Origin of the sequence: Subdoligranulum sp. APC924/74 (assembly GCF_003324125.1) — a bacterium.
GTDB lineage: Bacteria > Bacillota > Clostridia > Oscillospirales > Ruminococcaceae > Gemmiger > Gemmiger qucibialis.
In genome coordinates, this window is record NZ_PSQF01000016.1 from 1 (window position 1) to 44,274 (window position 44,274).

37 protein-coding genes are annotated in these 44,274 nt (G+C 56.8%); 14 read left to right on the plus strand and 23 right to left on the minus strand.

What is annotated here, in order from left to right:
• Positions 1 to 145: 145 nt before the first annotated feature.
• The 8 genes from C4885_RS06235 to C4885_RS06270 all read right to left on the minus strand — a co-directional run bounded on the left by C4885_RS06235 (position 146) and on the right by C4885_RS06270 (position 10,902).
• A complete protein-coding gene (locus C4885_RS06235) occupies positions 146 to 835 on the minus strand; it encodes a peptidoglycan-binding protein (RefSeq protein WP_113999508.1) in 690 nt (229 codons plus the stop codon).
• A gap of 181 nt (positions 836 to 1,016) precedes the next feature.
• A complete protein-coding gene (locus C4885_RS06240) occupies positions 1,017 to 3,599 on the minus strand; it encodes a peptidoglycan-binding protein (RefSeq protein WP_113999509.1) in 2,583 nt (860 codons plus the stop codon).
• Positions 3,600 to 3,680: 81 nt separating this feature from the next.
• Positions 3,681 to 5,075 carry a sodium:alanine symporter family protein gene (locus C4885_RS06245; protein WP_113999510.1) on the minus strand — a complete coding sequence of 465 codons (1,395 nt, stop codon included), beginning with the start codon at positions 5,073 to 5,075 and terminating at the stop codon, positions 3,681 to 3,683.
• A 429-nt stretch (positions 5,076 to 5,504) separates the two neighbouring features.
• A complete protein-coding gene (locus tag C4885_RS06250) occupies positions 5,505 to 6,797 on the minus strand; it encodes an O-acetylhomoserine aminocarboxypropyltransferase/cysteine synthase family protein (RefSeq protein WP_113999511.1) in 1,293 nt (430 codons plus the stop codon).
• 449 nt (positions 6,798 to 7,246) lie between these two features.
• Positions 7,247 to 8,557, minus strand: a complete 1,311-nt coding sequence (locus tag C4885_RS06255; protein WP_113999512.1) for a TRAP transporter large permease — start codon at positions 8,555 to 8,557, stop codon at positions 7,247 to 7,249.
• A 13-nt stretch (positions 8,558 to 8,570) separates the two neighbouring features.
• Positions 8,571 to 9,077: a TRAP transporter small permease gene (locus C4885_RS06260; protein WP_113999513.1), complete on the minus strand. Its 507-nt coding sequence runs from the start codon at positions 9,075 to 9,077 to the stop codon at positions 8,571 to 8,573.
• On the minus strand, positions 9,074 to 10,102 hold the full coding sequence (locus C4885_RS06265; RefSeq protein WP_113999514.1) for a TRAP transporter substrate-binding protein: 1,029 nt from the start codon (positions 10,100 to 10,102) through the stop codon (positions 9,074 to 9,076). The genes C4885_RS06260 and C4885_RS06265 overlap by 4 nt, the downstream gene beginning before the upstream one ends.
• Positions 10,103 to 10,470: 368 nt before the next feature.
• Positions 10,471 to 10,902 carry an Rrf2 family transcriptional regulator gene (locus C4885_RS06270; RefSeq protein WP_113999515.1) on the minus strand — a complete coding sequence of 144 codons (432 nt, stop codon included), beginning with the start codon at positions 10,900 to 10,902 and terminating at the stop codon, positions 10,471 to 10,473.
• Between the two features lie 269 nt (positions 10,903 to 11,171).
• Between C4885_RS06270 and cysK the strand changes: the two genes are divergently transcribed.
• From cysK to mnmA, 3 genes are all read left to right on the plus strand, one after another.
• Positions 11,172 to 12,104, plus strand: coding sequence for a cysteine synthase A (gene cysK / locus C4885_RS06275; protein WP_113999516.1), 933 nt, complete (start codon positions 11,172 to 11,174; stop codon positions 12,102 to 12,104).
• A gap of 105 nt (positions 12,105 to 12,209) precedes the next feature.
• Positions 12,210 to 12,767: a hydrolase gene (locus C4885_RS06280; RefSeq protein WP_113999517.1), complete on the plus strand. Its 558-nt coding sequence runs from the start codon at positions 12,210 to 12,212 to the stop codon at positions 12,765 to 12,767.
• Entirely contained in the window at positions 12,768 to 13,850 is a 1,083-nt protein-coding gene (gene mnmA, locus C4885_RS06285) for a tRNA 2-thiouridine(34) synthase MnmA (RefSeq protein WP_113999518.1), read from the plus strand.
• A 223-nt stretch (positions 13,851 to 14,073) separates the two neighbouring features.
• Here mnmA and C4885_RS16425 read toward each other — a convergent pair whose 3' ends face one another.
• Positions 14,074 to 14,241 carry a hypothetical protein gene (locus tag C4885_RS16425; RefSeq protein ID WP_158538823.1) on the minus strand — a complete coding sequence of 56 codons (168 nt, stop codon included), beginning with the start codon at positions 14,239 to 14,241 and terminating at the stop codon, positions 14,074 to 14,076.
• Positions 14,242 to 14,438: 197 nt separating this feature from the next.
• Between C4885_RS16425 and C4885_RS06290 the strand changes: the two genes are divergently transcribed.
• The gene (locus C4885_RS06290) at positions 14,439 to 14,789 is read left to right on the plus strand and encodes a PadR family transcriptional regulator (protein ID WP_113999519.1); all 351 of its coding nucleotides are present in this window, start codon (positions 14,439 to 14,441) and stop codon (positions 14,787 to 14,789) included.
• Positions 14,786 to 15,217, plus strand: a complete 432-nt coding sequence (locus C4885_RS06295; RefSeq protein WP_113999520.1) for a DUF6120 family protein — start codon at positions 14,786 to 14,788, stop codon at positions 15,215 to 15,217. The genes C4885_RS06290 and C4885_RS06295 overlap by 4 nt, the downstream gene beginning before the upstream one ends.
• A gap of 79 nt (positions 15,218 to 15,296) precedes the next feature.
• Here the strand turns inward: C4885_RS06295 and C4885_RS06300 are convergent, their stop codons facing one another.
• Positions 15,297 to 15,905: an ECF transporter S component gene (locus C4885_RS06300; protein WP_113999521.1), complete on the minus strand. Its 609-nt coding sequence runs from the start codon at positions 15,903 to 15,905 to the stop codon at positions 15,297 to 15,299.
• Positions 15,906 to 16,209: 304 nt separating this feature from the next.
• On the opposite strand from C4885_RS06300, the gene argF reads away from it, so the two are divergent.
• The gene (gene argF / locus C4885_RS06305) at positions 16,210 to 17,202 is read left to right on the plus strand and encodes an ornithine carbamoyltransferase (RefSeq protein ID WP_113999522.1); all 993 of its coding nucleotides are present in this window, start codon (positions 16,210 to 16,212) and stop codon (positions 17,200 to 17,202) included.
• A gap of 322 nt (positions 17,203 to 17,524) precedes the next feature.
• On the opposite strand, the gene C4885_RS06310 is transcribed toward argF, so the two are convergent.
• The gene (locus C4885_RS06310) at positions 17,525 to 18,409 is read right to left on the minus strand and encodes an aldose 1-epimerase family protein (protein ID WP_113999523.1); all 885 of its coding nucleotides are present in this window, start codon (positions 18,407 to 18,409) and stop codon (positions 17,525 to 17,527) included.
• 453 nt (positions 18,410 to 18,862) lie between these two features.
• On the opposite strand from C4885_RS06310, the gene C4885_RS06315 reads away from it, so the two are divergent.
• Both C4885_RS06315 and C4885_RS16990 read left to right on the plus strand, forming a co-directional pair.
• A complete protein-coding gene (locus C4885_RS06315; RefSeq protein WP_113999524.1) occupies positions 18,863 to 20,131 on the plus strand; it encodes a DNA polymerase IV in 1,269 nt (422 codons plus the stop codon).
• 35 nt (positions 20,132 to 20,166) lie between these two features.
• Positions 20,167 to 20,376 carry a phosphatase PAP2 family protein gene (locus tag C4885_RS16990; RefSeq protein WP_113999525.1) on the plus strand — a complete coding sequence of 70 codons (210 nt, stop codon included), beginning with the start codon at positions 20,167 to 20,169 and terminating at the stop codon, positions 20,374 to 20,376.
• 65 nt (positions 20,377 to 20,441) lie between these two features.
• On the opposite strand, the gene C4885_RS06325 is transcribed toward C4885_RS16990, so the two are convergent.
• Positions 20,442 to 21,284, minus strand: a complete 843-nt coding sequence (locus tag C4885_RS06325) for an HAD hydrolase-like protein (RefSeq protein WP_113999526.1) — start codon at positions 21,282 to 21,284, stop codon at positions 20,442 to 20,444.
• Positions 21,285 to 21,435: 151 nt separating this feature from the next.
• Entirely contained in the window at positions 21,436 to 22,185 is a 750-nt protein-coding gene (locus C4885_RS06330) for an NAD-dependent protein deacylase (protein WP_113999527.1), read from the minus strand.
• A gap of 281 nt (positions 22,186 to 22,466) precedes the next feature.
• Here C4885_RS06330 and C4885_RS06335 point away from each other — a divergent pair, with 281 nt between their 5' ends.
• Positions 22,467 to 23,348: an NAD(P)H-hydrate dehydratase gene (locus C4885_RS06335; RefSeq protein ID WP_113999528.1), complete on the plus strand. Its 882-nt coding sequence runs from the start codon at positions 22,467 to 22,469 to the stop codon at positions 23,346 to 23,348.
• A 406-nt stretch (positions 23,349 to 23,754) separates the two neighbouring features.
• On the opposite strand, the gene C4885_RS06340 is transcribed toward C4885_RS06335, so the two are convergent.
• Positions 23,755 to 24,399 (minus strand): hypothetical protein, encoded by a 645-nt coding sequence (locus C4885_RS06340; RefSeq protein WP_147237784.1) that lies wholly within the window; start codon positions 24,397 to 24,399, stop codon positions 23,755 to 23,757.
• Positions 24,400 to 24,728: 329 nt separating this feature from the next.
• A complete protein-coding gene (locus tag C4885_RS06345) occupies positions 24,729 to 26,969 on the minus strand; it encodes a transglutaminase domain-containing protein (protein WP_113999530.1) in 2,241 nt (746 codons plus the stop codon).
• A 337-nt stretch (positions 26,970 to 27,306) separates the two neighbouring features.
• Between C4885_RS06345 and C4885_RS06350 the strand changes: the two genes are divergently transcribed.
• The 5 genes from C4885_RS06350 (at position 27,307) to C4885_RS06370 (ending at position 35,906) form a co-directional block, all read left to right on the plus strand.
• Positions 27,307 to 29,574: a glycoside hydrolase family 3 protein gene (locus C4885_RS06350; protein WP_113999531.1), complete on the plus strand. Its 2,268-nt coding sequence runs from the start codon at positions 27,307 to 27,309 to the stop codon at positions 29,572 to 29,574.
• 392 nt (positions 29,575 to 29,966) lie between these two features.
• Positions 29,967 to 31,226 (plus strand): CAP domain-containing protein, encoded by a 1,260-nt coding sequence (locus C4885_RS06355; RefSeq protein WP_113999532.1) that lies wholly within the window; start codon positions 29,967 to 29,969, stop codon positions 31,224 to 31,226.
• Positions 31,227 to 31,354: 128 nt separating this feature from the next.
• Complete coding sequence (locus C4885_RS06360) at positions 31,355 to 31,849, plus strand: MarR family winged helix-turn-helix transcriptional regulator (RefSeq protein ID WP_113999533.1); 495 nt, start codon at positions 31,355 to 31,357, stop codon at positions 31,847 to 31,849.
• Positions 31,846 to 34,095 carry an ABC transporter ATP-binding protein gene (locus tag C4885_RS06365; RefSeq protein ID WP_113999534.1) on the plus strand — a complete coding sequence of 750 codons (2,250 nt, stop codon included), beginning with the start codon at positions 31,846 to 31,848 and terminating at the stop codon, positions 34,093 to 34,095. The genes C4885_RS06360 and C4885_RS06365 overlap by 4 nt, the downstream gene beginning before the upstream one ends.
• Positions 34,095 to 35,906, plus strand: a complete 1,812-nt coding sequence (locus C4885_RS06370) for an ABC transporter ATP-binding protein (protein WP_113999535.1) — start codon at positions 34,095 to 34,097, stop codon at positions 35,904 to 35,906. The genes C4885_RS06365 and C4885_RS06370 overlap by 1 nt, the downstream gene beginning before the upstream one ends.
• A gap of 281 nt (positions 35,907 to 36,187) precedes the next feature.
• Here C4885_RS06370 and C4885_RS06375 read toward each other — a convergent pair whose 3' ends face one another.
• From C4885_RS06375 to C4885_RS16725, 8 genes are all read right to left on the minus strand, one after another.
• Complete coding sequence (locus C4885_RS06375; RefSeq protein ID WP_113999536.1) at positions 36,188 to 37,543, minus strand: GntP family permease; 1,356 nt, start codon at positions 37,541 to 37,543, stop codon at positions 36,188 to 36,190.
• Positions 37,544 to 37,600: 57 nt separating this feature from the next.
• Positions 37,601 to 39,388 carry a dihydroxy-acid dehydratase gene (gene ilvD / locus C4885_RS06380; protein WP_113999537.1) on the minus strand — a complete coding sequence of 596 codons (1,788 nt, stop codon included), beginning with the start codon at positions 39,386 to 39,388 and terminating at the stop codon, positions 37,601 to 37,603.
• 291 nt (positions 39,389 to 39,679) lie between these two features.
• Positions 39,680 to 40,393: a FadR/GntR family transcriptional regulator gene (locus C4885_RS06385; protein ID WP_113999538.1), complete on the minus strand. Its 714-nt coding sequence runs from the start codon at positions 40,391 to 40,393 to the stop codon at positions 39,680 to 39,682.
• Between the two features lie 281 nt (positions 40,394 to 40,674).
• On the minus strand, positions 40,675 to 41,346 hold the full coding sequence (gene phoU / locus C4885_RS06390) for a phosphate signaling complex protein PhoU (RefSeq protein WP_113999539.1): 672 nt from the start codon (positions 41,344 to 41,346) through the stop codon (positions 40,675 to 40,677).
• Positions 41,347 to 41,362: 16 nt separating this feature from the next.
• Entirely contained in the window at positions 41,363 to 42,115 is a 753-nt protein-coding gene (pstB, locus tag C4885_RS06395) for a phosphate ABC transporter ATP-binding protein PstB (protein WP_333559384.1), read from the minus strand.
• A gap of 19 nt (positions 42,116 to 42,134) precedes the next feature.
• A complete protein-coding gene (pstA, locus tag C4885_RS06400; protein WP_113999542.1) occupies positions 42,135 to 42,956 on the minus strand; it encodes a phosphate ABC transporter permease PstA in 822 nt (273 codons plus the stop codon).
• Positions 42,957 to 43,038: 82 nt separating this feature from the next.
• Positions 43,039 to 43,941, minus strand: coding sequence for a phosphate ABC transporter permease subunit PstC (gene pstC, locus C4885_RS06405; protein WP_113999541.1), 903 nt, complete (start codon positions 43,939 to 43,941; stop codon positions 43,039 to 43,041).
• Between the two features lie 48 nt (positions 43,942 to 43,989).
• Positions 43,990 to 44,274, minus strand: a 285-nt coding sequence (locus tag C4885_RS16725; RefSeq protein ID WP_207657583.1) for a hypothetical protein, incomplete at its 5' end; no start/stop codon positions are given.

A 44,274-nucleotide genomic window follows, 5' to 3' on the forward strand; every position in this document is an offset into this window, starting at 1 on the left:
TTTTGGCAACGCAGATGCCGTGCCGCAGCCGCCGGAGCGGTGCTTAAGCCGCAAGGCGGGAATTGTGCGGTGTTGCCTTTGCTTTTATTATAGTCTATTCCGCTTTTTTCGCCTAGGCTTTTTTACAAAATTCTGCGGCGGAATTTCAGTCAATCACGGTTTTCGTGCGGCCGATGCCCACCACGGCGGAGGTCAGCTTTTTCCAGGTGTTGCAGCCGCACACCCCGTCTGCCGTCAGGCTGAAGCTACGCTGGGCGGCGCGCAGGGCATCATAAGTGTTCTTGCCAAAAGCGCCGTCCAGCGTTTTGGTGCTGTAGCCCAGGGCGTTCAGGGCGTCCTGCAGAATCAGCACATAGGTGTTTTTATCGCCGCGGCGGCAGGTGGGGTATCCGGATGTGGTACCGGAGCAGGCCGGGGTGCCGTAACGGCGGTCAAAGTGCACCCAGGTGGGCGTCATGGAAAGCGGCTCCACATAACCCCAGGCCCTTGTGGCCGTGGCGGCGGCGTGGATGCGTTGGCGGATGGCGCTGCTGGTGCCCTGGCCCACATCAAAGGCAACGCCCGCATAGTGTTGGCTGGCCGTGCCGTGGCCGCCCTCCCAGATGCGCTTGAAAGCATACCCCACCGGGATGCCCGCCCCATACCGGCGGCGGGTCAGATTCCATGCTTCCATCGCGCGCGTTGTGGTCCACAGCACCCGCGCGTTGGATGACCCCCGGAACTCCCGCACGCTCAGCGTTCTGCCATAACTGTACGGCATCGGGTCGTTTTCGTTCAGGTTGTTGTATACAAGCATACGTTTTTCGTATGAGTCGTAAACATAGAGCTTTGCCATGGGTAGCCTCCTCTCTCGAATCAAGGAACAGTCAGGAAGTAGGAGTTAGGAGTTAGGAGTTAGGAGTTTAAGGTACGGCTTACGCCACGTTTTGGATATTAGCGCCATGAAAACTTTAAGTTTTCAGCAAAAATTTTCACCCAACTCACTCCCACAACTCCTAACTCCTCCTTCCTAACTCCTAACTTAAAGCATCTGCTTTCAGCTGCTTCCAAACGCTGTCATCTACTACTCCCAGCGGGGTGATGTTATTGGCGATCTGCCAGGCTTCCAGGGCGGTTTGGGTGGCGGTGTCAAACTCGCCGGTTTCGGGCACAAAGCTGGCGGAGCAGTCCTGCGCGGCGATCTCGTTCAGCCACCGCTGCACCTGCAGCACCGCCGGGCCGCTGCTGCCAAGGGTCAGGGCGGCACCGGGCCAGACCTCCTGCGGTTCCGGCGCGGCGGATGCCGGGTTGACTGCCCCCAAGCTTAACGCTGCGCGGTAAAACGCCAGCCAGTCTGCCGGGGTCACTTCCCCGGTCACGGTGCGGCCTAACGTCTGCTGGGCGCTGCGCACGGTGGTTTCCAGGGCATCGTCAAAGGTATCCGTCAGGCCGCTTGGGGTGATTTCCGGCAGGAACTGGGCCAAGAATTCCAAAATCTGGGACAGGATGCGAATTTTCTGGCCGCTGTCCCCCACTTTCAGAGTTTCTTCGGGGGTATCCGGTGCGCGAGCTGTCACCGCGGGGCCGCTGGCGCTGACCTGTTGGGCGGAATCATAAATGCTCTGCCAGGTCAGCCGCCCCACCACGCCATCCACCGTCAGGCCCGCGTGTTCCTGCCAGGCAATGACCGCCCTGCGGGTGGCTGCGCCGAACGTTCCGTCCACCGTCACTGTGGGCACATCCCGATAATAGGCGGCCAACAGGCGCAGGTTATATTGCAGCGCCCGCACCGGGGTGCCGGTGCTGCCCTCCCGCAGGGTTGTCACAAACTGGCCGGGCTGAATGTTCTGCCCCACCAGATTGTTGGCCACGGCAAGGCCGACCTCGTTCAGTTTGGCCCAGGTCCCGGCCCCCACCACGCCGTCTGCCGTCAAGCCGAACAGCCTCTGGAACGCCCGCACTGCACTGGCGGTGCCACTGCCAAAGCTGCCGTCCACCGTCACGTTGGAAAGGCCGGTATAATTTTCTGCAGCCAGTCTGAGCCAGAACTGCACCAGCCGCACCGCGTTTCCGCGGCTGCCGGTGCGCAGAGCGGTGCCAGGGTAAGCGGTGCCGCCGGCATCGCTCTGGGCGTTCACCCACTCGGCGTACAGTTCCTGCCAGGTCGTCTGGCCCACCACGCCGTCCTGTGTCAAACCCTCCGATTTCTGGAATGCCTTGACCGCGCGTTCCGTGGCCGCGCCAAAGCTGCCATCCACACGGACGGACGGCAGATCGGAATCAAACTGCGCCAGGCTGGACAGCCAGAACTGCACCTGCTCCACGCTTCGCCCGGTACTGCCGCGGCGCAGCACGGTTCCCGGCCACGCCCCGGCGCTCTGGGCACCGGTAAAGGTTTCACCCTCGCTGGTCAGCTCGGCAAGGTCCTTGACGCTGACATAGATATAGCTGATCTTATACCAGGTCGCCTTGCCCACCACACCGTCCACAGTCAGGGAAAACTGCTTCTGGAACTTTTTCACGCTGTTCTCGGTGGCTTCATCAAACGTTCCGGTAATGGCCGGTTTGCCGAAGGACGGGTAGTCCTTGGCAATGCGGGAGAGCTGTTTTTGCAGCACGTTGACCGCGGTGCCGGTGCTGCCGCGGCGCAAGGGGCTGCCGGGGTAGCTTTGCGGAATGGACGCAATGTTGTTGGTGGTGATCAGCTGCACCCGGCTGCCATAGTAATACCGCAGAATTTCCAGGGCGCTTTTGCCCTCCTTGGCGCGCTCCACAGTGCCCCATTGCTTCATGCCGGGGCAGGTCACGCTTTTGCCATCGCAATACTCGGTATAATAGGGTTCGGTGTCCCCCGTGCGGCGCACATAGGTGTTGAACAGCTCGGCAGTCAGGCGCTCCATCACGGCAAACACCGTGCGCCCCCGCACATACGCCTGGTCCACCCCCGGCGAGTTGGTAATGTTAAAGCTGTAGCCCCGGCTGGGGTACCATTCGGTCCAGATGCGGTTCAGCGCCAGGCTGATCTGCGCCAGAATGTTGGCCCGCAGCGCCTGCTCCGGCCAGGTGGGATATACCTCACTGGATGCGACATTGGCAATGTAATCCTGGAAGCTGACCGTCACGTTTGCTGCACTGGCCGCCGGGCGGGCCAGGTGGACGGTAATTTTCTTCGGCACCACCACCTCGCTCAGCACGCGGGCATCGGCGCACTGGCCGATGGGGGCCGGGCCGCTGCCGCCGTCCCCGGCAAACAGCGGGTGTTCTGGGATCGTTTCCGGCTCCACTTCGGGCAGGGTGCGGGCAGCGGGCAAAAATTGCAGCCGCGCCACCGTCTGATGCCCGGCAAACACCTGCACCCCCTCCAGTTCGATCGTCTGGAAGCCAGTCATCTCCGCCCGCAGCTGATACACCGCATAGGGGCGCACCGTGGTGTTGGCTTCATCCAGGCTGTAGGCTTCGTCCGGGGCAGTCAGCACCAGTTCCGGGGCGGAACCGACATCGTTGGTGGTCAGGCGTGCAATCTGTGTTCCCGCTTCGTTCAGCACCAGCACCGTCACGCCGGGCAGCGGCGCAGCGTTTTCGGCCAGTGCTGTATACACTTGCAAGGTTCCACTTGGCATAAAAACACCTCCTGCACTACCCTATGCCGCAATGCGGCAGGGCGTGCAGGAGGTGTTTTGTTATAGTTTTACTATTTGGGGTTACTGCGGTTCTTTGGCAAAGAACTCTTTCACCAGCTTGGCCACCGTTCCGGAAAGCAGCAGCAGCGCGATCAGGTTGGGGATGGACATCAAGCCGTTGAAGGTATCCGCAATGCTCCACAGCAGGCCCAGGTCCACGGTAGCGCCCAGGATGGCAACAAAGGAGTAAACGACCAGGAAAGGCCGCACCACTTTGTCGGTGTGGAAGAGATACTCAATGCAGCGGGAGCCGTACAACCCCCAGCCGATGATGGTAGAAAATGCAAAGCAGCACAGCGCCACCGCCGTGAACAGCGATGCCCAGCCGCCATAGGTGAGGGTAAAGCCGGAGATGGTCAGCTCTGCACCGGCGGCCTGGCCGTAATGGACCGACGTGCCGCTGCACAGGATGACCAGCGCCGTCAGGGTACAGATTACAATGGTATCGGCAAATACTTCAAAGATGCCAAACACGCCCTGCTTGACCGGCTTTTTGGTGTCAGCGCAGGCATGGGCAATGGAGCCGGTGCCAAGGCCCGCTTCGTTGGAAAATATTCCGCGGGAAACACCTTTCTGCATGCTCAGGAACAAGCTGCCCACTGCGCCGCCGGTAAAGGCCGCCGGGTTGAACGCCCCCGCCACAATGGAGGTGAACACCTCCGGAAGACGCGGCAGGTTGAGCAGCACCACACCCAGAGCCAGCACCACATAGGTCAGCGCCATAAAGGGCACCAGCTTTTCGCTGACACTGCCAATGCGCTTCACGCCGCCCAGCAGCACCAGCGCCACCAGCATGGCCACTACAATGCCGATGACCAGGTTGACGGTTGCCATAGCTTTATCGCTCACAACGGCATACTGGTTCAGGGCGGCATCAATGGCGGTGATAATGGTGTTGACCTGCGTGGCGTTGCCGGTGCCGAACACCGTCAGCACGCCGAACAGAGCATAAATGGCGGCCAGCCAGCGCCAGTGTTTGGCAAGGCCATTTTTGATGTAATACATCGGGCCGCCCACTAGCTCGCCATTGGCATTGCGCTCCCGGAAGTGTACCGCCAGCGTGACCTCCGAAAATTTGGTGCACATGCCCAGCAGGGCGGAACACCACATCCAGAACACCGCGCCCGGCCCGCCGATGGCAATAGCCCCCGCCACACCGGCAATGTTGCCGGTACCCACGGTGGCCGCCAGCGCGGTACACACCGCCTGGAAGGGGGTCATTGCACCATCGGAAGCATCCCGCTTGCGGAACATGCGGCCAATCGTGGTTTTGATGGCATAGGGGAATTTGCGGATCTGGATAAAGCCGGTGCGCACACTGAGCAGCAGCCCCACGCCGATGATGCACACCATGGCGGGAACGCCCCAGATAAAGTTGTTGACTGCCTGGTTGACAGCCGCGATCGTTTGCAGCATATGTTGTACCCTTACTTTCCCTTACAAATCTCGTAATCTTTACATTATACCGAAAAAACTGTTCCCTGTCCAGTTTTTGCCGCCCGGTTTACGAGGTCTGCACGCAAAAAATGTTGCTCCTTGAGTTATACGATTTGTTTTGCGTTTGCATTGTATAACAAGCGGTATAATTCAAGGTATAAATACAGCCCGTATTCCGGCTGCTTGGGGCGGAATACGGGCTGTATCATTGAAGCAAGACTTTTTCTGTTTGATCTAAGGCAACACCGCACAATTCCCGCCTTGCGGCTTAAGCACCGCTCCGGCAGCTGCGGCACGGCATCTGCCGCACCTCGCTCGCCGTATCGGCACTTAGAATTATGCGGTATTGCCCTAACTCAGCTTGGAGAAAACAAGCTTGATGAAAAGGCTTTGGGGAAAATTGAAGGATTACTCCTTGACTGCCTGGAATGCCTGCTCCAGATCAGCGATCAGGTCGTCGGCATTCTCGGTACCGATGGACAGGCGGATGGTGTTCTGGTAGATGCCCTGGTCCAGCAGTTCCTGCTCGCTGAGCTGGCTGTGGGTGGTAGTGGCCGGGTGGATGACCAGGCTCTTAACGTCAGCAACGTTCGCCAGCAGGCTGAAGATCTTCAGGTGGTCGATGAACGCATGAGCTTCCTTCACACCGCCCTTGATCTGGAAAGTGAAGATGGAAGCACCGCCGTTGGGGAAGTACTTCTGGTACAGCGCATGATCCGGGTGATCCGGCAGGCTGGGATGGTTGACCTTTTCCACCTGCGGGTGGTTGGCAAGGTATTCCACGATCTTTTTGGTGTTCTCGGCATGGCGCTCCACGCGCAGGCTCAGAGTCTCAACACCCTGCAGCAACAGGAATGCGTTGAACGGGCTGATGGTAGCGCCGGTATCACGCAGCAGGATGGCACGCACATAGGTTACGAAAGCAGCCGGGCCGGCAGCGTCCACAAAGCTGATGCCGTGGTAGCTGGGGTTGGGTGCTGCAATGGCGGGATAGTTGCCGGAAGCAGCCCAGTCGAACTTGCCGCCGTCCACGATGATGCCGCCCAGGGAGGTACCATGGCCGCCGATGAACTTGGTGGCGGAGTGAACAACGATGTCTGCGCCGTGCTCCAGCGGGCGGATCAGGTACGGGGTGCCGAAGGTGTTATCCACAACAACCGGCAGGCCGTGCTTGTGGGCGATTTCTGCGATAGCGTCCAGATCGGGGATATCAGCGTTGGGGTTGCCCAGGGTTTCCAGGTAGACCAGGCGGGTGTTCTCCTGGATGGCATCCTCGATCTCTTTCAGGTTGTGGGCATCCACAAAGGTAGCGGTGATGCCAAAGTTGGGCAGGGTATGCTCCAGCAGGTTGTAGCTGCCGCCGTAAATGGTCTTCTGGGCAACCACATGGCCGCCGTTCTGGGCCAGGGCCTGGATGGTGTAGCTGATAGCGGCAGCACCGGAAGCAACAGCCAGGCCAGCCACGCCGCCTTCCAGGGCAGCGATGCGCTTTTCCAGCACATCCTCGGTGGGGTTGGTCAGACGGCCGTAAATGTTGCCGGCATCGGTCAGGCCAAAGCGGGCAGCTGCGTGGGCAGAGTTGTTAAATACGTAAGAAGTGGTCTGATAAATGGGAACGGCGCGGGCACCGGTAGCCGGATCGGCCTCTTCCTGGCCAACATGGAGCTGAAGCGTTTCAAAATGCAGTTTGTTCTCAGACATTGCAATTACCTCCAAAATTTTGCGGTCAAATTCTCATATCTCAAATTGTTCGGAATGATTCGATAGAAAAACGCCCGGTATCCCCGCATTTTCTGCATGCGTCTGGTTACCGGGCGTACTTACCTGTTTTATAAGCCTGGGCGGTCACATTCGGCTCCAAAGCGGTGCCGATACGCCCCCAGCCTGTTGTACAGCCCGGAAGTGTGACATTCGGCCACAGCGGAAGTTTGCGCGCAGCAAAGTGTTAAAAATAGCGTTCATTGTTGTGTGCTCCCTTCCGTTCAAAATCTCAACCAGCGCATTTCCTTTAACATACTAGGCTGGTTGGTATGTGTGTATTATAGCAGTCCTGCCCCCTACTGTCAACCCTTTCCAACAAAAAAGTGCAAAAAATCCCGCCGCCGGAGTTCCGGCAGGCGGGGCAGAACATATTGGCGTGTTACCGCGCTTTATTTTACATAACCCATCAGACTGGGCAGAGCCAGGCTGATCTGCGGCACATAGGTGACCAGCATCAGCACAGCAAAAATCGCGGCAAAATAGGTGATCAGCTGTTTGAACACCGTTTCGATCTTGACGCCGCCGACCTTAACGCCGACAAACAGCGTGGTGCCGACCGGCGGGGTGATGGTGCCGATGCACAGGTTGAAAATCAGCATGATGCCAAAATGGATGGTGTTCATGCCCAAAGCCTGGCAGACCGGCAAAAAGATGGGGGTAAAGATCAGGCAGGCAGGGGTCATATCCATAAAGGTGCCAACCACCAGCAGGATGATGTTAATGAGGAACAGGATCACATACCTGTTGCTGCTGATGGAAAGCAGGGCGCTGGACACCAGGGACGGGATGTTGGTGAACGCCATGACCCAAGACATGATGCTGGACACGCCGATCAGGAAGATGATGATGCCGGTCATCTCGGCACTTTCGCGCAGGATCTTGGGGATTTCTTTCAGTTTGATGGATTTATAGCCAAACAGGGAGAGCAGCAGGCTGTATACAACGGCCACAACGGAACCTTCGGTTGCGGTGAACACACCGCCGATGATGCCGCCGATGACAATGATAATGAGCAGCAGCGCCGGGATAGCCTGCAAGATGGTGTGAATGGCCTCCTTAAAGGTAAAGGAAGTCTTGCTGCGGTAGCCGTGCTTTTTGGCAAAGAAGTAGATTACGATCATGCAGGCCAGACCCCACAGGATACCGGGCAGGTAGCCGGCCATGAACAATGCGGCAACTGAAGTGCCGCCGGACACCAGCGAGAAGGTGATCATAACGTTGCTGGGAGGGATCAGCAGACCGGTGGGGGCGGTGGCAATGTTGGCGGCAGCGGAGAAGTTGGGGTCATAGCCTTCTTCTTTTTCGATGGGGCCGATGATGGAACCCATGGCGGAAGCAGCAGCCGTGCCAGAGCCGGAGATTGCGCCAAACAGCATGTTGGCAATCACGTTGGTCTGTGCCAGGGCGCCAGGGGCGCGGCCGGTGATGAGCTTGGCCAGGTTGATCAGGCGGACCGCAATGCCGCCTTTATTCATAATATTGCCGGCCAGGATAAAGAACGGGATTGCCAGCAGGCTGAACATGGAAATACCGGAGAAAATGCGCTGCGCGCCGGTAACAACGGCAACTTCAAGGTCCATAATGGGCAGGATGGCAACCACGGACGAAATGCCGAGCGCCACCGCGATGGGCACGCCTGCGATCAGCATAATGACCAGCAGGATCAGGATGATCAGCCCGGAAACAAGAGCAATGTTCATTGTGTTTTCCTCCTCATTCTGCGCTGGTAGAGCTGTGTTCTTCCACGCTGTCGGTGGCAAGGTCAATGATGTTCAGTACCGAATACACCACGATCAAAGCACCGGACAGCGGCAGAACGGTGTACACCGTGCCCATGGGGATGCCCAGAGAAGCTGTGACCTGGGTCATGGTCAGCTTCATGATGCTGACACCACCGTACAGCATAACAACGGCAGCCAGCAGCAAGACCAGGCATTCGCTGATGATCTCCAGCACCTTGCGCGGGGTGCCGGTGATCTTATCGGCCAAAAAGCCCATCCGCATATGGTCGCGCTTGCCAAACACCAGCGCGCTGGAAAGCAGGGCCATCCAGGTAAAGCTGTAGGTCAGCAGTTCTTCCGAAACGGTGGAGGGGCGGCCAAAGAAATAGCGTGTCACGATCTGGTAGGTGCCAACCACGACCATGGCGGCAAACAGCAGGGCGCAGACCCAGCTCAGGACGGTATCCAGCCCATGGCGGAACTTATGTAAAGATTTCATTGTGCGCTGCCCTCCTCATATTCTGCATTGATGGCCTGGATATGGTCATACAGGTCCTGGATGTCCGGGTTGGCATCCAGCATTTCCTGCTGCACATTGCTGACCTTATTGCTGAACTCGCTGATATCCACATCAATAAAGGTCACGCCCATATCATTCTCGGCAATCTGCTTGGCTTCCTCCACCTGGTCATCCCAGCAGGAAAGCTCTTCCTCGGTGGAAAGGCGGGCGGCCTCCTTGAAGACAGCCAGCTCTTCCTCGGACAGGCTGTTCAGGAATTTCAGGTTGCCAACCAGCATATCCGGCACCATCTGGTGCTTGGTGTAGGAGAAATACTTGGCAACTTCGCCGTGCTTGTTGTTGGTCAGGGCCAGCTCGTTGTTCTCCGCACCGTCAATAACATGCTGCTGGATGGCTGTGTACACATCGCCGAAGCTCAGCGGAGTGGCGGCAGCGCCAAAGGCCTGCACCATCTTAACGCTGGCGGGGCTCTGCTGCACGCGGATCTTCAGACCTTTCAGGTCATCGGGGGTATAAATGGGAGTAGTTGCATAGAAATTGCGGGTACCGGCATTATACCAGGTCATCACGCGGAAACCGGCTTCATCGGTGGAATCATACACGTTTTCCATGTAATCGGTATCATTCATGACGGCATGGTAAGCTTCTTCTGAGGTGAACAGGTAGGGCATGCTGAAAATCTCGTACACATCGGCAAAGGTTTCCAGGTTGGCGGTACCGGCCACGACAAAGTCAATCGCGCCGGTCTGGGTCAGCTCGATGGCTTTCTGGGCAGAGCCAAGCAGCTCATTGGGGAAGATCTGAACCTCGTATTTATTGCCCAGGTTGGCTTCCACATATTCTTTGAACTTGAGCAGGCCAAGGTGTTCGGGGTGGGTTTCGGACTGTGCATGAGAAATGCGAATGATGCGCTTGCCGCCCGTCAGTGAGCCGGAACAACCGGTTGCCGCTGCCAGCATAACGCCGCAGATGCCCACGCACAGCATTTGCTTGAGGTATTTCATGGGGGTTCCTCCTTCTTTATATTCCGCTGGGCCGGCCCGCAGCGCACAGCACGCCGCAGTGTTTGCTCATAACCCATTGATTCTAATTAGCATTATATGTTTTATTTTTAGCTTTGTAAATATCACATTATTGTAAAATGTAACGTAAACATATGTTTATTTTTGTGTATTCTGATTTCGCAAGGTTTTTTCGCACGTATTTTGCGCATGTAATTTTATTATCAAGCGATTTTTGCTTTATCTTTTTCTTTATATATAAGGGCCATATAGGAGTCCGGCGCAGCGGAGCGCTGGCGCTGCGCCCCGGCCCTATCGTTTGGCGGCATAAAATAACAGATGCCCCGCCTGCCAAACGGCGGAGCATCTGCTCAGATCACATATTCGTTGCCCGCATCGGGGTACTGCATCAGGTCGGCCAGTGTCACGCTGTCCAGGTATTCGCTGATCATACCGTCCAGCTTGTACCACAGCGGATAGGTGCGGCATTCTGCCATGCGCGGGCAGGCAGGGGCACCTTCTTCCAGGCAGGCAACAGTTGCCAGGCTGCCCTCCGTCAGGCGCAGAATACTGCCCACGGTGTACGTTTCCGGCGCGCGGGTCAGCTTGTAGCCACCGCCCTTGCCGCGCAGACCTTCCAGAAAGCGCTGCTGGACCAACACCTTTAAAATGCTTTCCAGATATTTTTCGCTGATCTCCTGGCGCGCTGCAATTTCTTTCAGCGGCACATAGCCTTCGCTCTGGTGCTCGGCCAGGTCAATCATAACGCGCAGGGCATAGCGCCCTTTTGTTGATACCATCATAAGTGGATCATCCTCCGTATTTTCTAATACCTAGTATATAACAAGGTTAATGGGAAAACAAGCCTTTGAAAAAATAAAAAAATCGAAATACCCTATTGACAAACGGGTTAATGGGGTTTATAATCCCTATAAACCCAGACGAAAGGTTGGTAATTAAACATGAAGTGATGTCGAGTCTTGGAGCTGTAACACGAAATCATCCATTCAATTCCAACATTTTATATAAAATAAAACATTTTTTGATTTACATAGAGAGAGGGTTCACTATTATGAGTAAGATTTATACCTCCGCAGACCAGCTGATCGGCCATACCCCGCTGCTGGAACTCACCCACATTGAAGCCGCCGAAGGCCTGGAAGCCAAGCTGCTGGCTAAGCTGGAATACTTCAATCCCGCCGGTTCCGTCAAGGACCGCATTGCAAAGGCAATGCTGGACGATGCCGAAGCTGCCGGCAAGCTGAACAAGGATACCACCATCATTGAGCCGACCTCCGGCAACACCGGCATCGGCCTGGCCAGCGTGGCAGCTGCCCGCGGCTATAAGATCATCATTGTCATGCCCGAAACCATGAGCGTGGAGCGCCGCCAGCTGATGAAAGCTTACGGTGCCGAGCTGGTTCTGACTGAAGGCGCCAAGGGCATGAAGGGCGCTATCGCCAAGGCTGACGAGCTGGCCAAGGAGATCCCCAACAGCTTTGTTGCCGGCCAGTTTGTGAACCCCGCCAACCCGAAGGCCCATTACCAGACCACCGGTCCCGAAATCTGGGAAGACACCGACGGCCAGGTTGACGTTTTTGTTGCCGGTGTTGGCACCGGCGGCACCGTGACCGGCGTTGGCACCTACCTGAAAGAGCAGAACCCCAACGTAAAGGTTGTTGCTGTTGAGCCTGCTTCCAGCCCGGTTCTGAGCCAGGGCAAGTCTGGTGCCCACAAGATCCAGGGCATTGGCGCTGGCTTTGTGCCCGATGTTCTGAACACCAAGATCTATGACGAAGTCATCCCCGTTGAGAACGACGACGCTTTTGCCACCGGCAAAAAGGTTGGTCATTCTGAGGGCGTACTGGTTGGCATTTCTTCCGGCGCTGCTGTGTGGGCTGGCATCCAGTTGGCAAAGCGTCCCGAAAACAAGGGCAAGACCATTGTTGTTCTGCTGCCCGATACCGGCGACCGTTACCTGAGCACCCCGCTGTTCGCCGACTAATTAGCCATTACACGATTCTCATATCTCCTTACCAAAACAGCTGCTCCCCGCCTTGCGTGGGGAGCAGTTTGTGGTATAATAACATCTAGATTGGAGTGTACTTCTATGATCCCGACCCCTGAACAGGCTTATGCACTGGTGTGCGATTATAACGAAGGTGAGTTCCACCGCAAGCACGCCCGCATTGTGGGCGATGTGATGCGCTGGTATGCCAACGAGCTGGGCTATGGTGCCGAAGCGGATTTCTGGCAGACCGTGGGCATCCTGCATGATCTGGACTTTGAGCAGTGGCCGGAACAGCACTGCACCAAAGAGCAGGAGCTGATGCGGGAAAAAGGCATTGATGAGCGCATCATCCACGCAACGGCCAGCCACGGCTGGAACCTGACGGTGGATATTAAGCCGAAGCACGAAATGGAAAAGGTGCTGTATGCCGCCGATGAGCTGACTGGTCTGATCGGTGCCTGCGCCATCATGCTGCCCAGCAAGAGCGTGCAGGATCTGGAAGTAAAAAGCCTGAAAAAGAAGTTCAAGAACAAAAAGTTTGCCGCCGGGTGCTCCCGTGATGTGATCACCTCCGGTGCAGAACTGTTGGACTGGGACCTCGACACCCTGTTTGAAAGGACGCTGGCTGCCATGAAGGCCAGCGGAAATGTGGACTGAATGGCAGAAAAAGTTCTTGTCGCCATGAGCGGCGGCGTTGATTCCAGTGTTGCGGCGTATTTATTGCAGCAGCAGGGCTATGCGTGCATCGGCGTTACCATGCGCCTGTATGAAAACGAAACAGCAGGCATCCCCCGCGGGCACACCTGCTGCTCACTGGACGATGTGGAGGATGCCCGTGCCGTTGCCTATGACCTGGGCATGCCCTACTATGTGCTGAATTTTACGGAAGAGTTTGACGAAAAAGTCATCCGCAAATTTGTGCAGGTCTACCAGAACGGCGGCACCCCCAACCCCTGCATTGATTGCAACCGCTACCTGAAATTCGACCACCTGCTGAACCGTGCGCGGGAGCTGGGGTGCGATTATATCGCCACCGGCCACTATGTGCAGCGCTGGCAGGATGAAAATGGCCGCTGGGGGCTGCGCAAGAACGATGACCCCGGCAAGGACCAGAGCTATGTACTTTACTCTTTAACGCAGGACCAGCTGGCCCACACGCTGTTCCCCCTGGGCGGCATGCACAAGGACGCCGTGCGCGCCATTGCCGAGGAACAGGGGCTTTGCAATGCCCGCAAGCATGACAGCCAGGACATCTGCTTTGTGCCGGACGGCGATTACGCCGCCTTTTTGGAGCGCTATACCGGCCAGCCCATGCAGCCCGGCAATTTTGTAGACGAGCAGGGCCATGTGATCGGCCGGCACAAGGGGGCCGCGCGGTACACCATCGGCCAGCGCAAGGGGCTGGGCATCAGCGCCGAAACGCGGCTGTTTGTTTCCGGCAAGAACATGGCGGAAAACACCGTGACGGTGGGGCTGGAAAGCGCGCTGTTCCACTCATCCTTACTGGCGGACGAGTGGAACTGGATCGCCGCACCGCCCGCCGTGGGCCAGCCGCTGCCCTGCACGGCCCGCACCCGCTACCACCAGCCGGAACGCCCGGCCACCGCTACCCTGCTGCCGGATGGCCGCGTGCGGGTGGATTTTGCCGCCCCCCAGCGCGCCATTGCCCCCGGCCAGGCCGTTGTGCTGTACAACGGCGAAAGCGTAATCGGCGGCGGAACGATTTTGAATGTGGAATAATCTCTGATAGGCACACCCCTGGGAATCTTTCATGATTCCCAGGGGTGTATTTTTATTTTATGGCAACACTGCACAATTCCCGCCTTGCGGCTTAAGCACCGCTCCGACAGCTGCGGCACCTCGCTCGCCGTATCGGCACTTAGAATTATGCGGTATTGCCTTATCTTCAAGTAGGAATACCGGTTCTTGGATTTTCTACTTATTTTGTATCTTTACGATTTTTTCAACGCCAGAACGCATAGGCCGCATATCCGTTGCCAAGTGGCTCGATGCTGAAGTGATACCAGGTACACAGCCCTACAATGGCCAGAGCTGCCACGATCACCAGTACCACCGCCAATGTAAGTTTCTTTGAAAAAATTTTCTTGATGTTATCCAAAAGTTCTTTCATACTGTCCCCTTCCTGTTTTACTGTAAAATTGCCGGATTTTCGCCAGATTTTTATTTTGGCTCTTTCCTCCTTTCTTTTCTGTCATCATAGCAGGCCGCATGTACTTTGTCAACAATATTGTTCTATAAATAGTATTTACGTCATATAATATTTGGGGTATACTGGAAGTATCCTGAACTGTCAGAAAGGGTTTGCTTGTGGGTGTTACAGAGAATTTGAAGCGCGGTGTAACCGAGCTTGTGCTGCTGGGGTTATTGACCCAGCAGGATATGTATGGATACGAAATGGCGCAGGCCCTGCGCGATCGGAGCAGCGGGAAGTTTGTTCTGCTGGAAACTTCTATGTATCCCACCCTTTACCGCCTGCAGGACCACCACTATATCTCCTCGTATGAAGAGCTGGTCGGCAGGCGGCGGAAACGCACCTATTACCATATTGAGCCCGCCGGAACGGCCTACTATCAAAAAATTCTGGCAGAATACCTGACCGCACAGGAGGGTATCCAGGCCATCTTAAAAAGTTGCACGGAGAAAGGAAGCCCCGAATGAAGATTCCTGCACAACAAAACGGAAATCCGCTGGCAGCCTGTTATTGCAGTCAGCTGGATAAAGCGTTATCTGAGGTCAACTATGCCAAACCGTTAAAGCGCCAGTTTTTAAGCCAGATGCAGGATTCGCTGTGCAACTATCTGGAAGCCCATCCGGATGCCCGCCTGGAAGATCTGTACGCCGCTTTTGGCACCCCGCAGGAAGCCGCAGATTCCGTCTTGCTCAACATGGATTCCGACCAAATCAAAAAACAGCTGAAAACAAGCCAGCTGTTCCATTTTCTGTTTGCGGTCGTTATCGCCATCCTTGTCATGGTCGTGGTTTACCGGTTGGGCGCACTCGCCATCAACCGCTATGTCAGCCAGCCGTATATTATTGAAAGCCCCGCCACCGTGATCACCGGCCCTTTGCCGACGGACACACCTTAATTTCAAAAACTCTTATCATACAAAAAACCGCGGGCGCTCTGTTTTTGGCAGGGCGCCCGCGGCAGTTTATTTTGTTATTTTACTTTTTCAGGAATTTCAGCAGCGGAACGGTGACAAGGGTTGCCACAATGCCGCAGCCAACGGCTTCGATCAACGCCTGCACGCCGACAAAGGCGCAGACGAACAGGAACGGGTTGGTGGTGCCGAAGGTTGCGCAGAGAGACTGCACATACTCGGTATTAAAAAAGAACACACACAGCGAAAGCATGAACCAGAAGGTGTTCAGCAGCGGCGTTGCCACAGCGCCCACGGCGCAGCACAGCTTGGTGTTTTTGGGCAGCAGCTTTTTGATGCCAATGTACACCCAACCGGCGCAAAGCCCCACCAGAACGCGGGCCACAAAGCAGGTAATAAAGGTGCCCACCGGGCTGGCCTGCAGCATGGCGGCGCTCATCACACTGGGGGTGCGCAGGGCCGAAACAAAGCTGGTCGTGCCAAAAACACCGCCAAGGATGGCACCCGCAACAGGGCCAAGCGTCATGGCGCCGATGGCAACCGGGATGGTAAGTAGCGACATGGACAGCGGCCCGACCTGCAGATAGCCCAGCGGCGTATAGTTCATGACAAGCAGAACGGCGACCAGCAAGGCAAGCTGGGTCAGCCAACGGGTGTTGGTACGGTTTTTCATATTCAATTTCCTCCTGCTGCCGTCTTTTCTTCAAAGTACAGCGCATATTCGGGGGCAGGGCTTTCCTGCCCGCCTGTGCAAGTATACGCTGTTTGGGCGGCAAATGCAAGCATTTTGGGCAAAATGGGAATCAAATTGCGGGTGACTGCCTGCGCCATACTGCATAAATATGCCAAGTAAAAGAATATTTATGCAAAAATTTTCTTGCATTTTGCGGCGCACTGTGCCATAATAGATTGTATTCCATTACTATGCTGCCGGGCGTTGCCCGGCTGAGGATACCGATTGACAGGAGGAAGCCCCCATGAACCTGAAAGGCAGAGATTTTTTGACCCTTCTGGATTACACCCCGGAAGAAATTGCATATCTGGTGGACCTTGCCGCCGAGCTGAAAGCCAAAAAGAAGGCAGGCGTTCTGCATGATGTACTGCGCGGCAAAAACGTTGCGCTAATCTTTGAAAAAACTTCTACCCGCACCCGCTGCTCCTTTGAGGTTGCCGCCCACGACCTGGGCATGGGCTCCACCTATCTGGACCCAACGGGCAGCCAGATCGGCAAAAAGGAATCCATTGCTGACACCGCCCAGGTGCTGTGCGGCATGTTTGACGGCATTGAGTACCGCGGCTATGGCCAGGAGATTGTGAACGAGCTGGCCAAGTATTCCACCGTACCGGTATGGAATGGCCTGACCAATGAGTTCCACCCCACCCAGATCCTGGCTGACTTTTTGACGATCAAAGAGCACTTTGGCAAGCTGGCCGGGCTGAAATTCGCTTACATGGGCGATGCCCGCTACAACATGGGCAACTCCCTGATGATTGGCTGCGCCAAGATGGGCCTGCACTTTGTTGCCTGTGCCCCCAAGGCGTACTGGCCTGCCCCGGAGCTGGTGGAAAAGTGCAAGGCTATTGCCGCCGAAACCGGCGCTACCATTACCCTGAGCGATGATACCGATGCCGTAAAGGACGCCGATGTGGTATACACCGATGTGTGGGTAAGCATGGGCGAACCGGTTGAAGTGTGGGCCGAGCGCATTGAAGCGCTTGCCCCCTATCAGGTAAACACTGAACTGATGGCAAAGGCAAAGCCGACCGCCGTATTCATGCACTGCCTGCCCGCCTATCACGACCACAAGACCGCCGTTGGCAAGGAGATGGGCGAAAAGTTTGGCCGCGACGCCATGGAAGTGACCGATGAAGTATTCACCGGCCCGCAGTCCATCGTGTTCCAGGAAGCCGAAAACCGGATGCACACCATCAAGGCCGTCATGGCGGCAACGTTGGGCGCGGAGTTTTGAGCGGGTTAAACCAAGCACAAGCATAAGATAAAATCGAGAAATCCCCTGCACGGGCAGGCCATTGTTACAGCCTGGCGTGCGGGGGATTTTTTGTATTTTGTAGGGGGTGCCCATGTGGAAGCCTGTGGTGGATAATGATGCAAAATATACGGCAAGGCCCGGTGTGCGGATTGTCACAAATTTTGTAATGCGCAGCAGGGCAAGGTTGCGGCGTGGTGAGGGCACCCCGCCCTACAGCGCATTTTAACGCTTGCCACGCATTATAAAATACTCTGTAGGGAACGGTCTTGACCGTTCCGGGGCGTTGGGGACGCCGCCCTGCTTACCGCTCAAAGGTGGTGCACAACGTGGTGGACCAGGTTTCGCCGGGGTGCAGGGCGGCGGCGCAGGGGCGGTCCTCCCAGGTTAGGGGGCCGTTTTCCTCGCCGGGCAGGCTGTGCCACGGCTCAATGCAGACAAAGCGGTAGGGCTTTTCCGGCTTGGACCAGATCAGTACATAGGGATAGCCCTCAATGTTGCAGCGCACGGCGCGGCCGGTATCCTTTTCCACAATGGCAAGGGTCTTGCTGCGCAGGTTCAGCATGCAGTGGCTGTCGTTGTCAAACAGGTCATCCGTCAAGGGCACGGTGCGGGTATTGCGGGCCAGATAGTGATAATCGGTACCGTTCAGCAGGCCGTTGGGCAGACAGCTCACGCACAGGGGGCTTTCCAGCTCGTCAAAACGGAACTCATAATCCGCATGGGTGTGGGCATCATCAAACGGGATGGCAAATGCCGGGTGGTAGCCAATGCCGAATCTGAGCTCCGGTTCGCTGGGATTATACACCGCCAAGGTGTGGCGCACCGTTTTTTCCACCAGCTCAAAGGTGGAGCGCAGTTCAAACTCATAGGGCCACTTGGTGCGGGTCTCCTCGTTTGCCTGCAAAACCAGGGTCAGGCTTGTCTCGGTCTTGCCCACCAGGGTGTGCTCCACATCACGGGCAAAGCCGTGCTGGCCGCCGGCATACTCTTTGCCCTTGGCGATCATTTTGCCGCCGGTCAGCTTGCCGGTATAGGGGAACAGGATCGGCGCATGGCGGCCCCAGACGGCAGGGTCCCCGCACCAGAGCATTTCGGCCCCGGTAGCCTTGTTGACAACGCTCACAGCCTCGGCACCATGGGTATCCACCGTCAGGCGCAGGTATTCGTTTTCAATGGTATACTGCATAATATTCCATCCTATTCTTTGGCAATACCGCATAATTCTAAGTGCCGATACGGCGAGCGAGGTGCGGCAGATGCTAGGCCAAAAGCGCAGATAATACTGGATGCTGCAAAGGTGAGTGCCGCCAGTGGCGGAAACAGCGAACCGAAGCAGGGGCAGCGGTCGCAGAGTGCGAGGGGCTTTTGCCCCCGAAGCACGATGCGGGTACCGCAACCCGACATTATCGAGCATTTTGGCAACGCAGATGCCGTGCCGCAGCTGCCGGAGCGGTGCTTAAGCCGCAAGGCGGGAATTGTGCGGTGTTGCCCTTTGTAAATTTTTACCGCAGGAAGGTCTTATCTGTATTATACAGCGCCCGCCACAAAAAGGAAAGAAGATTCTTGACCGGCTTTTCTGCACCGTGGTTTTATGGTATGATGGTAGCAGAAATTTCGCCCCGCAAAGGAGGTGCGCACCATGCTGCCCAAAGCCAAAACCGTTTATTTTCATGTAGATGTCAACTCCGCCTTTTTGTCTTGGACGGCCATCCAGCACCTGGCCAACGGCGAAACGCTGGACCTGCGCACCGTGCCCGCCGTGGTGGGCGGAGATGAGGAAAAGCGCCACGGCGTGGTGCTGGCCAAGAGCATTCCCGCCAAACGGTACGGCATCCAAACCGGGGAATCGCTGTTTATGGCACGCAGCAAATACCCCAATTTGATCGTTGCCGCGCCGGATTTTGACTGGTATGTAAAAAACAGCAAAGCTATGATCCGCATTTTTGGCGATTACACGCCAGATATTGAGCAGTACAGCATTGACGAAGCCTTTTTGAACATGACCGGCAGCGAGGGACTGTTTGGCCCGCCTTTGCAGGCGGCGCAGACCATCAAGGACCGCATCCACCGGGAGCTGGGCTTTACCGTAAACATTGGCATTGCGCCCAACCGCCTGCTGGCCAAAATGGCATCCGACTTTGAAAAGCCGGATAAAATCCATGTATTAACGCAGGATATGGTGCCACAGAAATTGTGGCCGCTGCCGGTGGGCAATCTGTTCGGCGTGGGGCCAAAGTCCGTCAAGCGGATGCACGAGATTGGCATTTATACCATCGGGGATCTTGCCAACGCGGACGCGGACATCCTGCGCGGGGTGTTCGGCGTGCGGGGGCAGGTGTTCCGGGATTACGCCAACGGCATTGAAAGCGAGCCGATGACCCGCAGCGAGGTGAAGGACAACAGTTACGGCAACAGCGTAACCACTCCGCAGGACCTGAAGCGCCCCGTGGAGGCCGATGCCACCATGCTGGCGCTGTGTGAATCCGTTGCCGGGCGGCTGCGGATGGACGGCAAGACCGCACGGGTCATCACGGTGCAGCTGGTGGATAACGCCTTCCGCCGCAGCAGCCACCAGGTAACGCTGAACAGCCCCACCAACTCTACCGATGTGATTTACCACACCGCGCGGGAGCTGATGCGCCAGATGTGGCCCGACCGCCCAGTGCGCCTTGTTGGGGTGAGCGCCGAAAAGACCGGCACCGACAATTTTGAGCAGCTGGATTTTTTCACCGATCCAGCCAAAACCGATAAACAGGAAAAGCTGGACCGTGCCGCCGATGCCCTGCGCGCCCGCTTTGGCGAGGGTGCCATCCTGCGCGCCAAGCTGCTGCACCCTGACGAGAAAACCACCGCCCCCAAAGCCCTTGGTGCCGCCAAAGCAAGGGACAAGCGCAAGGGGGAACTGTAAAGCAGGCGGATACTCGGCAAGAGAAAAGGTGTTTTATGGAATTGAATGAAAAGCTGCACCGCCGCATCCGCTGGCCGGCTGTTCTGCACATTCTTCTTCCCCTGCTGGCGGCATTCACCGCCCTTATGGTTGTGGGGCGGCTGATTTCCGGCGTGCACTGGCTGAGTGATATTATCGGAAGCATTCTGCTCAGTGCCGGGCTGGTTTTGCTGTATGCCGGCTGCCAAAACCGATTGACTACATGAAAAAAGCAGAGTATGCGCTTTTTGCATACTCTGCTTTGGTTTTTGTTCAACGATTTTCCGGTCAATTACCCGTGCAGAACGCTGCGCAGCTGAGCCAGCAGGGTTGCCTGGTATTCGGGGCTGAAAGTGCCGTGCAGCAGTTTGGGCAGGGCTTCTTCCTGCAAACGGCGCCAGCTTTCGGCTTCGCGGCCGGGCAGAATGGGCACAAAGGAAACGCCGTTTGCAGCGGCTGCCTGGGCATCGCCCATGGCATCGCCCACCATGACCACCTTGCGGCTTTCATACCCGCAGGCCAGCATGGAGGCAATGGAGTTGGCCTTGCTGCCAACCTCCTGGCCAAAGATCACATCGGCATGGGTGGCAAGGCCGTAACGCGCCCACTCGCTGGCGATAGCGCTTTCATTGGCGGCGGAAACCACCGCCACATCGGCCACGGTGTGCAGCTGATGCAGGCTGTATTCCACGCCGGGGAACGGCTTAAAGGTAGGTTCCAGGGCCTGAATGCGGCGGTTGCAGGCGTTATTCCACTCCTGCAGCTTGCGCAGGGCCAGGCTGCCGCTGCGCAGAACTTCCTGCTGCAGGCTTGCGGTGGAAAGTTCCGATGCGGTGGAAACCCACGCGGCGATATCTTCACTGCCGGGAACATCGATGCCACGGTTTTTCAGGCGGTCAAAAATCAGCACCGCACTTTCAAAGCGGGAAATCCCGCGGGTGATGCTGTTCAGGTTGATCTCTTCCCACGCGGTGGTAATAAAATCAGTGTGGGCTTCCAGGCCAAACACACGGATCAGCTCTGGGCAGAACACCGAGCAATGCTTGATGCGCACCGTATCCATGACGCAGCCGTCTGAATCCATACAGACAAGAAAATCCCGTTTGCGGATAAAATCAGTCAATGCGTTTGCCATACAAGAACCCCCTCTATGTTATCAATCGCAAAACCTCACATGCGGCATGCGGCGCTTTCCCGCGCTCTGCCGTCAACTCTTATCATACCAGAAAGCAGCAAATTTTTGCAAGCGTTTTTGTAAGGTTTTACACTTTTATGACAATTTTCTTTCAGCGACAAATTGCCCCTCCTTCCCCCTCGGTCTCACTCAGTGCCTGGCCGATGGGCTTGTTTACCAGCAGGGTTGCCATACCGTCCGCCGGGGTGGGCTGCTTGTTGATGACCACCAGGTCATCCCCGCGGAAATAGCGGATCAGCCCCGCCGCCGGGTAAACGGCCAGGCTGGTGCCGCCCACGATCAGCATATCCGCCCTGCGGATGGCGCTCACCGCACCCTCAATGGTGGCTTCGTCCAGGCCCTCCTCATACAGGACCACATCCGGTTTTACAATGCCGCCGCAGTCCGTGCAGCGGGGCACACCGTCCCCCTTGCCGCCGGCTTCCTCGATAAAGCTGACGGGGTAGAACTTGCCGCAGCGGGTGCAGTAGTTGCGCAAGGTGGAACCGTGCAGCTCATACACGGTTTTGCTGCCCGCTGCCTGGTGCAGGCCATCAATATTCTGAGTGACAACGGCTTTTAGTTTACCTTCCCGCTCCAGTTTGGCCAGCCGCAGGTGGGCAGCATTAGGCTTGGCCCCATGCACAATGAGTTTTTGGCGGTAGAAATCAAAAAATTCTGCGGTGTGCTGCTCATAAAATGTGTGGGACAGCATGGTTTCGGGCGGGTACTTGAATTTTTGGTGGTAGAGCCCGTCCACCGAGCGAAAATCTGGGATGCCGCTTTCCGTCGAAACCCCTGCGCCGCCAAAAAACACGATGTTCTGATGTGCTTGGATCAGCCGTTCCAGTTCCGGTACCATGGTGCCGCCCCTTTCGTTTTATCGTGAAATGCTTTATAATAAAAGATATGGAACCATCCTGTTAGGGTGTATCTGAAAAGTCGAAAATTCAGTTTATTTCTACAAACATAGCCGGATTTTGCGTTAAAAAGCCTTGGAAGCCGCAAAGGATTCCCGCAACTCTTTGCCTTACATCCTGCTTGTGTTTGCGAAATATCCGTCATTTTCTTTGTTTTCAGATGTACCTTAGATACTTTTTACTATACATCTTTTACGCCAAAACGTAAAGGGGGAAACCGCTGATGCATGAGCTGAATCAACACAAAATCGCCGCCCTGCTGCCGCAGCGCAGGGCGCAGAGCAACAAGGGCAGTTACGGCAGTGTGGCTGCCGCAGCGGGCAGCCTTGCTTACCGGGGGGCTGCCGCCCTTTGTGTGGAGGGTGCGCTGCGCACCGGGGCCGGGCTGGTGTACCTTGCCAGCGTGGAGCCGGTGATCCAGTTGGTGCTGACCCGCACGCCGGAATGCTGTGCCCTGCCATGCCGCACCGACGCGGACGGCGGGATTCTGGCCGCAGATGCCGCCGCCGTGCGCCAGCGCTTTACGGAAAAGCCTGCGGTCCTGCTGGCTGGGCCGGGGCTTGGCCCCAGTGCGGCACGTATTTTGAACGCCCTTCTGACGGCGGATGCCAAGTGGAAAGCCGCCGTGCTGGATGCGGACGCCCTGAATGCACTGGCTGCCGGGGAGCTGGGGCAGTTCCCGCTTTTGCCCACCAATACCGTGCTGACCCCGCACCCCGGCGAGGCAGCCCGCCTGCTGGGGTGCAGCGTGGCGCAGATCCAGACTGACCGCCCCGCCGCCGCGCAGGAGCTGGCGGAGCGGTATGGCTGCGTTGCGGTGCTGAAAGGTTCCGGCACGCTGATTGCCGCACCGGGGCGCGAGATGCTGCACAACCCCACCGGAAATCCCGGCCTGGCCCGCGGCGGCAGCGGGGATGTACTGGCTGGGATGCTGGCTGCCCTGCTGGCCCAGGGGTTAGCGCCCTTTGACGCCGCAGCCTGCGCGGTATGGCTGCATGGCGCCGCTGCGGACCGCTGCGCCGCCCGCACCAGCCAGCTGACAATGCTGCCACATGATATTTTAACGGATCTTGCGGATGTTGTGAAGGATCTTACAGGGAGATAATAAATAAGGCAGTGCTGCCAGGTAAAGGACAGCACTGCCTTTTTATGGTTTGGGCAATACCGCATAATTCTAAGTGCCGATACGGCGAGCGAGGTGCGGCAGCTGCTAGGCCAAAAGCGCAGATAATACTAGATGTCTTATCGAGCATTTTGGCAACGCAGATGCCGTGCCGCAGCTGCCGGAGCGGTGCTTAAGCCGCAAGGCGGGAATTGTGCGGTGTTGCCTTTGGTTTTTGCATGATCCCGGGGGTGAAATATTGAGAAAGACCCGTCATGCGGGACAGCGGGCATCGCGTCCTACCCGCATTTTCAATGTTTGTATGCAACTTCAACATGTGCTGTGGGGAACGGTCTTGACCGCTCCGGAGCATTGCCTTTACAAAAATCTTCGGCAAGCATCTGTTTCCTTATTCCATTCTCCGCACGCTGAGGACAAGGCCCTGTTTATCCCAGCCAAAATCTGCCACGGCGCCGCCGCGCTCCAAAAGGCGCGGCAGGGCGGGGTCCTGCAAGTGTACGCGGCGCACCGTGCTGCCGCGGCCCACCGGGGTGTGGGCCGCAAACACCAGCAGCTGCTGGCTGTCCAGCGGCACCACGGCGCGCAGGGTAAGGCCAGATGCCAAATATTGGGCGCATAGTTCCTCGCCGTCCGGGGTGGGGGTCAGCGGCAGGGTGGCCCAGATATGGTAGCTGGCGCAGCGCTGTTTGGCCAGCCCCAGCGCCATGGCCAAAAAGCGCCGCACCGGCAGGTACTGCGCGGTAAAGGCGGGCGGTGCCAGCACAATGCCCTGGCCGTCCGCCCCAAAGCCAGCTGCGCGCAGCGCGAGCGCCAGACGGCTTTGGCCAAACATGGGCAACATGCCCATGGCGGCCTGTAACGTGTCGGTTCCGGCATAGTCCCCCAGAACGGCATTGGTCTGCAGCAGCGCGGCAGTATCGGGGCCGCCGGGGGTGCCGCAGGCGGCGCACAGCTGATCCATTGCAGGTGCATCCTGCGGGGTAAGCAGCTGCGCGTGGAACACATCAAGATTGGTTTCGGTCATCAATAACAATGGAATACCCTCCCATACCGCCCGCCGGGCGCGGCAGGCGGTGAATTTGCATCCCTATTGTATGATGCCGCCGCCAGCAAAAATGCGCGAAACCTGCAAAAAGGTTCCGCGCATTTTTCGTTTGGGGCAATACCGCATAATTCTAAGTGCCGATACGGCGAGAGAGGTGCGGCAGATGCTAAGCCAAAAGCGCAGATAATACTGGATGTCTTATCGAGCATTTTGGCAACGCAGATGCCGTGCTGCAGCCGCCGGAGCGGTGCTTAAGCCGTAAGGCGGGAATTGTGCGGTGTTGCCTTGGCTTTATCGGGTTTTGTTATGGCTTTTTGTTACCGTTTTACGCCGGTTGCGGGGTCAAAATAATAGGTCATACCGTCAATGGTGGTTGTACCTTTGGCCATGGCACCGGTGATGGGATCGAAGTAATAAGTACCGTCGGCATTGGTGTTCCAGCCTTTGATCATCTGGCCGTTGGCATCATACCGCACCCATTTGCCGCCGCTGGATTCCTGATAGACATCCTTGCTGACGGTTTTAGCCCCCTGCTGCACGTTATCCAGCCAGTACCAGCCGTTGCTGGCGGGGTCGTAAATTTCTTTGCCGCGGTAGGCTGCATTGTTGGGATCATAACCCTGGCGCTTGCCGCCCTCGTACCAGTAATCTTTGCCGTTTATACGCTTCCATGCGCAGTTCAGGCCAATACCGGTCACCGTATCAAAGCAGCAGGGCAGGCCGTCGATCGTTGCATCACCCTTGGTCATGGCACCGGTGACAAGGTCAAAGTAATAGGTACCGTCATCGTTGGTATCCCACCCTTTGATCATATGGCCGTTGGCATCATAGCGCACCCATTTGCCGCCGTTGGATTCCTGGTAAACATCCTTGCTGACGGCTTTTGCGCCGCCCCGGTTGGCGTCCAGCCAGTACCAGGCGTCGGAATCGGGGTCATAAATTTCCTTGCCGCGGCCAGTGGTGCCCTGCTTTACGCCGTTTTCGTACCAGTAGTCCTTGCCGTTCACGGTTTTCCAACCGGTATAGCCGCTGGCAGGGGTTGCGGTGGGTTTCACAGGGGTAGCGGTAGGTGTAGCAGTCGGCTTGACCGGCGTTGCAGTGGGGGTCGCGGTAGGTGTTGCGGTAGGCGTTGCAGTAGGCGTTGCGGTAGGCGCTGCGGTAGGCGCTGCGGTAGGCACTGCAGTAGGCGTTGCGGTAGGTACAGCAGTCGGGGTTGCTGTGGGGACTGGGTTATCCCTTGTCTTGATATACTGGCGCACATCCTGGTGGTATTCCTGCTGGCTTACGGCATAATAAATGCCATCCCACTGGGCCGCAATGCCGATGCTTTGGAGACTTTCCTTCTTTTTCTCGGTCACTTCATGGCTGGCCGGATCCAGTTCATATTGTTTGATCCAGCTGCTCTGCTCGCACGCTTGTTTGTCCGTGGCGACCAGCAGCGTTCCGTCCAGCGCAATACTGCCGGCAACCACACCCGAATCATCTTCAAGCGCCAGGTTGGAATCACAGTCGCCCAGGTCATCACGCCAGAAAAGGCGTTCGCCGGACGCATAGTACCAGTCGCCCCCACACGGGAAGATCGCACTCTTTTTGTCTTTCCACCAGGTATTTTCATAGGTATCGTCCGTGGCCAGGTTCACGATGTTCTGCGTGCCAAGGTTTTCCAGGTCAAAGGCAACGCTGTCATCGCCGTCATCGTTATGGTTGGTGTTCATCTCCTCTGTGGTACACAGCAGGTGTTTATGCATGCAATATCCCAGCTGATCCGAACCGTCCACCGGGTCATCCCAGGTGCAGTCCACCTGGTACCAGTTCCCGTCCAGCTCGACCATGTTCCACGCATGGCCGATGTCCTTGCTGGTTACCAGCACACCAGTGATACCCAGCTTGCGCAGGGTAAGGGCATACGTTTTGGCGTAACCGTCACAGACGGCGGTTCCTTCCAGCAGGGCGCCGCGCAGGTTGTGGTCGTCCTGCACATCATCACTAAGGTGTTCCCGGTCATAGGCAATGTTCTGCACCAGCCATTCATGCACATAGAACACCTTTTCCAGATCCGTCTGGCACAGGGTGTTGGCCTGGTCCACCAGCTGGTCCAGCTTTACCTGCATGGCGGCAACATCCTGCGCCGTGCAGTATTCAAGGCCGATTGCCACCGCCAGCCCGGTATCTCTGCTATAATAGCAGGACAATTTGCTGATGGCCTCGCCGCCTTCCACACGCGCATTCAGGTCAGCCAGGGTGGAAAGCACCAGATCTTTATCCAAGTTCAGGTCTTTGATATTTACTTTCTCTGTTGTTTCCGTATGGTTCTTTACGGCATTGGCCACGCGTTCCACGATCGTCTGCGCCGCCTGAATGTTGTTGTCATCCTCCGCCAGCGTTGCCGGCTGCGCAGCCAGTGCTTCACGGGCAGCTATGATGTTTTCCAGCGTGCCTTCCACTTCCACCACGCTGCTGTCCGTCGTTTCCGGGGTCTGGGCCCAAACCGGAAGCGCAGTGGTACCCATCATGGCCGCCGCCAAAACAAGGGCCAAAATCCGTTTATCTTTTTTCATTTTTTCCTCCCTGGAATACAGCCAAAAAAACGTTTTTGCCGCTGTATATCCTAATTTTAAATTTTACACGAAGCAGAGGAGAAATACAATGCCAGACGCATCAACATCCTGCACAGAAAAAGTTTTCAGACTTTACATTTTTTAATAAAAAGGCTATCTTTTCGCGTGCAAAGTGGTGTATAATGATACAAAATATGGGGGTGTGTGTCCATTTTGGCACACCCCGGAGGCAGCGTGGGCGGAACGGTGTATCCGGCACGTTTCCACTGCCCGAACAACCGCCACCTGCCCTTGCCCCCCACCCGCAGCTGGTGGACAAAAGGAGGATGACTTTTTGATGGAACACAACATTCCCGAACTGGTTGCCCAGCTCACGCTGGAAGAAAAGGCCGGGCTTTGCTCCGGCGCGGATTTCTGGCACACCAAAACCGTGGAACGCCTGGGCATTCCCACCCTGATGGTCTCGGACGGCCCGCACGGCCTGCGCACCCAGGACCCGGAACGGGACGACCCCAACCACAGCCGCAAGGCGGTCTGCTTCCCCGCCGGGTGCTCCGCTGCCGCCAGCTTTGACCCCGACCTGGCCCGCCGGGAGGGTGCGGCCATCGGGCGGGAAGCCCGCGCGTTCGGCGTTGGCGTTGTGCTGGGACCTGCCATAAACATCAAGCGCAGCCCGCTGTGCGGCCGCAACTTTGAATATTACTCCGAAGACCCGGTGCTGGCCGGTGAGCTGGCCGCCGGGTACATCAATGGCGTACAGAGCCAGGGGGTTGGTACCTCCATCAAGCATTTTGCCGCCAACAGCCAGGAGTACCGCCGCATGAGCGCATCGTCCGACATGACGGAGCGTACGCTGCGCGAAATTTACCTGCCTGCATTTGAAACCGCCGTCAAGAAATCCCAGCCCTGGACGGTGATGTGCAGCTACAACCGCGTGAACGATGTATTTGCCAGCGAAAACCGCATGCTGCTGACCGATATCCTGCGCACCGAGTGGAACTTTAAGGGCTTTGTGATGTCCGACTGGGGCGCTGTAGCTGACCGTGTAAAAGGTGTTGCGGCTGGGCTTGACCTGGAAATGCCCGGTTCCGGCGGTGTCAATGACGCCAAGATCGTGGCCGCCGTTAAAGCCGGCACCTTGAGCGAAGCCGCGCTGGACAAGGCTGTGATCCGCATTTTGAACATTGTGTTCCGCGCGGCGGACGAAGCTGCCGCCCCGGCCCCGGAGCTGGACCTGAAAGGCGACCACACCATCGCCGCAGAGCTGGCCAAGGAATGCGCCGTGCTTTTGCAGAACCGCGGTGTGCTGCCGCTGAAAAAGGGCAGCAAGGTAGTATACATCGGCGGCTTTGCCAAAACGCCGCGCTATCAGGGCGGCGGCTCCAGCCACATCAACACCATCAGGGTGGACAGCGCGCTGGAAATGGCCGAAAGCCATGGTCGCCGGGTGAGCTATGTGGAGGGCTTCCCCGCTGATCTGGACCAGCGGGAGGAGGAAGAGTTCCTGCGCGCGGTTTCTGCCGCAGCGGAAGCTGACGCGGCGGTGATCTTTGCGGGCCTGCCGGAATCTTTTGAAAGCGAAGGCTTTGACCGCAGCCATATGCGCCTGCCGGAAAGCCAGAACAACCTGATTGCCCGCGTGGCCGCCGTGCAGAAAAACACTGTTGTGGTGCTGCACACCGGTTCCCCGGTGGAATGCCCCTGGGCCAACGATGTGAACGCTGTGCTGTGCATGTATCTGGGCGGCGAAGGTGTTGGCGCTGCGGCGGACGCCCTGCTGTGGGGCGATGCCAACCCCAGCGGCCGCCTGCCGGAAACCTGGCCCCTGCGGCTGGAAGATACCCCGTGTTATCTCGACTTCCCCGGTGACGGCCGCCATGTGGAATACCGCGAGGGCGTGTATGTCGGCTACCGCTGGTACGATGCCCGCAAGATGCCGGTGCTGTGGCCGTTTGGGGACGGGCTTTCCTACACAGGGTTTGTGTACCGCAATGCCCAGCTGACGGCGGACGAGTTTGCCGAGGGCGACAGCGTGCGGGTACGGGTGAGCGTGAAGAATGTTGGCATGATGCCCGGCAAGGAAGTTGTGCAGCTGTATGTAGCAGACTGTACCGGCACCACCGGCCGCCCGCCCAAGGAGCTGCGCAAGTTCGTGAAGGTCAAGCTGGAACCTGGCGAGGAAAAGCAGGTAGAGTTCACCCTGACCGCGCAGGATTTGAGCTACTATGACGAAACGCTGGGCAGCTGGTACGCCGCCCCAGGCGAGTACAAGATTTTGCTGGGCCATTCCAGCCGGGATATCCACGCAACGCTCAGCGTGCGGTTCAGCACCCCGCGCCGCCGCCCGTTCGTGATTGACGAAAACACCACCATCGGCGAGCTTTCCAAGGATGACCGCACGGCTGGCATTATTCAGCAGGTGCTGGCACAGGCGGGCAATGCCCTGACCGGCGGCAACGCAGGCGGCAGCGAGATTGCCAGCAGCGAAGCCGTAGCTCAGATGCTGGATTCCATGCCGCTGCGCGGCATCGTGAACTTTGGCGGTCCCGCTGCAGCCGGGATGATCACCCCGCTGCTGGAAATACTGCGCGCCGCTATCCAGTGATTTGGGCCTTGGCGTAATCAAGGCATCCCCGAACCCCGCAAAAGAGAGTTGAAATATTCCGATCAACACATTTATGACAATACCGCATAATTCTAAGTGCCGATACGGCGAGCGAGGTGCGGCAGATGCTAAGCCAAAAGCGCAGATAATACTGGATGCTGCAAAGGTGAGCGCCGCCAGTGGCGGAAACAGCGAACCGAAGCAGGGGCAGCGGTCGCAGAGTGCGAGGGGCTTTTGCCCCCGAAGCACGATGCGGGTACCGCAACCCGACATTATCGAGCATTTTGGCAACGCAGATGCCGTGCCGCAGCCGCCGGAGCGGTGCTTGAGCCGTTAGGCGGGAATTGTGCGGTATTGCCTTATAAAAGAAGTACATGCAGGAGGAATATCCCATGCAATTTCGTTTTCGCTGCGCGGCCGTTCTGACCGCCGTATTGCTGTGCAGTGCTGCTGCACTGCCCGCTTTGGCGGAAGAGACCGCCACACCGGAAACCGCCGACAGTGTTTCCACCTACACCGGTTGGAAAACCGTGAACGGCAAGGATTACTGGTACGAGAACGGCGTGAAACAGGGTACCACCGGCCGCGGCAAAGAGATTTACGACCCCGATTCCGACGCCTGGTACTGGCTGGACGCCGACCAGGGCGGCGCAAAAGCCGTCAGCAAGGATGTATACCAGGAATCCAACGGCGGCAAATGGGTGCGCTATGATGCCAACGGCCATATGATCAAAGGGTGGGATACCAACGATGACGGTACCTATTACTTTGACCTTGTCACCGGTGCCATGGCCAAGGGCGATATTGTGGTGGACAACCTGCCCTGCAGCTTTGATACCACCACCGGCATTGGCTGCAACCTGATGTGGCACAGCATGGACGGCAAAGATTACTGGTACGAGGCTGGCAAGCGCCAGGGTTATGATCCCAATAATGCAGCCTACCGCGGCAAAGAAATCTATGATCCGGCCTCCGATGCCTGGTACTGGCTGGATAACGTGCAGCAGGGTGCTAAAGCCGTCAGCAAGGATGTATACCAGGAATCCGAAGCCGGCGACTGGGCCGAAAACGCAGACGGCACCGGCAAGTGGGTGCGGTATGACGCCAACGGCCACATGGTAAAAGGCTGGGATACCAACAATGACGGCACCTATTACTTTGACCAGGTGTACGGCACCATGGCCAAAGGCATTGTGACGATCGACGGCAATCTGTACCTTTTTGATGTTGATACCGGCGTGATGCAGGCCAGCATTACGACCAGCGAGGAAGCCATGGCAGACCGCGTGATCGAGCTGGTCAACCAGGAGCGCACCTCCCGCGGGCTGCAGCCCCTGCTCAAGCACGATGGCCTGATGGTTGCCGCCGCGGCCCGCGCCAAGGAGCTTTCCCAGCGATACAGCCACACCCGCCCCAACGGTTCTGAATGCTTTACCATTTTGTGGCACCTGGGCATTGACTATGGCTATGCCGGCGAAAACATTGCCATGGGCCAGAGAACCCCGGAGATCGTGATGAACGACTGGATGAACAGCTCCGGCCACCGCGCCAACATCCTGAACGAAAACTATGACTGCATCGGCGTTGGCTACACTATGGTGGATGGCCACCCCTATTGGGTGCAGCTGTTTACCGGTGACTTTGATTTATAAGTAGTTTGTAAACAAATTTAAAACACAGCCCCGCAGCCGTTGCATTTTTTCGGCTGCGGGGCTATACTGTTTCCACATGCTTAACATATGCCAACTATTTACATATAGCAACAGAAAGGAGAACCTTTATGGAGGGACATATTGGTGACCAGCGCAGCAAAGCCGTGATGCGCTATCTTGACCGGCTGAAAAAGTCTGTGCGCCGCGGGGCGTCTTTAAGCCTTGCCAACGCCCCCAAGCTGCATCTTGGCATTCTGGAAGGGCTGAACCACGCCATTGAGGTGCGCGGCCAGGATGGTGCCGTGTATGTTTCGGACCTGGCGGAGATTTTCAAGCAGCCGCTGCCGGCGATTTCCCGCGGACTGCGCACACTGGAGCAGGATGGCCTGGCCCAGCGCCAGACCGATCCCAATGACCGCCGCCGCACTCTGGTGCGCATCACCCCAAAAGGGGAGGAATCCCGCCTGATCTGCGAAAGCCGTCTGAATGATTACATCACCGGCATTATGGATGACCTGGGCGAAGAATTTTGCCAGCAGTTTGCAAAGGATGCCGAAACCCTGCTGCAGGCTATTGAGCGCCAGAACGAAAAGCTGCTGGCCGAAAAGGAGAAGATGCCATGACAAAAATTTTCAAACATCTGGCCAAACACTGGGCGGCCTGCCTTGTTATTATTGCCCTGCTGTTGGTGCAGGCATACGGCGATTTGACCCTGCCGGACTACACCAGCAAAATTGTGGATACCGGCATCCAACAGTCCGGCATTGCGGACGCTGTGCCAGAAGTAGTGCGGGATTCCACCCTACAGGTGCTGGAGCTGCTGATGACGGACGCGGACGCCGCCGCGGTGGAAGCCGCTTACACCCAGCCGGGCGGCACCGACAACGCACTTTCCTCCGCTACCAACTTACAGAAAAAGCTCGCATCCCCCTATACGGTCCGTCTGCTGCGGGCCGATGCGGACCGGGATACACTGGCGGAGGTATTTTCCACCCCGGATATTGTGCTCTATCTGGCTTCCGCTCAGGCAGCCGGGGAGGGCAACGCCCCGGATGCCGCCGCGCTGGATACCGTTACCGCCCAGTTTGCGGCCATGACCCAGATGCCCGGTTTCAGCCGGGATGCCGTACAGACCCAGCTGGCCGCAGCCATGGGTCAGGCCGGCGAAAGTGAGCTGAGCGGGCTTTCAGCCCAGGCAGTGCTGCTGGTGGGGCTGGAATATCAGGCCCTTGGCATCAGCGATGCGGTACAGATGAACTACCTGATACAGACCGGCGGCCGGATGCTGGGGCTGACCCTGTTGATGGTTGCCGCCGCGGTTCTGGTGGGGCTGCTTGCTTCCCGCGTGGCGGCTGCCATTGCGCGGGATCTGCGCCGCGGTGTGTTCCGCCGGGTGGTCAGCTTTTCTGCCTCTGAAACGGACAAGTTTTCCACCGCATCCCTCATCACCCGCACCACCAACGATGTACAGCAGATCCAGATGACCTGCGTAATTTTGCTGCGCATGGTGGCGTATGCCCCCATCCTTGGCATTGGCGGCATCATCCATGTGGCGCAGGCGGGTTCCAGCCTGACCTGGATCATTGTGCTGGCCGTCGCTTTGCTGCTGGCGCTGATTACGGTATTGATGCAGTTTGCCATGCCCAAGTTCAGGATCATGCAAAAGCTGGTGGACCGGCTGAACCTGGTATCCCGCGAGATTTTGACCGGCATTATGCCCATCCGCGCATTCAGCCGCGAACAGCACGAGGAAGCACGCTTTGACGCCGCCAACACCGACCTGATGCGCACCCAGCTGTTCACCAACCGGGTAATGGCCGCCATGATGCCCTTTATGACCCTGATTATGAACGGCACTTCCCTGCTGATCGTCTGGTTCGGCGGCAAACAGATTGATGCCGGCACCATGCAGGTGGGCAGCATGATCGCCTTTATCACCTACACGATGCAGATCGTGATGTCCTTCCTGATGCTGACGATGGTTGCCGTGATGCTGCCACGTGCCGGCGTTGCCGCGGACCGCATTGACGAAGTGCTGACCACCGAGCCGGCCATCCATGACCCGGTGCCGGAAGCCATCCCCGCTGACCTCAATCAGCACCACTGGAACGGCGAAGTCGCATTCCATCATGTCAACTTTACCTACCCCGGCTCCAGCGAGGACGCCCTGCACGATATTGATTTTGTCGCCAAACCCGGCCAGACCACGGCCATTATCGGCTCCACCGGCTGCGGCAAAACCAGTTTGCTGCATTTGATCACCCGTTTTTATGATGTGACCGGCGGCAGCGTGACGGTAGACGGCGTGGATGTGCGCCAGATGCCACAGAGCACCCTGCGCGGCCTTTTGGGTTATGTGCCGCAAAAGGGCGTACTGTTCAGCGGTACGATTGATTCCAACCTGAAATTCGGCGGCGAGAATATCACCGATGCCGATGTGCGCACCGCCGCCCGCATTGCCCAGGCGGAAGAGTTCATCTCCGCCAAGCCGGAGGGGTACGAAAGCCCCATTGCCCAGGGCGGCACCAACGTTTCCGGCGGGCAGAAGCAGCGGCTTTCCATCGCCCGCGCCATTGCCAAACACCCGAAGATCTACCTGTTTGATGACAGCTTCTCCGCGCTGGACTACAAGACTGATGTTGCCCTGCGCCGCGCGCTGAAAGCCGAAACCGGCGACGCCACCGTGATTATTGTGGCACAGCGCATTTCCACTGTGCTGCACGCCAACCAGATTTTGGTTCTGGAAGATGGCCGCATTGTGGGCAAGGGCACCCACGCCCAGCTGATGGAAAGCTGCCCGGCTTACCAGGAAATTGCCCGCAGCCAGCTGAGCAACAAAGAGCTGGACCTGAAAGGAGGGGAAGCCTGATGCCGCATCCCGGACGAATGACGACCCAAAAGGCAAAAGACTTTAAGGGCACCATGCGCAGCCTGCTGGCAGAGCTGGGGCACTACAAGTTCCGCCTGATTGCCGTGATTGTTTTTGCCGTTCTTTCCACGATTTTTAATATTGCAGGCCCCAAGGTGCTGGCTAAAGCCACCACTGCCCTGGCCACCGGCTGGGTGGCCAAGCTGCGGGGCACCGGCAGCATTGACTTTGGCTATATCGGCAAAATCCTGCTGATCCTGCTGGTCATGTATCTGGTTTCCGCTGCGTTCAGTTTCTGCCAGAGCTGGATCATGAGCGGGCTTTCGCAGAAGATGTGTTATGACTTCCGCCGCCAGATCAGCGAAAAGATCAACCGCCTGCCCCTTGCCTATTTTGAAAAGCGCACCGTGGGCGAGGTACTTTCCCGCATTACCAACGATGTGGACACCCTGGGCCAGAGCCTGAACCAGAGCATTACCCAGCTGATCACCAGCATTACCACCATGATCGGCGTGCTCATCATGATGCTGACCATCAGCCCCACGATGACGCTGATTGCCATTTTGATCCTGCCGGTCTCGATGGCGCTGGTGCTGTTGGTGGTCAGGTTCAGCCAGAAATATTTCCGCGCCCAGCAAAAAGTTCTGGGCTCCGTGAACGGCCAGGTGGAGGAAGTATATTCCGGCCACAATGTGGTCAAAGCGTTCAACCGCGAAGATGCCGTTCTGAATGATTTTGACGAAGCCAACAACCGCCTGTTTGAATCCGCCTGGAAAAGCCAGTTCCTTTCCGGCCTGATGCAGCCCATCATGACCTTTGTGGGCAACCTGGGCTATGTAGCAGTGGCCGTTTCCGGCAGCATTTTTGCCGCGCGCGGCATCATCACCATTGGTGACATCCAGGCGTTCATCCAGTATGTGCGCAACTTCACCCAGCCCATCCAGCAGCTGGCCCAGGTCAGCAACATGCTGCAAAGTATGGCGGCGGCTTCGGAGCGCGTGTTTGAATTTTTGGGTGAGCCGGAAGAAGAACAGAACGCTGACCCCGCCCGCCGGGCAGACCCCACCTGCATTGACGGCCAGGTCACCTTTGACCATGTCAAGTTTGGCTACACGCCGGAAAAGACTGTTATCCGGGATTTCAGCTGCGATGTAAAACCCGGCCAGAAAGTTGCCATTGTCGGCCCCACCGGCGCAGGCAAAACCACCATGGTCAAGCTGCTGATGCGCTTTTACGATGTCAACTCCGGCGCCATTACGCTGGACGGCCACAACGTAAAGGACTTTGACCGCAGCGCCCTGCGCGAAGGCTTTGGCATGGTATTGCAGGATACCTGGCTGTTCCAGGGCACCATTATGGAAAACATTCGCTATGGCCGCCTGGATGCTACCGATGAGGAAGTCATCGCCGCCGCCAAGGCCGCCTGTGCCGACCACTTTATCCGCACGCTGCCCGGCGGCTACCAGATGGAGTTGAACGAGGATGCTTCCAACGTGAGCCAGGGCCAGAAACAGCTGCTGACGATTGCCCGCGCCATTCTGGCAGACAACAAAATTTTGATTTTGGACGAAGCCACCAGCAGTGTGGACACCCGCACCGAACAGCGCATCCAGACCGCCATGGACAACCTGATGCGCGGCCGCACCAGCTTTGTGATTGCCCACCGGCTTTCCACCATCAAGGACGCCGACCTGATTTTAGTCATGCGGGATGGTGACATTGTGGAGCAGGGCACCCACGACGACCTGTTGGCCGCTGGCGGGTTCTACGCCGATTTGTACAACAGCCAGTTTGAAGATGTAAGCGCGTAATTTTTTCTCTGGGCAACACCACATAATTCCCGCCTTGCGGCTTAAGCACCGCTCCGGCAGCTGCGGCACGGTATCTGCGTTGCCAAAATGCTCGATAAGACATCCAGTATTATCTGCGCTTTTGGCTTGGCATCTGCCGCACCTCGCTCGCCGTATCGGCACTTAGAATTATGCGGTATTGCCTCTGATAAAACAGCAAAAGCCCAAAGCTGCCGGTTAAGTGAACCGTGCCGCTTTGGGCTTTTGGGTTATAAAATAGAATTTTTCAATACATGTACCAATCAGGCAAAGAACGAAATGACGAGCGCAACCAGGAATCCAACGCCGCCAACCAAGGTTTCCATAATGGTCCAGGTCTTGAGGGTGGTTTTTTCATCCATGCCGACAAGGCTCTTAACAAGCCAGAAGCCGGAATCGTTAAAGTGAGAGCAGACCGTGGAACCACCTGCGATGGCAGCGGTAACGCAGGCAAGATACAGAGGAGACAACTCGCTGATGCCGGGCATGGCGGCAATAATGCCAGCGGCCATCGTCATGGCCACGGTAGAAGAACCAACCGAGATGCGAACCAGTGCCGCCACAATGAACGCAACCACGACCAGCGGCAGGCTGGCGGAAGAAACTGCATTGCCGATGACATCACCCAAACCGGAGTTTTGCAGCATGTAACGCAGCACACCGCCGCAAGCAGTGACCAGCAGGATCATGCCGGTGGGTTCCAGGGACTTTGTCATGATCTTTTCCAACTCTTCGTTGGAATAGCCGTGTTTGTAGCCCAGCAGGAACATGGCGGCAATGACAGCGATCGTCAGTGCTACAAAGGGTTCGCCAAGGAAAGCCAGAACCGGCTGAATACCGGACAGTGCGGGAACAACCTTTGCCACGGAATTGGCAATGATGAGAACCAGCGGAATCAGGATAATGCCAACGATCGTCCAGAACTTGGGCAGCTTGCTTTCATCAATGTCTTCCTGATTGGCAACGGATTCCGGAACAGGGATAAAATATTTGTTGCCGCAGATCTTACCCCAGATAGGACCGGCCACGATCATGGCAAAAATACCGCAGAAGATACCGATGAGGATGACCCAGCCAAGGTCAACGCCCAGCATAGTAGCTACCAGCACGGGGCCGGGTGTCGGCGGAATGAACGCATGGCCGACGGCCAGACCAGCCAGGAGCGGGATGGTGTAGAATAGAGCGGAACGCTTTGTGCGCTTTGCCAGCGAGAAGGCCAGAGGGATCAAAATGATAAGACCTGCATCGAAAAACACCGGCATGGCAATGACAAGACCGGTAATACCCAGTGCCCACGCGGCTTTTTCATCGCCGAATTTGCGCACCATCGTGACCGCCAGTGTTTGCGCACCGCCGGAGACTTCAAGGATCGCACCGAACATAGAGCCTAAACCGACCAGCAGCGCAATGCCTTTCAGGGTATTGCCGATGCCCTCGTTGACAGAGCTGACAATTTCTGTCAACGGCATGCCGGCGATCAAGCCAATGGAAATGGCACCGACCAGAATGGAAATCATGGCCTGAACCTTGCATTTGATAATAAGAACAAGAAGGATAACAAGACCAATTATTGCAGCTAATACAAGCCGTGTGGGGTCAAGAGTGGCGACAGCTTCCATTTCGATTTCTCCTTTTTTTGTTTGTATGTGGTTAATACAGTGTAGGGGAGAACCGTATTACTCCATATAAGCGCCCTTCATCGGGCTGACGGCGTGCTGAGAGTAGAGTTTCAGCAAACCGGATTTATACTTGGGCTCCCTCGGCTGCCATTTGGCGCGGCGTTCGGCCAGAATGGCATCCATTTCGGCAGGTGTTTTGGGCTCGCCCTTAACACCAACGATGGCCAGCAGACGGTTGGGCACATCGATCTGAATCAGGTCGTCTTTCTCCACCAGTGCAATCGGACCACCCACGGCAGCTTCGGGGCTGACGTGACCAATGACCGGGCCGCGGCTCGCGCCGGAGAAACGGCCGTCCGTGATCAGTGCTACACTGGAGGCCAGCTTCGGGTCGGCGCAGATGGCCTCGCCGGTGTAGAACATCTCCGGCATACCGCTGCCGCGCGGGCCTTCGTAACGGATAAAGATCGCATCGCCGGGTTTTACCTCACCGTGCAGAACGGCGGCAATGCAGGCTTCCTCACTGTCATAAGGCTTGGCGTGCAGGGTAGCGATGAACATATTCTTCGGGCAGGCAGTATGTTTGATCACGCTGCCTTCGGGGGCAAGGTTGCCTTTCAGGATGGCAATGCTGCCATTCGTGCCCTTAGCATTGTCAAAGCTGTGGATGATGTCTTCGCGGGTAACATGGATACCGAGGTGTGCGGTCTTTTCTTTCAAAATCTCATCGCAGTGCTCATAGAACCCGTTGTGTTTCAGCTCTTCCAGATTTTCACCCAGCGTCTTACCCGTGACGGTTAGCACATCCAGGTGGAGCATGGACTTAATTTCTTCCATGACGCGCGGCACACCACCCGCATAGTAGAAATACTGCGCAGGCCAATCGCCGGAAGGCCGGATGTTCAGCAGATAATGCGCACCCCGGTGCATGCGGTCAAAGGTATCGGCATCAATTTCAATGCCAAACTCGTGGGCGATGGCGGGCAGGTGCATGGTGGCGTTGGTGGAGCCGGAAATGGCAGCGTGAACCATAATAGCGTTTTCAAAGCTCTTTTTGGTAACGATGTCCTTGGCAGTGATGCCCTGTTCAACCAGCTTCATCATCTGAACACCTGCATCGTAAGCGGCCTGTTTCAGTTCCGGGGCAGTGGCAGGCATCAGCGCTGTGCCGGGCAGCATCAGGCCGAGAGCTTCTGCCATAACCTGCATGGTAGAGGCCGTTCCCATAAAGGAACAGGCACCGCAGGACGGGCAGGCATTGTGCTTGTAATAGTCCAGCTGTTCATTGGGAATAACACCGGTTTTTTCCCACGCATCAAACTTGCCGATCTGCTCCAGCGTCAGCAGGTCATTGATGGCGCAGGCGGGGTCGTTGACAACGTACTTTTTCGGCAGAGTGTGGGCTTCCATAACGCCGCCCGTCACCATAATGGCGCTCATCTCTTTCAAGCGGCCAATGCTCATCAGCATGGCGGGAACAGACTTGTCACAGCTGGCGATAAAAACACCGCCGTCATAAACGCTGGCGTTCGCCTGTGCCTCGACCAGATTGACGATAGCATCGCGGTGGGGTAGCGAGTAGTTGATGCCGTCATGCCCCTGTGCAATACCATCACACATATCGGTGGCAAAGTAACGGGCTGCTTTGCCGCCGTGTTCATTAACGGCCTGTACAGCCTGCTGGACGAACTGATCCAGATGGGCGCTGCCGGGGTGGCTGTCGCCAAAGGTGCTTTCCACGAAAATCTGGGGCTTGCTCAGGTCGGAAACCGACCACCCCATACCAATTTTCAACGGATCATTTTCGGGCGCCAGTGTACGGACTTCCTGAGAATGAAGTTTCATAAAAATTGCCTCCGTTTCTTGTGCGGGTGTACTGCTTATCTGATGTCTCTATTGTAATTTGTCTGCTCAATGTTTGCAAGTTGTACGGGTGCATTCCTACTTTATGCCAAAAGTTCCGGTTGTTATTTGCACGTTTTGTACAATTAAAAGCTGTTTTTTATACATTTTAGCCTTGTTTGACTTGTTTTTTCGAGATTATCACCGTTAAGCGCCGTGCAATACATCTGATGATTTTAAGAAAAATAGCGCCCGCATTGGTCTGATAACCAGTGCGGGCGTTTTCTCGGCAGTTTATTCTGTCTTTTGGCGGTCTTTATCGTACAATTCTTTGATCATACGGCGGTTAAATGCCAGATGCATCGTCATGGCGTTCCGTGCACCGATGGGATCATGGGCCTCAATCGCTTCCACGATCATACGGTGGGTCATAATCGTTTCATCGATCAGCTTTTTGTGGGTTACGTTCACAAACATCATAACGGCTGTATCAATAATGGGGATCAGCTGTTCCACAACCATATTTTTGCTGCTTTCAGCCACACAGGTATGAAACGCAATATCATCCTCAATGTATCGGTCTCCATCATGAATTTTGGCTTCTACACGTTCGCAAAGGCGGCGCAGCCGGGCAATATCCTCATCCGTTGCGTTGTTAGCAGCCATCTCGGCGATACCGGGCTCCAGCAGCAGGCGCACATTCACAAGGTCTAATGCCAATGCGGTTTTATCCTGCACGGAGCTCAGCCCCAGCGGGTCACCGACACCCAGCGCCGTGGCCAGCACATAGGTGCCGGAGCCGCGGCGCACTTCCACAATGCCTTTGCTGGACAACAGCTTGACCGCTTCGCGGATGGTACTGCGTCCCACGCCGAACTTTTCCCCCAGTTCAAACTCATTGGGCAGCTTGCTGCCAGGGTCCAGCGGAGTGTCCAGAATATAATGATAGATTTGTTCTTCTACCTGTTCAGCTAACAGCTTACTTTTCAGATGTGAAAATTCGTCCATAGAGATGTTCCTCACTTTTGATATTGTGCAGCCGTTTTCGATTTGTCCTTTCCAGTATAACACACTCTGCATTGCTTCTTCCACTTTTCTGCCAGGTTTCATTCCCAGCAGTCTACACATAAAAACACCAAAGGGCCAGCGTGCAGTGCTGGCCCTTTGGTGCGGTATAGGAAAACATAAAAAAGAGAATGGCAATGTTATTGGGTGTACCTGAAAATTCAAAATCCAAGCAGTTGGCTTCAGGTTCACCTTGGAGTGGCCTCACACGCCGCCGGGCAAGATCACACGATCTTGCGGGATTTGTGAACGCCGGTCTTTAAGAATTCGACCCATTCGGCCACGTTCACGGCGTGGTCACCAAGGCGTTCCAGATATTTGGTCACCATAAACAGATCCAGCGCGGTCTCTGCTTCGGTGGGGTGGGCGGCAATGTACTGGGCAATTTCGCTGCTGATGCGCCTGAACGCGGCGTCGATGACATCATCATGGGCGATCACTTCCGCGGCGGCGGCAAGGTCCACCTGCACATAGGCGGCAATGGAGCGTTTGACCATCTTCAGCACATCATCGCCCATTTTCAGGATATCTTCCAGCACGCCCACGGCATCGGTGGATTTGGCGTGCAGGTGCAGCACCAGCTCCGCAATATCGCTGGCCTGGTCGCCGATGCGCTCCACATCCGTTACCATTTTCAGGGCTGTACTGACCTTGCGCAGATCCGAAGCCACCGGCTGCTGGCGCAGCAGCAGCTGCAGGCAGCGGTGTTCGATCTCGTGTTCGCTTGCGTCGATCTGGCTGTCCCGCGCAACCACGCTGCGGGCCAGTTCAATATCATCATTGCGCAGGGCAGTCAGTGCGCTTTCAATGGCGGCACCGGCTTCGTGACCCATGCGGGCCAGCAAGGTATCCAGCTGCAAAAGCTCTTCATCATAAGATTTACGCACACTAGGCATGGTATTGCTCCTCCGATCAACCAAAACGGCCGGAAATATAATCTTCCGTGCGCTTGTCCACAGGGGTGGAGAACAGGCGTTCCGTATCGCCCATTTCCACCAGCTCACCCAGCAGGAAGAACGCCGTCTTATCTGAAATACGGGCGGCCTGCTGCATGTTATGGGTCACGATTACGATGGTGTAGCGGTCCTTTAATTCCAGAGCCAGCTCTTCCACCTTGGAGGTGGAGATAGGGTCCAGGGCGGAGGTCGGTTCATCCATCAGCAGAACTTCCGGCTCCACCGCCAGGGCGCGGGCAATGCACAAACGCTGCTGCTGGCCGCCGGACATGCCCAGCGCGCTTTTGTTCAGGCGGTCCTTCACTTCGTCCCAGATGGCAGCGCCGCGCAGGCTTTTTTCCACAATTTCATCCAGCTGCGCCTTACTGCGCACACCGTGGGTGCGGGGACCGTAGGCGATATTATCGTAAATGCTCATCGGGAAGGGGTTGGGCTTCTGGAACACCATGCCAACCCGCTTGCGCAGCACATTGACATCCATCTTATCCTTATAGATATCCACACCGTCCAGCAGGATATCGCCGGAAATGCGGCAGCCTTCCACCAGGTCGTTCATGCGGTTCAGGCTCTTCAGGAAAGTAGACTTGCCGCAGCCGGAAGGACCGATGAACGCCGTGATCTCTTTTTCGGGGATGGCAATATTGATATTTTTCAGTGCATGGAAGCTGCCGTAATACAGGTCCATGTTTTTAACTTCGAATTTATTCATCATGCAGTTCCTTTCGGCATTACTTTTTGGCAAGGCAGCCGGCAATAAAGCTGGACAGGCTGTTGATGAGCAGCACCAGGATCAACAACACCACGGCAGTGCCGTAGGTTTCATTGATATGCAGGCCCTCGTTGGAAAGCAGATACATATGGGTGGCAAGGGTACGGGTGGAGCTGAACACGCTGGCGGGCACGGCGGCAACGGTGCTGGCCGTGTAGATCAGGGCCGCGGTTTCGCCTACAATGCGGCCCGTTGCCAAAATCACACCGGACAGGATGCCCGGCATGGCGCTGGGCAGCACAATGGTGAATACGGTGCGCAGCTTGCCGGCCCCCAGGCCAAAGCTGCCCTCGCGGTAAGAATCCGGCACTGCAAGCAGCGCTTCCTCGGTGGTGCGCATGATGACCGGCAGCACCATGATGGCCAGCGTGAAGGCACCGGCGATCAGGCTGTAGCCCCATTTGAGCTGCATGACAAAGAACAGCATACCGAACAGACCGTATACGATGGAGGGGATGCCCTGCAGCGTTTCGGTGGTGATGCGCACCACCTTGACCAGCTTGCTGCCGCGTTTGGCGTATTCCACCAGCCAGACCGCAGCAAAAATGCCCAGCGGTGTAGCAATGGCCAGCGAGAACGCCGTCATCAGAATGGTATTGATAAGCGCGGGCATCAGGGATACGTTGTCGGAATTATAGGTCCACTCAAACAGGGACGGCTTGAGGTTGGGAATACCGTTGACCAGGATATAGCCGATCAGGAACACAAGGATCGCCACGGTAATCAGGGCCGCCAGCCGCACCAGCCAGCGCATGACAAGGGCATACGCGCGGGCCGCCATGCGGTTTTCGTGGCGGGCGGGGGGAACGATTTTCGCATTTGCATGGGTCATATCATCGGTTTTACCGGCGGTTGCAGCAAAATCAGCCATTCTTTTCGCCCCCCTTTACCAAACTAAAGCAGAGATTGATCAGCAGAATGAAAACGAACAACACAACGCCGGTTGCGATCAGCGCTTCGCGGTGCAGGTCTGCAGCGTAACCCATCTCGATGACGATGTTGGAGGTCATCGTGCGCAGCCCCTGGAACAAGCCCCTGGGCATCCAGGTCTGGTTGCCGGCAACCATCACAACGGCCATCGTTTCGCCGATGGCGCGGCCAACACCCAGGATTACAGCGGACATTACGCCGCTTTTGGCGGCGGGCAGCACCGCGCAAAACACGCTGCGCTCATGGGTAGCACCCAGAGCCAGGCTGCCCTCGTAATAACTTTGGGGCACAGCGTCCAGGCTGGTTTTGCTGACCGTGATGATGGTGGGCAAAATCATGATGCCCAGCAGCAGGCTGGCGGTAAACAGGCTCATGCCCTTGCCGCTTTTCACGTGCAGCACAGTTTTGAAAAAGTCCGATTTGACCATAGCCTGCACCGCCGGGACCATAACGATCATGCCGAAGAAGCCGTACACGACCGAGGGGATACCGGCCAGCAGCTGTACCGCCGGCAACAGCACCTTGTTGATACGGGGCGATGCAAAGCGGGACATATAGATGGCCGTCAGCAGCCCAATGGGCACCCCCACAATGATCGCGCCTGCGGTGACATAGATGCTCCCCAGGATCATGGGCAGGATGCCGTACAGGTTGTTGCCGGGTTTCCAGGTGGTGCCAAGCAGGAACTTGAGGGGGCCGATCTCAAAAATGGTGGGCAGGCCGTTTGCAAATAAGAAGATGCAGATCAGCGTCACGGCCAGAATGGAGATGCATGCGCAGGCGGTAAATACACCCTGCATGACGATCTCTTTCAGGTGCGAAGTTGTTGTTTTCATTTTCCCATACTCTCCTGTCTTTGCTCAGGAACTATATACCGATGGCTTTCAAAAAACGGCCGTTGCCGCCTTTTGCCGCCGCAACAGCCGTCTTTTTTTAGGGCAACACCGCACAATTCCCGCCTTGCGGCTTAAGCACCGCTCCGGCAGCTGCGGCACGGCATCTGCGTTGCCAAAATGCTCGATAATGTCAGGTTGCGGTACCCGCATCGTGCTTCGGGGGCAAAAGCCCCTCGCACTCTGCGACCGCTGCCCCTGCTTCGGTTCGCTGTTTCCGCCACTGGCGGCGCTCACCTTTGCAGCATCCAGTATTATCTGCGCTTTTGGCTTGGC

Coding starts and splice junctions, on each gene's coding strand:
- C4885_RS06235 (WP_113999508.1), bottom strand. CDS start 835: ATGGCAAAGCTCTATGTTTACGACTCATACGAAAAACGTATGCTTGTA.
- C4885_RS06240 (WP_113999509.1), bottom strand. CDS start 3,599: ATGCCAAGTGGAACCTTGCAAGTGTATACAGCACTGGCCGAAAACGCT.
- C4885_RS06245 (WP_113999510.1), bottom strand. CDS start 5,075: ATGCTGCAAACGATCGCGGCTGTCAACCAGGCAGTCAACAACTTTATC.
- C4885_RS06250 (WP_113999511.1), bottom strand. CDS start 6,797: ATGTCTGAGAACAAACTGCATTTTGAAACGCTTCAGCTCCATGTTGGC.
- C4885_RS06255 (WP_113999512.1), bottom strand. CDS start 8,557: ATGAACATTGCTCTTGTTTCCGGGCTGATCATCCTGATCCTGCTGGTC.
- C4885_RS06260 (WP_113999513.1), bottom strand. CDS start 9,077: ATGAAATCTTTACATAAGTTCCGCCATGGGCTGGATACCGTCCTGAGC.
- C4885_RS06265 (WP_113999514.1), bottom strand. CDS start 10,102: ATGAAATACCTCAAGCAAATGCTGTGCGTGGGCATCTGCGGCGTTATG.
- C4885_RS06270 (WP_113999515.1), bottom strand. CDS start 10,902: ATGATGGTATCAACAAAAGGGCGCTATGCCCTGCGCGTTATGATTGAC.
- cysK (WP_113999516.1), top strand. CDS start 11,172: ATGAGTAAGATTTATACCTCCGCAGACCAGCTGATCGGCCATACCCCG.
- C4885_RS06280 (WP_113999517.1), top strand. CDS start 12,210: ATGATCCCGACCCCTGAACAGGCTTATGCACTGGTGTGCGATTATAAC.
- mnmA (WP_113999518.1), top strand. CDS start 12,768: ATGGCAGAAAAAGTTCTTGTCGCCATGAGCGGCGGCGTTGATTCCAGT.
- C4885_RS16425 (WP_158538823.1), bottom strand. CDS start 14,241: ATGAAAGAACTTTTGGATAACATCAAGAAAATTTTTTCAAAGAAACTT.
- C4885_RS06295 (WP_113999520.1), top strand. CDS start 14,786: ATGAAGATTCCTGCACAACAAAACGGAAATCCGCTGGCAGCCTGTTAT.
- C4885_RS06300 (WP_113999521.1), bottom strand. CDS start 15,905: ATGAAAAACCGTACCAACACCCGTTGGCTGACCCAGCTTGCCTTGCTG.
- argF (WP_113999522.1), top strand. CDS start 16,210: ATGAACCTGAAAGGCAGAGATTTTTTGACCCTTCTGGATTACACCCCG.
- C4885_RS06310 (WP_113999523.1), bottom strand. CDS start 18,409: ATGCAGTATACCATTGAAAACGAATACCTGCGCCTGACGGTGGATACC.
- C4885_RS06315 (WP_113999524.1), top strand. CDS start 18,863: ATGCTGCCCAAAGCCAAAACCGTTTATTTTCATGTAGATGTCAACTCC.
- C4885_RS16990 (WP_113999525.1), top strand. CDS start 20,167: ATGGAATTGAATGAAAAGCTGCACCGCCGCATCCGCTGGCCGGCTGTT.
- C4885_RS06325 (WP_113999526.1), bottom strand. CDS start 21,284: ATGGCAAACGCATTGACTGATTTTATCCGCAAACGGGATTTTCTTGTC.
- C4885_RS06330 (WP_113999527.1), bottom strand. CDS start 22,185: ATGGTACCGGAACTGGAACGGCTGATCCAAGCACATCAGAACATCGTG.
- C4885_RS06335 (WP_113999528.1), top strand. CDS start 22,467: ATGCATGAGCTGAATCAACACAAAATCGCCGCCCTGCTGCCGCAGCGC.
- C4885_RS06345 (WP_113999530.1), bottom strand. CDS start 26,969: ATGAAAAAAGATAAACGGATTTTGGCCCTTGTTTTGGCGGCGGCCATG.
- C4885_RS06350 (WP_113999531.1), top strand. CDS start 27,307: ATGGAACACAACATTCCCGAACTGGTTGCCCAGCTCACGCTGGAAGAA.
- C4885_RS06355 (WP_113999532.1), top strand. CDS start 29,967: ATGCAATTTCGTTTTCGCTGCGCGGCCGTTCTGACCGCCGTATTGCTG.
- C4885_RS06360 (WP_113999533.1), top strand. CDS start 31,355: ATGGAGGGACATATTGGTGACCAGCGCAGCAAAGCCGTGATGCGCTAT.
- C4885_RS06365 (WP_113999534.1), top strand. CDS start 31,846: ATGACAAAAATTTTCAAACATCTGGCCAAACACTGGGCGGCCTGCCTT.
- C4885_RS06370 (WP_113999535.1), top strand. CDS start 34,095: ATGCCGCATCCCGGACGAATGACGACCCAAAAGGCAAAAGACTTTAAG.
- C4885_RS06375 (WP_113999536.1), bottom strand. CDS start 37,543: ATGGAAGCTGTCGCCACTCTTGACCCCACACGGCTTGTATTAGCTGCA.
- ilvD (WP_113999537.1), bottom strand. CDS start 39,388: ATGAAACTTCATTCTCAGGAAGTCCGTACACTGGCGCCCGAAAATGAT.
- C4885_RS06385 (WP_113999538.1), bottom strand. CDS start 40,393: ATGGACGAATTTTCACATCTGAAAAGTAAGCTGTTAGCTGAACAGGTA.
- phoU (WP_113999539.1), bottom strand. CDS start 41,346: ATGCCTAGTGTGCGTAAATCTTATGATGAAGAGCTTTTGCAGCTGGAT.
- pstB (WP_333559384.1), bottom strand. CDS start 42,115: ATGAATAAATTCGAAGTTAAAAACATGGACCTGTATTACGGCAGCTTC.
- pstA (WP_113999542.1), bottom strand. CDS start 42,956: ATGGCGGCCCGCGCGTATGCCCTTGTCATGCGCTGGCTGGTGCGGCTG.
- pstC (WP_113999541.1), bottom strand. CDS start 43,941: ATGAAAACAACAACTTCGCACCTGAAAGAGATCGTCATGCAGGGTGTA.